The sequence below is a fragment of the Pantoea sp. Sc1 genome (assembly GCF_000255315.1).
Taxonomy (GTDB): domain Bacteria; phylum Pseudomonadota; class Gammaproteobacteria; order Enterobacterales; family Enterobacteriaceae; genus Pantoea; species Pantoea anthophila.
Genome location: NZ_AJFP01000001.1, coordinates 862,718 through 919,398 on the forward strand (window position 1 = coordinate 862,718; position 56,681 = coordinate 919,398).

Genomic DNA, 56,681 nt, shown 5'->3' on the forward strand with positions numbered 1-56,681 from the left:
GTCTGGACAACTACAGTGGCGGTCGCGCAGGTGATCCCCCGTCCATTCCGCTGGCAAAACGACTTCGCGCGCTGCCGCTGCGGGTAAACCGCCTCAAAACCGGCACGCCGCCGCGAATTGACGCTCGCACCATCGATTTTTCAGTGCTGAGCCCGCAGCATGGCGATAACCCGATGCCGGTCTTCTCGTTTATGGGCAGTGCCGCTCAGCATCCGCAGCAGGTGCCGTGCTGGATCACCCATACCAACGAGAAAACCCACAACGTGATCCGCGAAAACCTGGATCGCAGCCCGATGTACGCCGGGATCATCGAAGGGATCGGCCCGCGCTACTGCCCGTCGATCGAAGACAAAGTCATGCGCTTTGCCGATCGTAACTCGCATCAGATCTTCCTGGAGCCGGAAGGGCTGACCAGTAATGAGATCTACCCGAACGGTATCTCTACCAGCCTGCCGTTTGACGTGCAGATGCAGATCGTCCGCTCAATGAAGGGGATGGAGAATGCGAAGATCGTGCGTCCGGGTTATGCCATCGAGTATGACTTCTTCGATCCGCGCGATCTCAAACCGACGCTGGAGAGTAAGTTTATCGACGGCCTCTTCTTTGCCGGACAGATCAACGGCACAACCGGTTATGAAGAAGCCGCTGCGCAGGGGATGCTGGCCGGTCTGAACGCCGCCCGTCAGTCTGCTGACAAAGAGGGCTGGGCACCGCGTCGCGATCAGGCTTATCTGGGCGTGCTGGTTGATGACCTCTGTACGCTCGGCACCAAAGAGCCGTACCGCATGTTTACTTCCCGTGCCGAATACCGTCTGATGCTGCGCGAAGACAATGCCGATCTGCGTCTGACCGAAACCGGTCGTGAACTGGGTCTGGTCGATGATGCACGCTGGGCGCGCTTCAACCAGAAGCTGGAAGCGATTGAGCAGGAGCGTCAGCGTCTGCGCGATATCTGGGTTCATCCAAAATCCGAACACGTTTCCGACGTCAATACGGTGCTCAGCGCGCCGCTGACCAAAGAAGCGAGTGGTGAAGATCTGCTGCGTCGTCCAGAGATGACCTATCTGAAGCTGATGGCGCTGGAGGCCTTCGGCCCGGCACTGGCCGATGAGCAGGCCGCTGAGCAGGTTGAGATTCAGGTGAAGTATGAAGGCTACATCGCGCGTCAGCAGGAAGAGATTGATCGTCAGTTGCGTAATGAGAACACGCTGCTGCCGGTTGAGCTTGACTATCGCCAGGTGAATGGACTCTCCAATGAGGTGATCGCCAAGCTGAACGATCACAAGCCGACGTCGATCGGGCAGGCGACGCGCATTTCCGGTATTACCCCGGCGGCCATCTCGATTCTGCTTATTTACCTGAAAAAACAGGGTCTGCTGCGCAAAAGCGCCTGATCTTAAACGGGGCGAGGAGACTCGCCCCCGCTGAATGGACTTATGCTGTGATTAACACACTCACGTCGCTGCTCAATGCAGCCGGTATTTCCCTCTCCGATCAACAAAAACAGCAGCTGGTTGCCTATGTCGGCCTGCTGGATAAGTGGAACAAAGCCTACAACCTGACCTCCGTCCGCGATCCGCAGCAGATGCTGGTGCGTCATATCCTCGACAGTATCGTGGTGGCGCCGCATCTTCAGGGCGCACGCTTTATTGATGTTGGCACCGGACCGGGTCTGCCAGGCATTCCGCTGGCTATCGTCATGCCGGATGCGCACTTTACGCTGCTCGACAGTCTGGGCAAGCGGGTCCGGTTCCTGCGTCAGGTTCAGCATGAGTTAGGACTTACTAACATCACGCCGGTCCAGAGCCGGGTAGAGACCTTCCCGGCGGAACCCCCGTTCGACGGGGTGATCAGCCGTGCTTTTGCCTCCCTGACCGATATGGTGACCTGGTGTCATCATCTGCCGGGAAGGGAAGGGCGCTTCTTTGCGCTGAAAGGGGTACGACCAGATGATGAAATTGCCGCTTTACCGGCGGGTTTTGGGGTAGATTCCGTCATCAGACTGCAGGTGCCTCAGCTGGACGGTGACCGCCACCTGGTCATTCTGCGTCACCAGTAGCCTTATCGTCAGCAGGGTCTTAGCGCGTTTCAACCTCAGGCCCTCTCAGGCGGCTGATTAAAAAAAACGCAGACGAGATCGGTGTGATAAAAGTTTTTGATTAAACGCGCGCGGTAAGAAGGTTAAAAAGGCCGATGGAAATTATCCGAAAAGCTCTGTTACATTTAACCTTTAATTCACATTTGGTTATCAGAAATATCACTTGTATAGCCGGGTAGCGGAATAAAAATAGTCACGTCAGAAAATATATCGCGGTAATAACCTGCCGTGCGTAATATCAGTTTCACGATTCTCAGGCACAGTTCGATGTCAATAGCCTGTTTTCCGGGAAATTACGCTTTCCGCTACAGCGATCTAATTTTAAGTGGCTGATTCAACTAGCCTTAACCGATGCAGGCCGGGCGCTGAAATAGCACCCCGATAAAACTCATTCTGGCGCAGGTGCTTATTATGTGATCTAAAGCACGCTTTAAAAGCAAGACGCCAGTGAATTTTCAGTCCGATTCAGATGAATTCCGGCAGGGTAATCTTTGGAAAAATAGCCCTCCGGAAAGAAATTTAAATAATTGTTCACCTTTTCGCTACTTACCGATTGAAATCGCAGGTGCGGCCCGTATAATTTGCACGGCTTTTGCTGCTTGACTCAACTGCGCAAAGGCAGTCTTATACGACACGCGACATACCCCTGATGGGGCAGGAGAGTATCAGCGTCATGTCAGTGTCTCTTTACAGTGTGAAATTCGCCCGAACGGTGCTGATGATTCAGCTGGTGACGATAGTCATCATCGGCGCACTCTTTGCTGTTAAAGATGTCACGTGGGGTGTCTCTGCTCTTGCTGGCGGAGCGGCAGCCTGGCTGCCAAACGTATTGTTTTTGTTTTTAGCCTGGCGCCTGCAGGGGCAATCCCCCGCTTCGGGGCGAGTCGCGTGGAGCTTCGCTTTAGGTGAAATAGCCAAAGTGTTTGCGACCATCATTTTGCTCATTGTGGCGTTGGGTCTATTCGGCGCGGTCTTCTGGCCGGTCGGAATAACCTGGTTATCGGTGCTGGTGGTACACATGCTGGCACCGGCGGTAATTAACAACAAAGGGTAAGAGGCATCATGGCTGCAGGAGAAATCTCTACTCCGCAAGAGTACATTGGTCACCACCTGACTCATCTTCAGTTGGACCTGCGTACCTTCGAGTTAGTGAATCCGCACGACGCTCCCGCGACGTTCTGGGTATTAAATATCGATTCCATGTTTTTCTCTCTGGTGCTGGGAGTTATCTTCCTGGTGTTGTTCCGTAGCGTGGCGAAGTCTGTCACCAGCGGTGTGCCAGGGAAAATGCAGGCGGCTATCGAACTGGTTGTCGGCTTCGTTGATAGTAACGTGCGCGACATGTATCACGGTAAGAGTAAACTTATCGCCCCGCTGGCTCTGACAATCTTTGTCTGGGTCTTCCTGATGAACTTCATGGATCTGCTGCCAATCGACCTGCTGCCTTATATCGGCGAGCACGTATTGGGGTTACCGGCGCTGCGCGTCGTACCGTCTGCAGACGTGAACATCACGCTCTCTATGGCGTTGGGCGTATTTATTTTGATTCTGTTCTACAGCGTCAAAATGAAAGGCATTGGCGGCTTCACGAAAGAGCTGACGCTGCAGCCTTTTAACCACCCGATCTTCATCCCGATCAACCTGATTCTGGAAGGTGTAAGCCTGCTGTCTAAGCCTGTTTCACTGGGTTTACGACTGTTCGGTAACATGTATGCGGGTGAACTGATCTTTATCCTTATTGCCGGTCTGTTGCCGTGGTGGTCACAGTGGGTGCTGAATGTGCCGTGGGCCATTTTCCACATCCTGATCATTTCGCTACAGGCTTTCATTTTCATGGTCCTCACGATCGTCTATCTGTCGATGGCATCTGAAGAGCATTGATTTTTTTCTCAACACTACTTTCCCTCCTGATTCCGGGTGGCAGCGCACGCCGCTGAAGCCCGGAAGATGAAGGGAGCATTTAACTGAAACAAACTGGAGACTGTCATGGAAAACCTGAATATGGATCTGCTGTACATGGCTGCCGCTGTGATGATGGGCCTGGCGGCAATCGGTGCTGCGATCGGTATCGGCATCCTCGGAGGAAAATTCCTGGAAGGCGCTGCTCGTCAGCCTGACCTGATTCCTCTGCTGCGTACGCAGTTCTTTGTTGTAATGGGTCTGGTGGATGCAATCCCGATGATCGCTGTTGGTCTGGGTCTGTACGTGATGTTTGCTGTCGCCTAAAGCCCTGTGTTCACTCAGCGCACAATGTGCAGGGGTGAACGGATTCTGCCGCTTATCGCTGATAACGGCAGAAAAGTTAAATACTCAATCTAGAGGCATTGTGCTGTGAACATTAATGCAACAATCCTCGGCCAGGCTATCGCGTTCATCCTGTTTGTCGCGTTCTGCATGAAGTACGTATGGCCGCCGATTATGGCTGCCATCGAAAAGCGCCAGAAAGAAATTGCTGAAGGCCTTGCTTCTGCTGAACGTGCGAAGAAAGATTTGGATCTCGCGCAGGCTAATGCGACCGACCAGCTGAAAAAAGCCAAAGAAGACGCTCAGGTCATTATCGAGCAGGCGAACAAGCGTCGCACGCAGATTCTGGACGAAGCCAAAACCGAAGCTGAAAACGAACGTAATCGTATCGTGGCACAAGCGCAGGCGGAAATTGACGCCGAACGTAAACGTGCACGTGAAGAACTGCGTAAGCAAGTCGCGTTGCTGGCTATGGCTGGCGCCGAGAAGATCATCGAACGCTCCGTGGATGAAGCTGCTAACAGCGACATCGTTGATAAACTGGTCGCTGAACTGTAAGGAGGGAGGGGCTGATGTCTGATCTGATTACTGTAGCTCGCCCCTACGCCAAAGCAGCTTTTGACTTTGCTGTTGAGCATCAAAGTATTGAACGCTGGCAACAGATGCTGGCGTTCGCCGCAGAAGTGGCTCGCAATGAACAGATGGCTGATCTTCTCTCTGGTGCGTTAGCACCGGAAGCGCTGGCAGCGTCGTTTAACGCAGTCTGTGGTGATCAACTGGATGAACCCGCGCAGAACCTGATTAAGGTGATGGCGGAAAACGGACGTTTGACAGCGCTTCCGGCTGTACTGGCCCAATACATCGAACTGCGTGACGCTCATGAAGCCACCGCTGAAGTTGATGTTATCTCCGCCAGTACGCTGAGTGACGACCAGCTGAATAAAATCAGCGCCGCGATGGAAAAACGTCTGTCACGCAAAGTTAAGCTGAATTGCAAAATTGATAAGTCTGTGATGGCAGGCGTGATCATCCGTGCGGGTGATCTGGTTATTGATGGCAGCGTACGCGGCCGTCTTGACCGTCTGGCTGACGTCTTGCAGTCTTAAGGGGACTGGAGCATATGCAACTGAATTCCACCGAAATCAGCGAACTGATCAAGCAGCGCATTGCTCAGTTCAATGTCGTGAGCGAAGCTCACAACGAAGGTACGATTGTTTCTGTAAGTGACGGTATCATCCGCGTACACGGCCTGGCCGATGTCATGCAGGGTGAGATGATTGCCCTGCCGGGTAACCGTTACGCTATCGCCCTGAACCTCGAGCGTGACTCGGTTGGTGCTGTGGTGATGGGTCCTTACGCTGACCTCGCCGAAGGCATGAAGGTTAAGTGTACTGGCCGTATTCTTGAAGTACCGGTAGGCCGTGGCCTGCTGGGCCGCGTCGTGAACACCCTGGGTGCTCCTATCGACGGTAAAGGCGCAATTGACAACGACGGTTTCTCACCGGTTGAAGTGATTGCTCCTGGTGTTATCGATCGTCAGTCAGTCGACCAGCCGGTTCAGACCGGTTATAAGTCGGTCGATGCGATGATTCCAATCGGCCGTGGCCAGCGTGAGCTGATCATCGGTGACCGTCAGACCGGTAAAACCGCGATGGCGATCGATGCGATCATCAACCAGCGCGACTCAGGCATCAAGTGTGTCTACGTTGCGATTGGTCAGAAAGCCTCAACCATCTCTAACGTGGTTCGTAAGCTGGAAGAGCATGGCGCACTGCAGAACACCATCGTTGTTGTGGCGTCTGCGTCTGAATCTGCTGCACTGCAGTATCTCTCTCCGTACGCAGGTTGTGCGATGGGCGAATACTTCCGTGACCGCGGTGAAGATGCGCTGATCGTTTATGATGACCTCTCCAAGCAGGCTATCGCATACCGTCAGATCTCTCTGCTGCTGCGTCGTCCACCGGGTCGTGAAGCATTCCCTGGCGACGTGTTCTATCTCCACTCTCGTCTGCTGGAACGTGCATCACGCGTAAGCGCTGAATATGTTGAGCGTTTCACCAATGGCGCGGTGACAGGTAAAACCGGTTCACTGACTGCACTGCCGATCATCGAAACTCAGGCGGGCGACGTTTCTGCGTTCGTTCCGACCAACGTAATCTCGATTACTGACGGTCAGATCTTCCTGGAATCCAACCTGTTCAACTCCGGTATTCGTCCGGCGGTTAACCCAGGTATTTCGGTATCCCGTGTTGGTGGTGCTGCACAGACCAAGATCATCAAGAAACTGTCCGGTGGTATCCGTACCGCGCTGGCACAGTATCGTGAACTGGCGGCGTTCTCGCAGTTCGCTTCTGATCTGGATGATGCAACCCGTAAACAGCTGAGCCACGGTCAGAAAGTGACCGAGCTGCTGAAGCAGAAACAGTATGCGCCGATGTCTGTCGCGCAGCAGGGTCTGGTTCTGTTCGCTGCCGAGCGTGGCTACCTGAACGACGTTGAACTGGCAAAAATTGGTAGCTTTGAAGCTGCACTGCTGGCCTTCGCCGATCGCGACCACGCTGAGCTGATGGCTGAAATCAACCAGTCGGGCAACTTTAACAACGATATCGAAGCGAAGCTGAAAGGCCTGATCGATACGTTTAAAGCAACCCAGTCCTGGTAATGTCTGGCGGCTTGTCTGAAAAGGCAGGCCGCAAGGCTTTGAGGAGAAGCTAATGGCCGGCGCAAAAGAGATACGAAGCAAGATTGGAAGCGTGAAAAACACGCAGAAAATCACCAAAGCGATGGAAATGGTCGCCGCCTCCAAGATGCGTAAAACGCAGGAACGCATGGCGGCCAGCCGTCCGTATGCAGACACCATGCGCAAAGTGATTGGTCACCTTGCGTTGGGTAATCTGGAATACAAGCACCCTTACCTGGAACAGCGCGACGTCAAGCGCGTCGGCTACCTGGTCGTTTCAACAGACCGCGGGCTTTGTGGTGGTTTGAACATTAACCTGTTCAAAAAATTACTGGCGGATATGAAGTCCTGGTCCGATAAAGGCGTGCAGAGCGATCTGTCGATTATCGGTTCAAAAGGGGCGTCATTCTTCAGTGCTGTGGGTGGCAACATCGTGGCGCAAGTCAGCGGCATGGGCGATAAACCTGCCCTGTCTGACCTGATTGGCCCGGTAAAAGTGATGTTGCAGGCTTATGATGAAGGCCGCATCGACAAGCTGATGATCGTCAGTAACAAGTTCAATAACACCATGTCTCAGACTCCGACCATCACCCAACTGCTGCCGTTAGCGCCAGCGGAAGGTGAAGAAGAGATGAAGGCGAAGACCTGGGATTACCTGTACGAACCCGATCCGAAAGCGCTGCTGGATACCCTGCTGCGTCGTTATGTCGAATCGCAGGTTTATCAGGGTGTGGTGGAAAATCTGGCCAGTGAGCAGGCCGCACGTATGGTGGCGATGAAAGCCGCAACCGATAACGGCGGAAATCTGATCAAAGAGCTGCAGTTGGTGTACAACAAAGCTCGTCAGGCCAGCATCACCCAGGAACTTACCGAGATCGTCTCGGGGGCCTCCGCGGTTTAACCAGGTTTGGAATTAGGTAGAGGATTCAAGATGGCAACTGGAAAGATTGTCCAGATTATCGGCGCCGTTGTTGACGTCGAATTCCCTCAGGACGCGGTACCGCAAGTGTACAGCGCCCTCGAGGTGATGAATGGTGATGCACGTCTGGTGCTGGAAGTTCAGCAGCAGCTGGGCGGCGGCGTTGTGCGTACCATCGCAATGGGTACGTCTGACGGCCTGAAGCGTGGTCTGAACGTCAACGACCTGCAGAAACCGATTCAGGTTCCAGTCGGTAAAGCGACCCTGGGCCGTATCATGAACGTTCTCGGCGAGCCAATCGATATGAAAGGCGAGCTGAAAGAAGAAGATGGCAGCGCAGTAGAGATCGCCTCTATTCACCGCGCGGCACCTTCTTATGAAGATCAGTCTAACTCGCAGGAACTGCTGGAAACCGGCATCAAGGTTATCGACCTGATGTGTCCGTTTGCGAAAGGCGGTAAAGTCGGTCTGTTCGGTGGTGCGGGTGTGGGTAAAACCGTCAACATGATGGAACTGATCCGTAACATCGCGGCTGAGCACTCAGGTTACTCTGTGTTTGCCGGTGTGGGTGAGCGTACTCGTGAGGGTAACGACTTCTACCACGAAATGACCGACTCTAACGTTATCGATAAAGTTGCGCTGGTCTATGGCCAGATGAACGAGCCGCCGGGTAACCGTCTGCGCGTCGCACTGACCGGTCTGACCATGGCGGAAAAATTCCGTGATGAAGGCCGCGACGTTCTGCTGTTCATCGATAACATCTACCGTTATACCCTGGCCGGTACAGAAGTTTCTGCACTGCTGGGTCGTATGCCATCTGCGGTAGGTTACCAGCCAACGCTGGCAGAAGAGATGGGTGTGTTGCAGGAGCGTATTACCTCCACCAAGACCGGTTCAATCACCTCCGTACAGGCCGTTTACGTTCCTGCGGATGACCTGACTGACCCGTCACCAGCGACCACCTTCGCGCACCTGGACTCAACCGTTACCCTGAGCCGTCAGATCGCCTCTCTGGGTATCTACCCGGCCGTTGACCCGCTGGATTCTACCAGCCGTCAGCTGGATCCGCTGGTTGTGGGTCAGGAGCACTATGATGTTGCACGTGGCGTTCAGTCACTGCTGCAGCGTTATCAGGAGCTGAAAGACATCATCGCCATCCTCGGTATGGATGAGCTGTCTGAAGAAGACAAACTGCTGGTGGCACGTGCGCGTAAGATTCAGCGCTTCCTGTCGCAGCCGTTCTTCGTTGCGGAAGTATTCACCGGTTCACCGGGTAAATACGTTTCCCTGAAAGACACTATCCGTGGCTTTAAAGGCATCATGGAAGGTGAGTTTGACCACCTGCCAGAGCAGGCCTTCTACATGGTTGGTGCCATCGAAGAAGCCGTGGAAAAAGCGAAGAAACTGTAATAACGGTTTCCCGGGAGGAAGATTATGGCTATGACTTATCACCTGGATGTGGTCAGCGCAGAGGAGCAGTTGTTCTCTGGTCTGGTACAGAAAATTCAGGTGTCAGGTAGCGAAGGTGAACTGGGGATTTTCCCTGGCCATGCGCCGCTGCTGACTGCCATTAAGCCTGGAATGATCCGTATCGTGAAACAGCACGGCGAAGAGGAGTATATCTACCTCTCTGGCGGCGTGCTGGAAGTGCAACCGGGCAGCAGCACCGTTCTGGCCGATACCGCGATTCGCGGTACCGATCTGGATGAAGCGCGTGCTCTGGAAGCAAAACGCAAAGCAGAAGAGCACATGAACAGCAGCCACGGCGACGTGGACTATGCTCAGGCCTCTGCCGAGCTGGCGAAAGCCATTGCTAAACTGCGCGTGATCGAACTGACCAAAAAAGCGATGTAATCCAGCTTTATGCGTCACGAAATGCCAGCCCTCGGGCTGGCATTTTTTTTGTCTGCTGTAGCAAATCGGCCTCTTCGCCTAATTTCGGCCTGAGAAAAATGTAGTAATCTCCCCCCTAAACCGTTTTACTTTCACCCGTAAAAATTCACCCAGGATAGTTATGTCTAACAGTGCGATGAGTGTGGTGATCCTTGCTGCTGGCAAGGGCACCCGTATGTATTCCGATCTGCCGAAAGTTCTGCATACGCTGGCAGGCAAACCGATGGTTCAGCATGTCATTGACGCCGCCAAAGGGCTGGGCGCACAGCACATCCATCTGGTTTATGGTCACGGCGGCGACCGCCTGAAAGCAACCCTCACTGATAGTGCACTCAACTGGGTGTTGCAGGCTGAACAGCTTGGCACCGGCCACGCGATGCAGCAGGCCGCGCCTGCGTTTGCCGATGATGAAGAGATCATGATGCTGTATGGTGACGTGCCGCTGATCTCCCTGGAGACCCTGAAGCGACTGCGCGAAGCCAGACCGCAGGGCGGTATCGGGTTACTCACCGTGGTGCTGGACGACCCCACCGGATACGGGCGCATTGTGCGTGAGAACGGCACCATCACCGGCATCATTGAACAGAAAGATGCCAGCCCTTCACAGCTTGCCATTACCGAAATCAACACCGGTATTCTTATCGCCAACGGTGGCGATTTAAAACGCTGGCTGGCGCAGCTCACCAACAATAATGCGCAGGGCGAATATTACATCACCGACATTATTGCGCTGGCGCATCAGGAAGGGCGGACGATCAATGCCGTTCATCCGGCGCGTATCAGTGAAACCGACGGGGTGAACAACCGGCTGCAGCTGGCAACCTTAGAACGCACTTACCAGGCGGAACAGGCGGAAAAACTGCTGCTGGCGGGCGTGATGCTGCGCGATCCGGCCCGTTTTGACCTGCGCGGAACGCTGACGCATGGACGGGATGTGGAGATCGACACCAACGTCATTATTGAAGGCCAGGTGACGCTGGGCGCACGCGTGAAAATCGGTGCGGGCTGCATCATCAGAAACAGCGTGATTGGCGACGATTGCGAAATCAGCCCCTATAGCGTGATCGAGGATGCCACCCTCGCGACCGCCGTCACCGTCGGGCCGTTTGCCCGTCTGCGTCCCGGCAGCGATCTGGCGCACGCCGCCCATGTGGGTAACTTCGTCGAAATGAAAAAAGCGCGTCTGGGCAGAGGATCGAAAGCGGGTCACCTCTCCTATCTCGGTGATGCGGAGATCGGCGACAACGTGAATATCGGTGCAGGCACCATCACCTGTAACTATGACGGCGCGAACAAATCGAAGACCGTGATTGGCGATGATGTCTTTGTGGGCTCAGATACCCAGCTGGTGGCCCCGGTCAGCGTGGCAGCAGGCACCACTATCGCGGCAGGCACCACCATCATGAAGGATGTGACCGAAGCCGGTCTGGTCTACAACCGCAAAGAGCAGAATCACAAAGCGGACTGGCAGCGTCCGGTGAAGAAAAAATAAATTTTTAACGGCCCGCTTTATGCGGGCCGGAACAGTGCAGTGCCAAAACTATAATCCCCACTCTCTACAAGGCTCGGGGAACCGGCAAAGCCGGATATCAGGTCGCATGACAACGAAAGTGGCGAAAAGCCATGTAGTCAGGAAAACATCATTATGTGTGGAATTGTTGGTGCAGTAGCACAGCGCGATATCGCAGAGATTCTGCTGGAAGGTCTGCGTCGTCTTGAATATCGCGGATATGATTCGGCCGGTCTGGCCGTGGTCGATCGTCAGGGGCACGTTACGCGCCTGCGGCGTTTAGGGAAGGTGCAGAAACTGGCGGAAGCTGCTGAACAGCAGCCGCTGATTGGGGGCACCGGCATCGCGCACACGCGCTGGGCAACCCATGGCGAGCCGTCGGAAGCGAATGCGCATCCGCACGTCTCAGAACATATCATCATCGTGCACAACGGCATTATCGAAAACCATGAGCCGCTGCGCGCGGAGCTGATCGAACGCGGCTACGTTTTTGTTTCTGAAACCGACACGGAAGTGGTGGCGCATCTGGTTCACTGGGAGCAGAAGCAGGGTGGATCGCTGCGTGACGTGGTGCTGCGCGTGATCCCGCAGCTGCGCGGTGCCTATGGCATGGTCATCATGGACAGCCGCGATCCTTCACGGCTGGTGGCGGCCCGTTCCGGCAGCCCGCTGGTCATCGGTCGCGGTGTGGGTGAAAACTTTATCGCCTCCGATCAGCTGGCGCTGCTGCCGGTTACCCGTCGCTTCATCTATCTGGAAGAGGGCGATATCGCCGAGATCAGCCGCCGCGACGTGACGGTAATCGATCGGGAAGGCAACAGCGTGACGCGCGCCGAGATTGAGTCGAACCTGCAATATGATGCCGGTGACAAAGGCATTTACCGTCACTACATGCAGAAAGAGATCTATGAACAGCCGATGGCGCTGAAAAGTACCCTGAGCGGTCGCTTCAGCCAGGGGCAGGTGGATCTCAGCGAGCTGGGTGCGGGTGCCGAGGCGCTGCTGAGCCAGGTCGAGCATATCCAGATTATCGCCTGCGGCACCTCCTATAACTCTGGCATGGTGTCACGCTACTGGTTTGAGTCGCTGGCCAACATCCCCTGTGATGTTGAGATCGCCTCGGAGTTCCGCTACCGCAAGTCAGCGGTGCGCAAAAACAGCCTGCTGATTACCCTGTCGCAGTCGGGTGAGACCGCCGACACCCTGGCGGCGCTGCGCCTCTCGAAAGAGCTGGGCTACCTGGGATCGCTGGCGGTCTGCAACGTGGCCGGTTCGTCACTGGTGCGCGAGTCGGACCTGGCGCTGATGACCAAAGCGGGCACTGAAATCGGCGTCGCGTCGACCAAGGCGTTCACCACGCAGCTCGCCGTCCTGTTGATGCTGGTGGCGAAACTGGGCCGTCTGAAAGGGATGTCCGCCGACACCGAGCATGAGATCGTGCACGCGCTGCAGGCGCTGCCCAGCCGGATTGAGCAGATGCTGGCGCAGGATAAGCTGATTGAGAATCTGGCCGAAGGCTTCTCTGACAAGCATCACGCGCTGTTCCTGGGACGTGGCGATCAGTATCCGATCGCTATGGAAGGGGCGCTGAAGCTCAAAGAGATCTCCTACATCCATGCGGAAGCTTACGCCGCTGGCGAACTGAAGCATGGCCCGCTGGCGCTGATTGATGCCGATATGCCGGTCATCGTGGTGGCACCCAACAACGAACTGCTGGAGAAGCTCAAATCCAACATCGAAGAAGTGCGCGCCCGTGGCGGCCTGCTCTATGTCTTTGCCGACCAGGATGCCGGCTTCAGCGACAGTGACGGGATGAAGATTATCCCGCTGCCGCATGTCGAAGAGGTGATTGCGCCGATCTTCTACACCGTGCCGTTGCAGTTACTCTCCTATCACGTCGCCCTGATCAAAGGCACCGACGTCGACCAGCCCCGTAACCTGGCCAAATCGGTTACCGTGGAATAATCAGGTGGGCCCCGGAGTGGGCCCACTTCATTTTTGCGCACTGTCATATAACTGTCATATTTCGTACATTTCACTGTCATCAAACTGTCCTATTTTCCCTCCTGCAGCAATCACTGACTCTTACTAAAACGGCCCCGAGCCTGACTTTTCTCCCCTGGAGGGAACATGACACTGATGCGTAGCACCGTAGCCCGAATTCTTGCCACCACCTTCGCCGTCAGCGCGGTATCTGCTTTTGCGGCCACCGATCTCACGGGCGCTGGCGGGACATTCCCGGCACCGGTTTATGCCAAGTGGGCAGCAGAATATCAGCAAGCCACCGGTAGCAAAATTAACTACCAGGGCATCGGTTCATCCGGTGGTGTCAAACAGATCATCGCCAAAACCGTGGATTTCGGTGCGTCCGATGCGCCTATGAAAGAGGAAGATCTGCAGAAAAATGGCCTGTTCCAGTTCCCGACCGTCATCGGTGGCGTGGTACTGGCGGTTAACCTGCCAGGCATCAAGTCAGGCCAGCTGACGCTGGATGGCAAAACCGTCGGTGATATCTACCTCGGCACCATCAAAAAGTGGAACGACCCGGCGATTGCCAGACTTAACCCGGGCGTAAAACTGCCAGAGACCAACATCAACGTGGTGCGCCGCGCTGATGGTTCAGGCACCTCGTTCGTCTTCACCAGCTATCTGGCGAAGGTGAACCCGGAGTGGAACAGCAAAATCGGTAAAGGGAACACCGTTAACTGGCCGGTCGGTCTGGGCGGGAAAGGCAACGACGGCGTCGCCGCCTTTGTTCAGCGTCTGCCGGGTTCAATCGGCTACGTGGAATATGCCTACGCCAAACAGAATAACCTGACCTACACCAAACTGATGGATGCCGATGGCAAAGCGGTCGCGCCAGACGAAACCAGCTTCAGCAATGCTGCGAAAGGCGCTGACTGGAGCAAATCGTTTGCCCAGGATCTGACCTTCCAGAAGGGTGCAGATGCCTGGCCTATCTCCTCCACCACCTTCATTCTGATCTACAAAGATCAGGCGAATGCGGCCAAAGGCGCTGAAGTGCTGAAGTTCTTCGACTGGGCTTACAAAAGCGGCGGCAAAACGGCTAACGCGCTGGATTATGCGGCGCTGCCTGCGAGCGTAACCGAACAGATCCGTGCCGCATGGAAAGCCAACATCAAAGACAGTTCTGGTAAAGCGCTTTATCAGTAATTGAACGACCCTGACCGGACGGTAGTCCGGTCAGACCCAGCGGGCGGCGTTATGCCGCCCCGATAACCTCTGAAGACTGAGACTTCTATGGCTGCAACGAAGCCGGCTTTCAAAGCCCCAGGCAAACAGGGTGACAAAATTTTCGGTGCACTGGTCCGGCTGGCTGCGCTGATTGTCCTGTTACTGATGGGCGGCATTATCGTCTCCCTGATCATCTCCTCGTGGCCCAGCATCCAGAAGTTTGGTTTCGCCTTTTTGTGGACCAAAACCTGGGATGCGCCTAATGAAGAATTTGGTGCTCTGGTGCCGATTTACGGCACGCTGGTGACCTCCCTTATCGCGCTGATTATCGCCGTGCCGGTCAGTTTTGGTATCGCGCTGTTCCTGACTGAACTCGCACCCGGCTGGCTGCGTCGTCCGCTGGGCACCGCTATTGAGCTGCTGGCGGCGATTCCGAGCATCGTTTATGGCATGTGGGGCCTGTTTGTTTTCGCCCCGCTGTTTGCCGAATATTTTCAGACGCCGGTCAACGACGTCATGTCAGGTATTCCGATTGTAGGCGCGCTCTTCTCCGGCCCCGCTTTCGGTATCGGTATTCTCGCGGCGGGGGTGATTCTGGCCATCATGATCATCCCTTACATCGCCTCCGTGATGCGCGACGTCTTTGAGCAGACGCCGGTCATGATGAAAGAGTCTGCCTACGGCATCGGCTGCACCACCTGGGAAGTGATCTGGCGCATCGTCCTGCCGTTTACTAAAAACGGCGTGATTGGCGGCATCATGCTGGGACTGGGGCGTGCACTGGGTGAGACCATGGCGGTCACCTTTATTATCGGCAACACCTACCAGCTCGACAGCCCGTCGCTGTTTATGCCGGGTAACAGCATTACCTCGGCGCTGGCCAACGAGTTTGCGGAGGCGGAGTCGGGCGTGCATGTTGCCGCGCTGATGGAGCTGGGGCTGATCCTGTTTGTGATTACCTTTATCGTTCTGGCGATTTCCAAACTGATGATTATGCGCCTGGCGAAAAGTGAAGGAGCGCGCTCATGACCACGATTGAAATTCAGGCGCGTGCCGAACTGGACGCTTCACGCCGTAAAATGCAGTCCTGGCGCAGCACCAAAAATAAGATCGCGCTGACGCTGTCGCTGCTGACCATGGCGTTTGGCCTGTTCTGGCTGGTGTGGATCCTCTTCACCACGGTTTCCCGCGGCGTGGATGGCCTCTCCTGGTCCCTGTTTACCGAATCGACCCCGCCACCGAACACCGCGGGCGGCGGGCTGGCGAATGCCCTGGCCGGGAGTGGATTACTGATTTTCTGGTCAACCTTCTTTGGCACGCCGCTGGGCATTCTGGCCGGTATCTATCTGGCGGAATATGGACGCAAGTCCGCCCTGTCAGAGGTGATCCGCTTCATTAACGACATTCTGCTGTCGGCACCGTCGATTGTGGTCGGCCTGTTCGTCTACACCCTTGTGGTGTCGCAGATGCAGCACTTCTCCGGCTGGGCCGGGGTGATAGCGCTGGCGCTGCTGCAGGTGCCGATTGTGATCCGTACCACCGAAAACATGCTGCGTCTGGTGCCAGACAGCATGCGTGAAGCGGCTTACGCCCTGGGCACGCCGAAGTGGAAGATGATCTCGGCCATTACCCTGAAGGCGTCCGTTTCCGGCATCATCACCGGCGTGCTGCTGGCCATCGCCCGCATCGCCGGGGAAACGGCACCGCTGCTGTTTACCGCGCTCTCGAATCAGTTCTGGAGCACCGACATGATGCAGCCACTGGCCAACCTGCCGGTCACCATCTTTAAGTTCGCCATGAGCCCGTTCGCCGAATGGCAGAGCCTGGCCTGGGCGGGCGTGCTGATTATTACCCTGTGCGTGCTGCTGCTGAACATTGTCGCGCGGGTGATTTTCGCCAAAGGCAAACACGGTTAACTTCCGGCGCGGCCCGCTGCGGCGCCGTATAAGAGAGATGAATGATGAGTATCGCGACGGCATCAGCCGATAAAATTCAGGTCCGTAATCTGAACTTCTATTACGGTAAGTTTCATGCGCTGAAGAACATCAACCTGGATATCGCTAAGAATCAGGTGACGGCATTTATCGGGCCATCGGGCTGCGGTAAATCGACCCTGCTGCGTACCTTTAACAAAATGTACTCCCTCTATCCTGAGCAGCGGGCCGAAGGGGACATTCTGCTGGATGGCGAAAATATTCTGACGGCCCAGCAGGATATTGCGCTGCTGCGCGCCCGCGTCGGCATGGTCTTTCAGAAGCCGACCCCCTTCCCGATGTCGATCTATGACAACATCGCCTTTGGCGTGCGCCTGTTTGAAAAGCTGTCACGTGCCGATATGGATGAGCGCGTGCAGTGGGCGCTGACCAAAGCGGCGCTGTGGAATGAAACCAAAGACAAGCTGCATCAGAGCGGTTACAGTCTCTCCGGCGGTCAGCAGCAGCGTCTCTGCATTGCGCGCGGCATCGCGATTCGCCCGGAAGTGTTACTGCTTGATGAGCCCTGCTCGGCGCTGGACCCGATCTCGACGGGGCGTATCGAGGAGCTGATCACCGAGCTGAAGCAGGACTACACCGTGGTGATCGTGACGCACAACATGCAGCAGGCGGCACGTTGCTCTGACCATACGGCCTTTATGTATCTGGGCGAGCTGATTGAGTTCAGCGACACCGACACGCTGTTTACCAAACCGGCGCAGAAGCAGACTGAAGACTACATTACCGGCCGCTACGGCTGATCTGACAGGAGATCGACATGGATAATCTGAATCTGAACAAACACATCTCCGGTCAGTTCAATGCCGAGCTGGAGCATATCCGCACTCAGGTGATGATCATGGGCGGGATGGTCGAGCAGCAGCTGACCGACGCGATTACCGCGATGCACAACCTGGACGGCGAGCTGGCGCAGCGGGTGATCGACGGTGACCAGAAGGTCAACATGATGGAGGTGGAGATTGATGAAGCCTGCGTGCGCATCATCGCCAAACGTCAGCCAACCGCAATCGATCTGCGGCTGGTGATGGCGATCATCAAAACCATCTCTGAGCTGGAGCGCATTGGCGACGTGGCAGAGAAGATCAGCCGCACGGCGCTGGAGAAGTTTGGTCAGCAGCATCTGCCGCTGCTGGTCAGCCTGGAGTCGCTGGGCCGCCATACCGTACAGATGCTGCATGATGTGCTGGACGCCTTTGCCCGCATGGATCTCAATGAGGCGATCACTATCTACCGTGAAGATAAAAAGGTGGATAAAGAGTATGAGGGCATTGTGCGTCAGCTGATGACCTACATGATGGAAGATCCCCGTACCATTCCCAGCGTGCTGACGGCGCTGTTCTGCGCCCGTGCGATTGAGCGCATCGGCGATCGCTGCCAGAACATCTGCGAAATTATCTTCTATTTCGTCAAAGGTCAGGATTTCCGCCACGTTGGCGGTGACCGTCTCGACGAGCTGCTGTCGGGTGATGACGGCAGCAACCGCCCTTCCTGATCCCGCTTACCCTGCGCCTGCCCGGCGCAGGGATAAGCCTTTTCAATTGGTCACACCCTGAACACTCTTTATAATTGCGGCACTTTTCTCTCTGAGGTGCGCAAAGATGTCCCCTTCTCCCCAATCTAAGCCAGGCGTCACGCCCGGCAAAGCGATGCTGGCTGCGGTCAGTGGTTATGCCATGGATGGATTCGACCTGCTGATACTCGGCTTTATGCTGCCGGCTATCTCCGTTTCGCTGGCGCTCAACCCCTCACAGGCGGGATCGCTGGTGACCTGGACGCTGATTGGCGCGGTAATCGGTGGGATTGTGTTTGGTCATCTCAGCGACCGTTTTGGCCGCATCCGTATGCTCACCGTCACGATTCTGGTCTTTTCTGTCTTCACCGGTCTGTGCGCGGTGGCGCAGGGCTACTGGGATCTGCTCGCCTGGCGCACGCTGGCGGGCGTCGGACTGGGCGGCGAGTTTGGTATCGGCATGGCGCTGATTGCCGAAGCCTGGCCGGTGGAGAAGCGCAATCGCGCGTCAGCGTGGGTCGGCATTGGCTGGCAGCTCGGCGTGCTGATGGCGGCCTTTATCACGCCGCCGCTGCTGACGCTTATCGGCTGGCGCGGCATGTTCCTGGTCGGGCTGCTGCCGGCGCTGGTCTCGTTTGCTATCCGCCGCGGCATGGGCGAGCCGGAAGCGTATCAGCGTCAGGTTAAGCAGGTGCCGTCGCTCTCTTTCCCGGCGCGCCTGAAGCTGCTGGTGCGCGATCGCACCACCGCTAAAGCCAGCCTCGGCATTTTTATTCTCTGTTCCGTGCAGAACTTTGGCTACTACGGGCTGATGATCTGGATGCCGAGCTATCTCTCCTCCAGCTTTGGCTTCAGCCTGACCAAATCGGGCCTCTGGACGGCGGTCACCGTCGTCGGGATGACCTTTGGCATCTGGCTGTTTGGCGTGCTGGCCGACCGCTTTGCGCGCTGGAAAATCTTCCTGCTCTACCAGTTTGGTGCCGTGGTGATGGTGGTGGTCTACGCCCAGCTGCGCGATCCCACCATCATGCTGGTGACCGGCGCGATCATGGGGATGTTCGTTAATGGCATGATCGGCGGCTACGGTGCGCTGATTTCCGATACCTTCCCGCCGCAGGTGCGGGCCACCGCGCAGAATGTCCTGTTCAACCTGGGTCGTGGCGTGGGCGGCTTTGGGCCGGTGGTGATAGGGCTGCTGGCCAGTCAGTTTTCGTTCACGGCGGCGATTACCCTGCTGGCGCTGATTTATCTGCTGGATATTGTGGCGACGCTGTTCCTGCTGCCGAAGAAGCAGGGTCAGGAAGATACGCTGGGCGCGATTGGCTGACAGACGGTGGCCGGGGGATCGCTCTCCCGGCCATCAGGGCTTTCTGATGCTGCTCAGCGTGCGCCGGGCAGGCACGATCAGTTCATCAGCGGCAGGAGCTGCCGATAGAGGGTTGCAAAGGTTTCCCGGCGTGAGCGGTACTCCGCCATTCTGCCGGGATCCGGCTGATGCCGCTGCACCCGCACCGGTGTCGGGACGGTGACGCCGGCATCCAGCGCCTGCTGTGCCAGCCTGGCCGCGCCCAGTGCCGGGCCAACCTCGCCGCCATGACAGTAATCCAGCGTCTGGCCGCTGATATCCGCCAGCATCTGACGCCACAGCGCACTGCGCGCCCCGCCGCCGATCAGCATAATGCTCTCTGGCTGAACGCCACACTCATGCAGCACATCCATGCCCTGCGCCAGCGCAAAGCCGACCCCCTCCAGCACCGAGCGCGCCAGCTCGGGACGACCATGCTGGTGGGTAAAACCAAAGAAGGCGCCGAGGGCGTTGGGATTGTTGTGCGGCGTGCGTTCACCGGAAAGATAGGGCAGAAACCAGAGTGGCGGCACGTCATCACGCGCCCGCGCGGCTTCATCCAGCAGCTCAGGCACATCCCGGCAGCCGGTCAGCGTCGCGGCCCAGTCCAGACAGGAGGCCGCACTCAGCATCACCGACATCAGATGCCAGCGCTGCGGCAGCGCGTGACAGAAGCTGTGAACGGCCTGCTGCGGATTGCTGAGATAGCCATCGCTCACCACAAAATAGACGCCGGAGGTGCCCAGCGACAGCATCCCCTGGCCGGGTTCGGTCATGCCGACGCCCACGGCACCGGCGGCATTGTCGCCCCCGCCTGCGGCCAGCGGCACCGCGTTCATCTTCCAGCGTATCGCCAGGTCAGCATGTAAGGTGCCGGTCAGGGCATTGCCCTCATAGAGTTGCGGCATCTGGTCGCGACTGAGATCGCAGGCGTGCAGCATCACATCGCTCCAGTCACGCTGCGCCACATCCAGCCACATCGTGCCTGCGGCATCTGACATATCCGTGGCGAAGTCGCCACTCATCCGCCAGCGCAGGTAATCCTTGGGCAGCAGCACGTGCGCGATCTGACGGAAGATGGCCGGTTCATGCTGCTGCACCCACAGCAGTTTGGGGGCCGTGAAGCCGGGCATCATCAGGTTACCGGTGATCGCCCGTGAATCCGGCACCTTCTGCTCCAGCTCACGGCACTGCGCCTCACTGCGTCCATCATTCCAGAGCATGGCCGGGCGTAAGACCTGGTTTGCGCTGTCGAGCAGCGTCGCTCCATGCATCTGTCCGCTCAGCCCGATGGCCTGCACGGCATCCAGATCCTGCTGTGCGCTCAGCGCCTGCATCGCCTGATCCAGCGCCTGCCACCAGCTTTCGGGATCCTGCTCGCTCCACAGGGGGTGTGGACGCGAAACCTGCAGCGGCGAGGTTTCTGTCGCCACCACGTTGCCCTGTGCATCCATCAGCACCACTTTGACGCCAGAGGTGCCTAAATCGATCCCGATATACATGCTCCGCTCCTGAAGATTCAGAAATCAAACAGATAGTGATTCACCAGATTTTCCAGCTGCTCCTGACGCCCGCTCTGATGCTGCGGATTGAGCTGCTGCTGCTGAGCGTGCGCCGCCAGCGCGTCGAGGGAAAACTCGCCTTTCAGAATTTGCTGGCCGAACTCACCATTCCAGCCGCTGTAGCGCTGCGCCACACGCTTATCCAGCTCGCCGTCGCTGATCATGCGCGCTGCCACCTTCAGCGCCAGCGCCATCGTATCCATTGCGCCGATATGACCGTAGAAAAGGTCATATTTGTCGGTGCTCTGACGACGCACTTTGGCATCAAAGTTTAAACCGCCGGTGGTAAAGCCGCCCGCTTTAAGGATTTCGTACATCACCAGCGCGTTCTCTTCCACGCTGACCGGGAACTGATCGGTGTCCCAGCCACACTGCGGATCGCCACGGTTCGCATCCACCGAACCGAAAATGCCCAGCGCAATGGCGGTGGCTATTTCGTGATGGAAGGAGTGACCGGCCAGCGTGGCGTGGTTCGCCTCCACGTTCACCTTGATCTCTTTCTCCAGCCCGAACTGTTTCAGGAAGCCATAAACCGTGGCGACATCGTAGTCATACTGATGTTTGGTCGGCTCCTGCGGTTTCGGTTCGATCAGCAGCGTGCCCTGGAAGCCGATTTTATGTTTATGCTCGACGACCATCTGCATAAAGCGGCCAATCTGCTCGCGCTCCTGCCGCAGATCGGTATTGAGCAGCGTTTCATACCCTTCACGTCCCCCCCACAGCACATAGTTTTCGCCGCCCAGCGTTTTCGTCGCCTGCATGGCGCTGCAGACCTGTGTCGCTGCCCAGGCAAAGACCGCCGGATCGGGGTTGGTCGCCGCGCCTGCGCCATAGCGCGGATGAGTAAAGCAGTTAGCGGTACCCCACAACAGTTTCACGCCGGTCTCCTGCTGTTTCTCCAGCAGTTTATCAGTCATGGCGGCAAAGTTTTCTTTGTAGCTTTGCAGCGAATCCCCTTCCGGTGAGACGTCCACGTCGTGGAAGCAGTACCAGGGCACATTCAGCTTGTGGAAAAACTCAAAGGCCACATCCGCCTTCTGCTTTGCCAGCTGCAATGCATCGCCGCTTTTCTGCCAGGGACGATCAAAGGCGCCGACACCAAACATATCCGCGCCGTTCCAGCAGAAGGTGTGCCAGTAGCAGGCGGCAAAGCGCAGATGTTCCGCCATGGTCTTGCCGAGGATCACCTCATCAGGATTGTAATGGCGGAAAGCGAGAGGATGCGTCGACTGTGGACCTTCATAACGAACCCGATCGATCTGATCGAAATAAGCGTGCATGGTTTGCTCCTTAGCATCAGTACCCGAATGGTCTGCGTTGAAGCCATATTTGATATGGGTGACTGACTCAGCTCAATTACGATATTTCACTCCGGGTTTCAGATAATTATTATTTGTGCGCTGGCTCGCAAAATAAGGCTATTCCACGCGGAGCGTCGCGCGCGGCATGGTTTCTCCGAAAAGGATGAAAATCCGATCGCGCTCATAAAAAACAAATAAACCAAAAAACGTAATAGCCGGATAAAAATCAGTAATTGCTGTCGTTCAGAAATAAGGGCAACAATTCATCCGCCTGGTTTATCGGCCTGACACGAAAATAGCCTCAACCTACAGGATGATCACAATGAAGATGAAACATGCACTGTTTGCTGCCTGTGCGGCGCTGGCGCTGTTCAGCCAGACCAGCCTGGCGAAAGAAGTGAAGATCGGCATGGCAATTGATGATTTGCGCCTGGAGCGCTGGCAGAAAGATCGCGATATCTTTGTAAAACAGGCCGAGTCGCAGGGCGCTCAGGTGTTTGTTCAGTCTGCGAACGGCAATGAAGAAACCCAGATGTCGCAGATTGAAAATATGATCAACCGCGGTGTCGATGTGCTGGTCATTATTCCTTACAACGGTCAGGTGCTGAGTAACGTCGTCGCAGAAGCGAAGCGGGAAGGCATTAAAGTGCTGGCCTATGATCGCATGATAAATAATGCCGATATCGATTTTTATATCTCTTTCGATAATGAAAAAGTCGGTGAACTGCAGGCCGAAAGCATTGTGAAACAGGTGCCTAAGGGTAACTATTTTTTAATGGGCGGATCGCCGGTGGATAATAACGCCCGCCTGTTCCGCGCCGGACAGATGAAAGTGTTAAAACCCTATATCGATAACGGCAGCATCAAAATTGTTGGCGATCAGTGGGTCGATGCCTGGCTGCCGGAAAATGCGCTGAAGATTATGGAAAATGCCCTGACCGCCAATGGTAACCATATCGATGCGGTGGTCGCCTCCAACGATGCTACCGCCGGGGGAGCGATTCAGGCGCTGAGCGCGCAGGGACTGGCAGGGAAAGTGGCCATCTCCGGCCAGGATGCCGATCTGGCGGCGATTAAGCGCATCAAAGCGGGCACCCAGACCATGACCGTTTACAAGCCGATCACCGAGCTGGCGACCGAAGCGGCGAAAATCGCGGTCGAGCTGGGCGATGGCAAAACACCTGCCAGCAACAGCACGCTGAACAATGGCCTGAAAGATGTGCCGTCGCGGCTGCTGAAGCCGATTCCGGTTAACAAAGACAATATCGAAAGCACCGTGGTGAAAGACGGTTTCCACAAACAGAGCGAACTCTGACCGCGCAAAGCGTGAGGGAGAACAGTCGATGCTGCTGGAAATGAAAAACATCACCAAGCGTTTCGGTGCCGTGAAAGCGCTGAATGATGTCAGCCTGCACCTGGAGGCGGGCGAAGTGATGTCGCTGTGCGGTGAGAATGGTTCAGGCAAATCGACCCTGATGAAAATCCTGTGCGGACTCTATCCGCACGGCGATTTCGAGGGGCAGATCCACTTCTCTGGCGACGAAATTCAGGCTCAGACGATTCGCGATACCGAGCGTAAAGGCATCGTGATCATTCATCAGGAGCTGGCGCTGGTGCGGCAACTGACGGTGATGGAGAACATCTTCCTCGGTGCCGAACTGAGCCGGTTCGGCATGGTGGATGATGAAACCATGACCCTGCGCTGCCAGCAGCTGCTGGCGCGGGTCGGGCTTAACGTCTCTCCTGCCACCCGCGTGGGGGAGTTAGGTCTGGGCCAGCAGCAGCTGGTGGAGATTGCCCGCGCCCTTAACAAACAGGTCCGGCTGCTGATTCTGGATGAGCCGACCTCCTCCCTGACCGAGCAGGAGACGGAGGTGCTGCTCGGTATCATCCGCAATCTGCGTGAACACGGCATCGCCTGCATCTACATTTCGCACAAGCTGAATGAGGTGAAGGCGATCTCCGACACCATCTGCGTTATCCGCGACGGTCAGCACATTGCCACCCGTCCGGCGGCGGGCATGAGCGAAGATGACATCATCACCATGATGGTCGGCCGCGAGCTGACCGCGCTCTATCCGCATGCACTGCATGAGATCGGCGACCCGGTGCTGAAGGTGGAAAACCTCACCGCCTGGCATCCCGTCAACCGCCATATCCGCCGCGTCAACAACGTCTCTTTTACGCTGCGACGCGGTGAAATCCTCGGCATCGCCGGGCTGGTGGGCGCGGGCCGAACCGAAACGGTGCAGTGTCTGTTTGGTGTCTGGCCGGGCCGCTGGCAGGGCGACATCTGGATCAATGGTCAACAGGTCAGCATCACCGACTGCCGCGCCGCGATTGCGCACGGCATCGCAATGGTGCCGGAAGATCGCAAAAAGGATGGCATCGTGCCGCTGATGGCGGTGGGCAAAAATATTACCCTGGCGGCGCTGGATCAGTTCAGTCACCGGCTCTCGACCCTGGATGAAGCGCAGGAGCAGCAGGCCATCAACGACGCGATCGGCCGGCTGCGGGTCAAAACCTCCTCGTCAGAACTGCCGATTGGCCGGCTAAGCGGCGGCAATCAGCAGAAAGCCATTCTGGCGAAATGCCTGCTGCTGAACCCGAAAATCCTGATTCTGGATGAGCCGACGCGCGGCATCGATGTGGGCGCGCGTCAGGAGATCTATCTGCTGATCAATGCGCTGGTTCAGCAGGGGATCGCCGTCATTGTGATTTCGTCTGAGCTGCCGGAAGTGCTGGGCCTGAGCGATCGGGTGCTGGTGATGCATGAAGGGCAGATCAAAGCCGATTTAGTTAACGATAACCTGACTCAGGAGCAGGTGATGGAAGCTGCCCTGCGGAGTGAACATTATGCTTAAAAGTGAAAGTACCCAAAGCCGCCTCTCCGGCACGCCGGGCAAACCGTCACCGGGCAGGTTCACGCTGCCTGACCTGCAGGTGCTGGTAATGCTGGGCGCGATTGTCGTGATTGCGCTGTTCTTTACCTGGACCACCGATGGCGCATGGCTCAGTGCGCGTAACGTCTCTAACCTGCTGCGTCAGACCGCCATCACCGGCATCCTGGCCGTCGGCATGGTGTTCGTGATTATCTCGGCGGAGATCGACCTGTCGGTGGGTTCGATGATGGGCCTGCTCGGCGGAGCCGCGGCGATATTCGACGTCTGGCTTGGCTGGCCGCTGCCGCTGACTATCGTGGTGACGCTGGTGATGGGGCTGCTGCTCGGCACCTGGAATGGCTGGTGGGTGGCCTACCGCAAAGTGCCGTCGTTTATCGTCACGCTGGCGGGGATGCTGGCGTTTCGCGGCATCCTAGTCGGGATTACCGACGGCACCACGGTGGCGCCGATTACGCCGGGAATGTCGCAGATTGGTCAGAGCTATCTGCCGGACGGCGTCGGTTTCGGCTTTGGTTTTGTCGGTCTGGCGCTGTTTATGCTGTGGCAGTGGCGTCTGCGGCTGCGCCGTCAGCAGCTCGGGCTGCCGCAGGGCGCGGCCAGCGGCACGGTGGGCCGTCAGGCGATCACCGCGATTCTGGTGCTGGGGGCCATCTGGTTACTCAATGACTATCGCGGCGTGCCGACGCCGGTATTGCTGCTGGTCATGCTGTTGCTGGCGGGCATGTTTATGGCTACCCGCACCGCCTTTGGCCGTCGTATCTACGCCATCGGCGGCAATATCGATGCTGCGCGCCTTTCGGGCATTAACGTGGCGCGCACCAAGCTGGCGGTGTTTGCCATCAACGGCGTGATGGTGGCGATTGCCGGGCTGATCCTCAGTTCGCGGCTGGGCGCTGGCTCGCCGTCGGCGGGTAACATCGCGGAACTCGACGCGATCGCCGCCTGTGTCATCGGCGGCACCAGTCTGGCCGGGGGCGTCGGTTCCGTGGCGGGGGCGGTGATGGGCGCCTTTATCATGGCATCGCTGGATAACGGCATGAGCATGATGGATGTGCCGACCTTCTGGCAGTACATCGTCAAAGGGGCGATTCTGCTGCTGGCGGTGTGGATGGATACGGCCACGCGGCGTCGGGTGTAATCGCGCGGACGATCACATTGTGGCGCAAACAATTTTTTTGCCCCTGTCAGCCGTGCTATGCAATGCGCTGAGCATTTAAGGGAACGCGCCACCATGCATGACAAACGCTATCGCATTACCCTGCTATTTAACGCCAACAAAGTGTATGACCGCCAGGTTGTGGAGGGGGTCGGGGAGTATCTGCAGGCATCGCAGACTGACTGGGATATCTTCATCGAAGAAGATTTCCGCTGCCGCATCGACAACATCCGCGAATGGCTGGGAGATGGGGTGATCGCCGATTACGACGATCGCTCCATCGAAACCCTGCTGTCGAATGTCTCCGTGCCGATAGTGGGCGTCGGAGGCTCCTACCACCGGCCGCAAGATTATCCGCCGGTGCACTACATCGCCACTGACAACGCCGCGCTGGTAGAGAAAGCCTTTCTGCACCTGAAAGAGAAGGGGATCAATCGCTTTGCCTTTTATGGATTACCGGCCTCCAGCGGCAAGCGCTGGGCGCAGGAGCGGGAACAGGCGTTTCGCCAGCTGGTGGGGCGCGAACGCTATCAGGGCGTGGTCTATCAGGGAATGGAAACCGCGCCTGCCAACTGGCAGCACGCCCAGAACCGGCTCGCCGACTGGCTGCAGACGCTGCCGCCGCAAACCGGGATTATCGCCGTCACCGACTCACGGGCGCGGCACCTGCTGCAGGCGTGCGAACACCTGAAAATTCCGGTGCCGGAGAAGCTTACGGTGATCGGGATTGATAATGAGGAGCTGACCCGCTATCTGTCGCGCGTGGCGCTCTCGTCCGTGGCGCAGGGCTCGCGGCAGATGGGTTATCAGGCGGCCAAGCTGCTGCACCGGCTGCTGGATAAGCAGCCTCTGCCGCTTCAGCGCATTCTGGTGCCGCCGGTAAAAGTGATCGCCCGCCGCTCGACCGACTTCCGCTCGCTGCGCGACCCGGCGGTGATTCAGGCGATGCACTACATCCGCTTTAATGCCTGCAAGGGGATCAAGGTGGAGCAGGTGCTGGATGCGGTCGGGCTGTCACGCTCCAATCTGGAAAAACGCTTCCGTGATGAAACCGGCGACACCATTCATGCGATGATCCACCGCGAAAAGCTGGAAAAAGCGCGCGAACTGCTCGCGTCTTCCTCACTTAACATCAATGAGATCTCACAGATGTGCGGCTACCCCTCGTTGCAGTATTTCTACTCGGTCTTCCGCAAAAGCTACGACACCACCCCGAAAGAATACCGGCAGCATCACGGGGAGAATGTGTTGTAGGGAAGAGTCTCTGCGGCCTCACACCCGCTGCTCACTCTGCTCCAGTACCGCCAGCGCCAGCCCGTTCGCCGGATCAATCCGGGTCGCGGGGAAGTGCAGCTGGGTGTGCGTGGCGGTAAAGGCGAAGGCGTTGCCCTGCGCCGTGTCACGCACCGCTTTGCAGAAAAGCTCGCTGGCGCTCCACGGGCAATCAATGATGATGGTGGCGGGGTTCAGCAGCAGCATGATCTGACTCAGCGCCGCACCGAGATAGCCCCCCGCCTGGGTCATCACCGTATCCACCACGCGTGGCGCGCTGTCGCGGTTCTGCCAGCTCAGGCCAGGCTGATGCTGCGCCAGCAGCTGATTCACGGCAGGTTTGCTGACCAGCGCCTCCAGACAGCCGCGCCGGCCACAGCTGCAGCGTGGCCCGCCAGGCTGAACGATCAGATGTCCCGCCTCACCCGCGGTCCAGCTGTGCCCGGTAAACACGTCGCCATGCTGGATCAGTGCGCCGCCGATGCCCTCGGCAATCCGCAGATAAAAATGCCCGCTCTCCACGGAGAGTCCGTGCTGCTCGACGGCCAGCAGCGCCGCCGCTTTGACATTGTTCATGATGCGGATGGGCAGGCGAACGTGTCTGCGCAGCGTGCTCAGCAGGTCAACATCCTGCCATTCAAGCGGCAGGGAGAGATGCATCCAGCCACGGCGGGGATCGACGATGCCGGGAAAGCCAAGGCCGAAGCCAAGCAGATCGGGATAGCGCTCTGTCAGTTCCCGGCAGAGCATCGCCAGCTCCGCCAGCAGGCGGGTCGGGTTACTGGTATCGGTGCGCAGCGTCTGTTCCGCCAGCACCTGCGAAAAGTAGTCGCAGACCCGCCAGTGGATGACGTTGCGTTCCACCATAATGCCCGCGCTCTTGAGCTTTTCCGGCCGCAGGGCGATGCCGATTTTAGGCCGTCCGGCGGCCGCCACGCTGACCGGTCCCAGCTCCTCAATCAGCCCCTGATCCAGCAGGTCATCGATGATAAGTGAGACGGTGTTCTTACTGAGTTCCAGTGCCTCCGCCAGATCCTGACGCGACGTGACGCGCAGTTTACGTAACCGGGCCATTACCCGTTTCTGATTGTTCAGTCGCAGGAGTGCAGGGCCTTTGCCGTTTGTTTTCATCACGGATCCACCCAACAGAGGAGACAGATTTCAGTGTATCAGCCCGTGAGAAACGTTGATCTGACACTTTTGTGTGCTGTTTCACACAACCTCGCTATCAGGGATAACCCTCGGCAGCAGGCGGGCGGGTAAGCGAAACGGTGCGCGTTTCAGATAAGAGGGAGAGAACGAGAGGACAGCGGTGCGGCCCCGGAAGGAGAGCCGCACCTGCGGAAAGAGACATCAGCGCGGTGGAATTAATATTCGTCGCCGCGCACCCGGCTGCGGTAACTTTCCCAGTCAAACCGCACCCACAGGCTGTTGCCAAGCCGCATACGATCCATCACGCGCTCGCCCAGCAGGGCATTCATACCGGCATGGTCGAGGTTCGATAACATGCCGGTCGGGCGTTTGGAGGAGGAGCGGCGATCGACGATCTGGTTGATGATCACTTTTTCATAGCGCGATTCGCTCTGCATACCGATCTCATCGATCACCAGCAGGTCGACACTGCTCAGATCCTGAATCAGCCGCTCTTCGGTAATGCCGCTGCTGCCGCTGAAGGTGCCCTTCATGCTCGACATCAGGTCGGCGACCGTCACGATCAGCACGCTTTTGCCGCGCAGGATCAGGTCATTGCCGATCGCCGCGGCCAGATGGTTCTTACCGGTGCCGGGACGTCCTGAAAAGACAAAGCTGGCGATGCTGCCGTCAAATTCTGCGGCATACTGCCGTGCCAGCTCCAGCGCCTTACGCTGGCCCTCATTCTCAACCCGGTAATTATCAAACGAGCAGTTGATATGCAGTTCGCGAATGCCGGAACGGCCCATCACGCGCTGCATTTTCATGGCGCGGTTCTCGCGTACTATCGCCTCTGAGCGCAGGCGACCCTGCTCCTGATTCCACGCCAGCAGCTCCTGGCCATTGGCAAATTTGGGGCGGGTGCCTTCAGGCATCATTTTTTTCAGACGGCTAAAGAGATCGTTTGGCGTTTTCATCATTCACCTCGGAAACCATCGGGAATGGTACGGTCAGGATCGGGCAACTGGGTGATATCACGCTTCGGTTGCCCGCCATTTGCGGCGCGGTTCATCTGGATGCTGCGCGCCAGTTTCTGCTGCCACTGGACATGATGGAACATCCGGCCTTCCGCCTGCCAATAGGCGACAAAGGCCGCCAGCTCGCCCGGCGTGACGGCTTCAGCCAGCGCCACGCCCCAGATCGCGGCCTGGCGCGTAAAGTCGGCATCCGGCTGCCAGCCCGGATACATGGCGAACTTCCCGGCCGGTGTGTGGATCGCGGCGGGCGCATCGTCATACAGGCTGTCATCCAGCGCCACATCATTCGGTTGCCGGGCGGCTGCTTCCAGCGCCAGCAGCTCGGCCAGACGCGCCGGGGTGATGGCATACATCACCGGCGCATAGTTATCTAACACCGCCAGCGTGCCCTTTTCCGCCTGCTGCAGGGCAGTCAGCGGATCCTGTCGGAAGGCATCCAGGCCAATGAGCGTTGAAGTTAAGATTTTAGCTGACATGAAAAGACCTGAGGTTAACGAACACCTTGCGCCGGGAACCTGTCGCCGGCGCAGAAGGGGTTATTGTACCTTTTTTAACGGAGGGGATCGCTTAAAAAGCAGGAGTGCGGGTCAGTGTGAGGTCACCGGCGACGTGGCATGGCGGACCGGTACAGATTCCGGTGCGCGCACGGTAAGGGCGGCAGCGGCGGGGCGGGTCTGCCATACATAGCGAACCGAGGCGAGCCAGCACAGGCTGTATCCCAGCAGCTCAGTCCCCTCTTCGGCCATGTTTTTCACCACCCGGTTGTAATCCCCCAGCATCAGGTGTTGCCACAGCACATGCACACCAAACAGTCGGGAGAAGACCAGCACCACTAAAAAGCCGGAGGCCATGACCGGCCAGCTGCGGTGCTGCACCAGGGCAGCCAGCGCATGCACGCTTTTTTTCGGCGTGCGCAGCGCGACGGCCAGTGAGCCCGCGGTGACGGCCAGCGCAAACCAGACCCAGCTGCCATGCTGAATGGCATCAAACACGAAGTCGAGTTCACGGATCAGCATACAGGCGTAAAAACCGGCGACCAGAGTCAGCGCGCCGCGCTGATCGGGACGGCGTCGGGCCGCGATAAAAAAGAGTGCGGCGATGGTCGCCAGCATCACTTCCTGAGTGGTTTCGGTGAATGAGGTCTCATGCAGTGCGTCGTTCATCCAGGCGACGTCGATGTAGACAGGAACGATGGTGAGGGCAAGAAACAGCGCTGCCAGCAGAAAAACCGCGATTTCGCGGCCAATAAGAGTGAGATCGTTGCGCATAGTGTTACCAGTATAATGATTAGCAGGCTCATTATATTTTAAACGCCCGACCGCCTTTCTCTTTTTATGCCCCGCTCAGAAGCTGGCGCTGAAGCCGAAGCTGTAAAGTTGCTGTTCCTGATTATTCAGCGCTTCGTTTTGTGAAAATGAGGCGAAAGCCGCCAGATTGTCGTTCAGCGGCAGCTGCGCCCCGATACTCAGGTCGATGCCCTCGCTCTGATCCGGGCCGTTCGTCGCCTCGCGGCGGGGAGTCTGGGGCGTCTCCGCCAGCAGATAGCGATAGCTGAGCTGCGCCCAGGGCGATATCCATCCCTGCTGCGAATCGATGCGCCAGCCGACGCTGGCACTCTGCTCGCGACTCTGCTGATCGCTGTAGTCACATTGCAGACAGTTTATAGGTTGCGGATCGACGGCATACTGCGCCACCGGCCCGGTGGTGAGCGACGGCGCAACAGGCATATCCACGCCAGCCCGGTAGCGTTTTCCCAGCGGGGTGGTGCCTGCGCTGCCGGTTTCACTGTGCAGCGCGATGGGTGAGGCGGTGGGAGAGTTAATGGCGGCTTCAAACAGGGCGCGGTTTTCGTCACTGAAGGTGAGGGGCGTCAGCGCGATCTTCTCTGCCAGTATCGTGTCGTAGTCCGGCAGAAAGTCGGCGTGCGGCGGCGCAGAGAGGCCGCTCCGGGCAAAAGCCGGTGCCATTAAGATTAACAGCCATGCAGCACAGCAGGTTCTCAGACCTTTCCAACCGCTTTTCGGCGACATCTCTTCTCCAGGCAGGGCTGAAGTTATTATCCGGCGTCGTAATTAAAATTCGCGCTGTCTCTGTTATTTAACCGCTGATCGTTTAACTATCAACCGATTAATTTTAAGATCAAGCGGACCGCTAAAATATTCTCGTTAAAAGGAACAAAGCGATGCAACGATGTGGTTGGGTAACACAGGATCCCCTCTATCTGGCTTATCACGACAGGGAATGGGGGGTGGCGCAGAGAGACAAGCGTGCGCTGTTTGAGATGCTCTGTCTGGAAGGACAGCAGGCGGGACTCTCCTGGATCACCGTGCTGAAAAAGCGGGAAAATTATCGCGCGGCGTTTCACCAGTTCGATCCGCAGGCGATTGCGCAGATGGACGCGCCAGCGATCGACCAGTTGCTGCTGAACAGCGGCATTATCCGCCATCCCGGCAAAATCGCCGCCATTATCGCGAATGCCCGCGCTTACCTGGAAATGGAGGCGAAAGGTGAGGATTTCAGCCAGTTCGTCTGGCAATTTGTCGATAACGTGCAAATCGTTCACCATTATCCCGACTACAGCCTGGCCCCCACCACGTCAGAGCAGGCCATTGCGCTCTCAAAGGCGTTAAAGCAGCGTGGTTTTAAATTCATCGGCCCGACAATCTGCTATTCCTTTATGCAGGCCTGCGGGCTGATAAACGATCATCAGAGCAACTGTTTCTGCCATCCTGATGCCATTACCCGCTGATTCTCCATAAATCAGGATTTTTCCTCATACATCCCTGTTCCACAGGCGGCATAATCGTGCCACTTATGGGGAAGGTTTTCCCCTGTGTCTCGACTGTAAGGGAACAAAAATGCAGAAGAAATTAATCGCGATCACCCTGTTACTGAGCGGCAGCCTGGCCCTGCCTGGCTGCACCACCAATCCTTACACCGGTGAATCACAGGCGGGTAAGTCAGGCGTAGGCGCGGGCCTCGGCGCATTAGTGGGTGCCGGTGTCGGCGTGCTTTCATCGTCGAAGAAAGATCGCCGTAAAGGTGCTCTGATTGGTGCCGCAAGCGGCGCGGCACTGGGCGGTGGCGTGGGCTACTACATGGACGTGCAGGAAGCGAAACTGCGTGACAAGATGCGCGGCACCGGCGTCAGCGTGACCCGTAATGGCGATAACATCGTCCTGAACATGCCTAACAATGTCACCTTCGACTCCAGCAGCAGCAATCTGAAACCCGCAGGCGCAAACACCCTGACCGGTGTTGCAATGGTGCTGAAAGAGTATCCAAAAACGGCGGTAAACGTCGTGGGTTACACCGACAGCACCGGCACCCGTGCGCTGAATATGCGTCTCTCTCAGCAGCGTGCTGAAAGTGTCGCCAGCGCGCTGATCGTGCAGGGCGTGGCCAGCGATCGCCTGCGTACGCAGGGTGCAGGCCCGGATAACCCGGTTGCCACCAACAGCACCGAAGCCGGCAAAGCGCAAAACCGTCGTGTTGAGATCACACTCACCCCGCTGGGCTAACCGTGGTCGCCCCCTCTCGGGGGCGCCCTTTTTTCTGGAAAGCCTCACGTTAAAAGCACCAGAAAGCGTTCTGTGGATAGAGCCAGCAGAGGCTTTATGGTAGCCTGATCAAAAATTGATCAGTGGAAATTCCCCTATGTCTCTTAAAGCCATCGCGGCGGTTTTAGGTCTCTCTGTCACCACCGTCAGCCGCGCCCTCAATGGTTACCAGGATGTCGCTCAGGAGACGCGTAAACGCATCGAAGCGGAGGCGCAACGGCGCGGCTACCGGCCTAATGCGGCGGCCAGACGGCTGAAAACCGGTCGCGCTAATGCGGTGGGCCTGGTCTGTCCGCCGGGGGCTTCGCCTCTGAGTGGCAGCGATTTCAGTGACATGTTACTGGCACTGGAGCATCACCTGGCCGGTTATGATATTAACCTGCTGCTGCTGACAGATAAGCAGCAGAATCCTCCGGCGCTCACCCGCCTGTTGCGCAGCGGGGCTGTCGATGCTTTGATTATCGGCCACACCCGGCCAGATGACTGTCGGCTTCATGCGCTGCTGCAGACCGATTTTCGCTTTCTGACGCTGGGCCGCAGCGATCTGCCCGCCACCTATGCCTGGTTTGATGTTGACCACCTTGCCGGTTCGCAGCTGGCGGTGGAGTGGTCGCTGGCACAGGGACGGCGGCGGATCGCCTGGCTTGGCAGTGAGGAGAACAGCAGCCGCGCGCGCGACCGGCGTCAGGGCTATCTGACGGCGCTGGGTGATCTCGCGCCTTATGCGATGGCGGCAGTGGCACCGACGCGCCGTGCCGGCTATCAGCAGACCCGGCAGTGGCTGGCAGAGGGGCCGATGCCGGAGGTGATCATCACCGACTGTGGTGCGCTGGCGGAAGGCGCGGCTGTGGCGCTGCATCAGGCCGGACGCGCAGCGGGTGAGGATGCCATCCTGCTGGCAGGCTGGGAGGGATTACCGGGGGATGCGATTCTCGATCATCCCATTGTCGCGATTCGTCAGGCAACGCCACATCAGGCCGGAGAGCAGGTGGCGGAGATGATTGTCCGGCTGATCGAGGGTGCGCCGCCGGAGACGTTACAGACCCTGTGGCAGCCCTGGCTGCAATTACCGGCGTAGCGCTTTTTGCTCCGGGCTGCGCTTGTGCTAGTCTCTGCCGAATTTATAATTTTGCAGGATATCTCATGAAAACCAGGCCGCCTCGCGCCACCATCAGCGATGTTGCTCACGCGGCTCGGACCGGTAAAACCAGCGTTTCACGTTATCTGAACGGTGAACTGCATCTGCTCTCCGCCGATCTGAAAGCGCGGATTGAACAGGCGATAGCGGACCTCAGCTATCGTCCGAGCCAGATGGCACGCGGTCTGAAACGCGGGCGTACGCGCCTGATTGGGCTGATTATCGCCGATATCACCAACCCCTATTCCGTCGATGTCATGAGTGGCATTGAAGCCGCCTGTCGAGAGCAGGGCTTTACGCTGCTGATGTGTAATACCAACAACGAAGTGGATCTGGAGCAGCACTACCTCCAGCTGCTGAGCAGTTATCAGGTTGAAGGCATCGTAGTCAATGCGGTCGGGATGCGCGAAGAGGTGCTGAATCATCTGCAGCAGTCCCTGCTGCCGATGGTGCTGATTGACCGCAAAATCCCCGATTTTCCCTGCGATGTGGTGGGCCTGAATAACGCCGAAGCCGCGGAAACCGCTACGCGCCATCTGGTCGACAATGGCTATGAGGCACTGATGTTTCTCAGTGAGCCGCTGGGCAGTGTCAATACGCGCCGCGAGCGTCTGCAGGCGTTCCGCCATCTGCTGGCGGCGCATCCGCAGGTTGAGCATCAGAATGTGGAAGTGGTGCTGCATCAGCCCGATGCGCTCGACGCGGCGCTGCTGGCATTCCATCAGCAGCATGCGGGCAAACGCTGTGCGGTAATGGTCGCCAACGGGGCGCTGACGCTGCAGGTGGCGCGATCGCTGCAGCGACTCAACCTGCAGTGGGGCCGCGATATCGGCCTGCTCGGTTTCGATGAACTGGAGTGGGCGGCGCTGGCCGGTGTCGGGATTACCACGCTGAAACAGCCGACCTGGCAGATTGGCTTCAGTGCGCTGGAGCGACTGATTGCCCGTATTGATGGCAGTGACCTGCCGGTTGCCGAACAGGTGTTCTCCGGCGAACTGATTGTTCGCGGCTCCAGCCAGCCGCTTCCCTGAGGTGCAGGTTTGTTCTTACTTCGGGCTGAGCGGGCAAATCAGAGAGTGTGCCGTTAAGGTATTGTCGAAAGGGACGAAAGAAGCCTGCTCAGGACAGGCTTCTTACTGGCTTACAAAGGCAGGCCGGAGTGAGTTAAATTAACAGCACACACGCTGAGAGGGCCTGGGCCTGGCGTCGAGAAAACTTTTATATTATCAAACCATTCATCCGGGCTTCCCCCGAAGATAATAAATTTTTTTCTGGCTCGCCTGAATCACTCATATTCACGGCGCCAGCAACGCGTTCGGCTTCTGACTTATCTATGTTTCTCATTTCGATCTCCTTAATTTGCATCCGTGTAGTCGTATATTTTCGATAACCTTTTCTAAGGATTCCTGCCTGAGGATGTCGCCCGTTAATAGCGTTACAGGCAGATCGTTATATTCTTTTCTTACTTTTATTTTGTCTATCTCTTTTTTCTGCCAAAGACCGCATGCCGCCCAGGCTTTACCTTCAGGCGTGGCGGTTGCAGATTCCATCACACTTTCAAATATCTTTACGGAGTTGTTATCTTTTAAAGTTTTTTCGTATATCAGTTGTTGCGGCATTTACTTCGTAATAAATCCATTGAAGCCCATCGAAAATAGAGTGGCAGTGGAGAGTTCCTTTTCTATGTCCTGATCGGATTGGGCTGAAACCGTTGTTAATCCTGAAGCAAGTAATAGTGTTATTAAAATCCATTTCATCTGCAAAACCTCCGTTTGCTGTCTTATTACCGACTATAAATGACGCTGAGCAATAATAGGATGGAAACAAAGGAATTAAATTTACCAGCATCATAAAATGACGGTTTTTGTTTTTTCCGATCCGTTTTTGCATTAATCCCGCTAACGCTTTTCAGTAACGATGACTTCATAGCTATCCGCATCCCTCTTAAAATGATAAAAATCCTCACTTTTTTCATTCAGCGGAACTGACTGAAATGCACTTAGCGTACAATCCTGCGTTTGTAAGCCTCAGACCGCTCTTCGTGCTCGCTTCGTGAGCACGATCATAGTTTCACAGTTTGCTGCTTTGCTTTGGAACCGGTTCCATTTAGGGTTTTTGTATCCGCTACGCGCAAAAACCTGCCATGGAGCAGAACATGAAACCTGACATCATTGTGGTGACCGCCGCTTATGGCCATGCGCAGATCGCCGCACTCGGCGGCCAGACTGCGCTGCTGCCGATCATTCAGCAGGCTGGTGCTGATGGCGTCGAAATCCGCCGCGAACTGCTTGATGACGCGGCGCTGGCCGATCTGCCCGCCCTGGCGCAGGCGGTGGCACAGCATCAGCTTCAGGCAAGCTATTCGGTGCCCGATACGCTGTTTTGTGACGGCGGCGAAATCAATCCGCGCATAACCCACTACGTTGAAGAAGCACGCCAGTTAAATGCGCAGCGGCTGAAAGTCGCGCTGGGACATTTCACCGGCGCACTTCACCGTGAAACGCTGCAGGCGCATCTGGCAGCACTGCCGTGTGAACTGACGGTGGAAAACGATCAGACCGAACAGGGCAAACTCGCCCCCTCCGTCGCGTTTTTCACGGCGATCAGAGAAGCCGGGCTACCGATCACGATGACCTTCGACATGGGGAACTGGTGCTGGACCGGCGAAAACGCCTTCCAGGCCGCGCAGCAGCTGGCCGCGCAGGTCGGCTATGTGCACGTCAAAGCCGCCGTTCCGCATCAGGAGAGTTTCCGGGCAATTGCGCTGGATGAGGCGGACGCTGGCTGGCGTGACCTGCTGCAACAGCTGCCCGGCTCGGTGCCGCGCGGTATTGAATTTCCGCTGGAAGGCGACGATCTGATTGCGGTGACGCGCCACTATGTGTCGCTGCTGCGCAATGTGTAAGGAGTAAAAATGAGTCATCACACCCAATATCACACCGGTCCGCTTGATGTGGTCACCATCGGGGAAGCGATGGCGATGTTTGTCGCCCGTGAAACCGGCGATCTCGCCGCCGCAGAGACCTTTGTTAAACGCGCAGCAGGCGCAGAACTTAATGTCGCGACCGGCCTGGCGCGTCTTGGCCTGAAAGTGGGCTGGGTCAGCCGGGTTGGCGATGACGCTTTTGGTCGCTTTATCTGCCAGCAGCTGAAAAAAGAGGGTATTGACCACGCCCGGGTCACGGTCGATAACCGTTATCCCACCGGTTTCCAGCTGAAATCCAAAGTCGATGATGGCTCTGACCCGCTGGTCGAGTATTTCCGTAAAGGCTCGGCGGCCAGCCATCTGTCGGTTGACGATTTTGACGCGGACTACTTTGGCTCGGCACGCCATCTGCACCTCAGCGGGGTGGCGGCAGCGCTCTCGGAGAGTTCACTGGAACTGCTGAAGCACACGGCCAAAGAGATGCGCGCGCGCGGGAAAACCATTTCGTTTGATCCGAATCTGCGGCCGGTGCTGTGGCGCAGTGAAGAGGAGATGCGTAAGCAGCTCAATCTGCTGGCGGAGTATGCCGACTGGGTACTGCCAGGCGAAAAAGAGGGGCTGATCCTGACCGGTTACCGTCAGCCGGAAGCGATTGCAGATTTCTATCTCGATAAGGGTGTGAAAGCGGTCGTGATTAAAACCGGTTGTGACGGCGCCTGGTACAAAACCGCACAGGGTGAACAGGGACAGGTTGCGGCGATAAAAGTCGACAACGTGGTCGACACCGTAGGGGCCGGTGACGGTTTTGCCGTCGGCGTGATCAGCGCCCTGCTGGAAGGTCAGACGCTGCCGCAGGCGATTCGCCGCGGCAATAAAATTGGTTCGATGGCGATTCAGGTCATTGGTGACAGCGAAGGTCTGCCGACGCGTCAGCAACTGGGCGACGAGTAGTTCACGCGCCCCTCTACAGACACAGGAGTTCCCGATGAAAAAGCAGACAATCGCGCCAAAACGCTGGTGGTTCATCATGCCCATCGTGTTTATCACCTACAGCCTGGCGTATCTCGATCGTGCAAACTTTAGCTTCGCCTCTGCCGCCGGGATTAATGACGATCTTGGCATCACCAAAGGCATGTCCTCGCTGCTGGGCGCGCTGTTCTTCCTGGGATACTTCTTTTTCCAGATCCCGGGCGCAATCTATGCCGAACGCCGCAGCGTGAAGAAACTGATTTTCGGCTGCCTGATCCTGTGGGGTGGCTGTGCATCGCTGACCGGTGTGGTCAGCAACATTCCGATGCTGGCAGCGATTCGCTTTGTGCTGGGCGTGGTGGAAGCGGCGGTGATGCCGGCCATGCTGATTTACATCAGTAACTGGTTTACCAAATCGGAACGTTCGCGCGCCAATACCTTCCTGATCCTGGGGAACCCGGTCACGGTGCTCTGGATGTCGGTGGTGTCGGGCTATCTGATCGAATCCTTCGGCTGGCGTGAGATGTTTATCATTGAAGGGATTCCGGCGGTCATCTGGGCGATTGCCTGGTGGTTCCTGGTGCAGGATAAGCCGTCTCAGGCGCGCTGGATGAGCGATGCAGAGAAAGCGGCCCTGCAGGCTGAACTGCAAAAAGAGCAGGAAAACATCAAGGCGGTGCGTAACTACGGTGAAGCGTTCCGCAACCGCAATGTGATCATCCTCTGCCTGCAATATTTTGCCTGGAGCATCGGTGTGTATGGCTTTGTGCTGTGGCTGCCGTCGATTCTGCGTAACGGCACACAGATGGGCATGGTTGAAGCGGGCTGGCTGTCAGCGGTGCCTTATCTGGCGGCGACCATTGCGATGGTCGTGGTCTCCTGGGCGTCGGACAAAACCCAGAATCGTAAACTGTTTGTCTGGCCGCTGCTGCTGGTGGGGGCGCTGGCGTTCCTTGGCTCTTACCTGGTCGGCTCAAGCAACTTCTGGGCCTCCTACACCCTGCTGGTGATTGCCGGTGCCGCGATGTATGCCCCTTACGGACCGTTCTTCGCCATTATTCCTGAGATGCTGCCACGCAACGTCGCGGGCGGGGCAATGGCACTGATCAACAGTATGGGTGCACTGGGGTCATTTATCGGTTCATGGATCGTCGGCTATCTTAATGGGGCGACCGGCAGCCCGGCAGCCTCCTACATCTTTATGGGTTCGGCTCTGCTGGTGTCGGTGTGGCTGACGCTGATAGTGAAACCGGCGCAGAACAAAGCGCCGCCGCTGCGGGGCGCAAAACCGGCCTGAAAGCGTAAACGCTGAAGCGGGCTGGCCCGGTGCAGGTCCACAACGCCTGCTCCGTTCGCACAGGCCTTGCCGGGCCTGTACGGAGGCCGCCCGGGCGTAAACGTCAGTCTCTGTTTTCTCCGGGCGGCCCGCAAGCCGCCCGCTACTTATTTGTTTGATCGGGAGCCACTGAATGAAACCCGCTGTAATTCTCTATAAAAAACTGCCTGACGACCTCTATGCGCGCCTGGCTGAACAGTGTGACGTGACGGAAGTGAGCAATCTTTCGCCAGAGAGCCAGCAGCAGCACGCTGCGGCGTTCCGCCAGGCCGAGGGCCTGCTGGGATCGGGCGGAAAAGTGAATGGCGAGCTGCTGGCGAACATGCCTAATCTGCGCGTCTGCTCCAGCGTCTCGGTGGGCTATGATAATTTCGACGTGGCGGCGCTGAATGCGCGTCATGTGGTGCTGATGCACACCCCGACCGTGCTGACGGAAACCGTGGCTGACACCATGATGGCGCTGGTGCTGAGCACCGCGCGTCGGGTGCCGGAGCTGGATGCCTGGGTCAAAGCGGGCCACTGGCAGAAGAGCATCGGACCGGCGCAGTTCGGCATCGACGTACACCATAAAACGCTGGGCATTCTCGGCATGGGACGGATCGGGATGGCGCTGGCGCAGCGCGCCCACTTTGGCTTCGGCATGAAAATCCTCTACAACGCCCGCCGTGAGCATGAGGAGGCGCAGTCGCGCTTTGGCGCGCAGCGCTGCGAACTGAAAGAGCTGCTGCAGCAGAGTGATTTTGTCTGCATCAGCCTGCCGCTGACTGACGAAACCCACCATCTGATTGGGGCCGCCGAGCTGGAACTGATGAAGCCGGATGCGGTACTGATCAACGCCGGTCGCGGGCCGGTGGTGGATGAGAAGGCGCTGATCGCCGCGCTGCAGGCGGGTAAACTGCACGCCGCCGGGCTGGATGTGTTTGAGCAGGAGCCGGTTCCTGCCGACTCTCCGCTGCTGTCGCTGCCGAACGTGGTGACGCTGCCGCACATCGGTTCTGCCACCCACGAAACCCGCTACGGCATGATGCAGGATGCGGTAGAGAATCTTATCGCCGCGCTCGGCGGAAACGTCGATAAAAACTGCGTTAACCCTCAGGCGCTGAAATAATCACCACGCCTTTCCATTGCGCCCGCCGGTGGCGGGCGTTATGGTGAACCCCCGATTCGCAATCACAAATTTTTAACCGCTATGTCCTTTTCTCAGTTCGGCGACAAATTTACCCAACATTCCGGCATTTCACGTCTGATGGAAGATATGGGCGCAGGCCTGCGTACGCCCGGCACCATCATGCTTGGCGGCGGTAATCCGGCGCAGATCCCGGCCATGAACGACTACTTTCAGCAGCTGCTGCAGCAGATGCATGAGGAGGGCAAACTCAGCGAAGCACTGTGCAATTACGACGGCCCGCGCGGCAAAGCGACGCTGCTGGAGTCGCTGGCCGGGCTGCTGCGCGACCAGCTTGGCTGGCCGATTACCGCGCAGAATATCGCGCTGACCAACGGCAGCCAGAGCGCCTTCTTCTATCTGTTTAACCTGTTTGCCGGTCGCCGCGCCGACGGCAGTAAAAAGCGGGTGCTGTTTCCGCTGGCGCCGGAGTACCTCGGCTATGCGGATGCCGGTCTGGAAGAGGAGCTGTTTGTGTCGGCGAAGCCGAACATTGAGCTGCTGCCGGAGGGACAGTTTAAATATCATGTCGATTTCGAGCATTTGCCGATGAATGATGAGGTCGGGCTGATCTGCGTCTCGCGTCCGACCAACCCCACCGGCAACGTGATCACCGATGAGGAGCTGATCCAGCTGGATGCGCTGGCGCAGCAGCATGATGTGCCGCTGCTGATCGACAATGCCTACGGCGTGCCGTTCCCCGGCATCATCTTCAGCGAAGTGCGTCCGCTGTGGAATCCCAACATTATTCTCTGCATGAGCCTGTCGAAACTCGGCCTGCCGGGCGCACGCTGCGGCATCATTATCGCAGACGAGAAGACCATCTCTGCGCTGAGCAACATGAACGGCATCATCAGCCTGGCCCCCGGCAGTATTGGCCCGGCCATCGCCAATGAGATGATTCGTCGCGGCGATCTGCTGCGGCTCTCTGAAGAGGTGATTAAGCCGTTTTATCAGCAGAAGGTTGCGCAGACGATTGCGATCCTGCGCCGCCATCTGTCAGAAGAGCGCTGCCTGATCCACAAGCCGGAAGGGGCGATTTTCCTCTGGCTCTGGTTCCGCGATCTGCCGATCACCACGGAAACGCTCTATCAGCGGCTGAAAGCGCGCGGGGTGCTGATGGTGCCGGGCCACTTCTTCTTTCCGGGGCTGGAGCAGGCGTGGCCGCACACCCACCAGTGTATGCGGATGAACTACGTGCCGGATGCGGAGAACATCGAGCGGGCGGTGCAGATTCTGGCGGAAGAGGTGGAGAACGCCTGGCGCGACAGCTAAGCCTGCGCGTCGGTTAACGACAGCTGGCACCACTGCGCCAGCTGTCGGATCGCCTGTTCCACTTCCGCATTCCAGCCAAAACCGGCATTCAGCCGGAAACAGTGATCGTAGCGCTGATCGGTGGCAAAAATATGGCCCGGCGCAATCCCGATACCCGCGTTGCGCGCCTTCAGAAACAGCTCGCGCACGTTCAGCGCCTGCGGCGGCATGGCGACCCACAGCACATATCCCCCTTCCGGGTCAGAGACCGTTGTCCCGGCCGGAAATTCCCGCAGCACCGACTGACGCATTTCGCTGATTTGCCGCGCCAGTTCGCGCCGCAGCTTGCGCAGGTGAGCATCATAGCCGCCGCTGCGCAGCAGTTCCGCCACCGCGGCCTGCGACAGCACCGAGGTGCCCATGGTGGAGGTATATTTCAGCGAGGCGATCTTACGCATGTAGTTGACGCTGTGGACCCAGCCGATGCGGATGCCGGGTGCCACGGTTTTCGAGAAGCCGCTGCAGAGAATAGCGTTGGGGCTGAAGGCGCGCATCGGGAAAGGGCGACGCTCACCAAAGGCGGTATCGCCAAAAATATCATCCTCAATGATCACCACATCGTTTTCATCGGCCTGGCGCGCAATATAGGCTTTCTGCTCGTTGGGAATGCTTTTTCCCAGCGGATTGTTGACGTTGCACAGCGTCAGAAAGACCCGAACCGCTTTGCGCTGAAACAGACGGGTGAGGGTTGCCACATTCACATAGCCTTCCGGCCCGGCTTCCACTTCAATCACCCGTAAATTGAGGTTATGCAGCATCTGCAGCAGGACGAAATAGCAGGGGGACTCCACCGCCACCACATCGCCTGGCTGGGTCGTGGCGCGCAGTGACAGCGAGATCGCCTCAATACAGCCGTTGGTGATCAGAATATCGTCGGCGCTGATATTGCAGCCGTAATCGACCGCGCGCCGGGCAATCTCCGCTTTCAGCGGCGCATAGCCGGTGCCCTTCACCGTATTGCCGAGCAGGGCAGGTTTGCTGTAACCCATCTGGCGCATCAGCAGGCCGATCCGCCTGATCGGATAGAGGGCACTGTCGCCGTTCGCCAGATCGAGGCGCACCCGGCAGTCTGATCCGAGCATCGCCAGATGCAGCTCGGTCTGCTCATCCAGCGGGGCGATGGCGCGCGGCTGTTCGCTGACGGCGGGTAACGCACGCGAAGCGGGCCGCTGTGGGGCAACAAAAAAGCCCGACTTCGGGCGGGCGACGGCGTAGCGCTCATCTTCCAGCGTACGCAGGGTTTTCAGGGCAGTGGTGAGGCTGACATTGTACTGTGTCGCCAGGGTGCGCACCGAGGGCAGACGGCTGTCGGGTGCCAGTGAACCGGCATGGATCGCCTGTTTAATCTGTTCTGCTATCTGGCGATAACGGCTGCTCTGACTCTCCTGTTCCCCGATAACCCCGGTCATCTGTTCCACCCCATATCGCGCTGATCTGTGCATATTCAACAGAGTACATTCAAAGTACTTTAGGCTGCATCTCTTAATTATTCATGACGCTAAACGGCGCACAGCGCCCGGCTGCCGTCGGGCCTGTGGCCATAACGGCAGGCCGTTCACCTAAGGAAAATGTGAAAGATGAATAATCTGCCCGCCATGATGAAAGCAATGGAAGCGTATCTCTCACCGGCCATCATCGCGTCGGCTCAGCGCTGTTCGGCCCGTCTGCTGGCGGCGTTACCCGATAAGCAGCCTGAGAACAACCGCGTCCTGCTCGCCTATGGCGGCGGCAAAGACAGCAGCTACATGGTGGCTTACGTGCGCTACATTCAGGGGCTGATCTGGCAGCAGCAGGGCGCCACCTTTCATCTGCGGGTCAGCACTAACCGTCACGCGGCGATGAACCAGAGCGTCATGGATAATATTCATCGCGTTTATCAGTCGCTGGCGATGCATGACGATGAACGGGTGACCTGTCTGGTGGTGGATGGTCTGCTGATCCGCCCTTTCGCCCGCGATCTGCCGATGCCGGACAGCGTGCGTGAGCAGAACCGCAACGATGTGCTGATGAATGGCCACCGCTTTCGCGCCGATGCGCGCTCCACCTTCTGCAATGCCTGCAACCTCAGCATGGTCAACTCCTTTGGCCTGGCGGCGGACTACAACGGCGGGGTGGATATGATTATCACCGGCGATTCGCCGCAGGAGCAGGCCGCCTATGTGGCCTGGGCGCGGCACCTCTCACGACTGTTTGATGCGCCGGTCGCGGAAAAAAGCCGTGGCTTCAGCGGGTTCCTGCAGACGCTGGATGGCGTCGCAGAGCGCTACTTCAGCGACATTTACGGGGCCGGCCAGCTCACCCCCGCACACCGCATCACCCACCAGCTGGCGCGCGATCCGCTCTTCTTCAATATCTATCAGGACACGGCCTATGAAGCGGGTGCGCACTGGGCGCTGCTCAGCGACTTTATGGGCTTCCGCTTTGATGAACTGATGTTCAGCTTTTCTGAGTCCGACTGCGGTAACCCGACGCTGATGGCGCATCTGCGCGGACTGCGGGCCGAAACGCTTCTGCAGCGCAGCTACGCCGAGGGGATCCGTGAATATGTGCGTTTTGCGCTGGGGCTGATGGTGAAGAAGGATTTTCCCCCGCAGCTGATCGACGAGATGGCGGCGCGCTATCAGGATGACGCCGCGATCCGGCAGCAGCGGCAGCGCGCAGCCGCGTTCGCCGTGCAGGCGTTTGACCTCAGCGAAGCGCAGCTGATCTGCATGATCTACTCGCCCTTTCTGGGACAGGGCCAGCAGCTCGGTCACTGGCTGACCGGGCAGCAGATCGCGCTGGAGGAGGCTGCTATCCGCGACCTGCTTGAGCAACGCAGTCAGGATGGCGCGCTGGCCAGGGCGTTAACGCACCTCTCCGGCATGACGCTGACACAGATGCGCCACTGCTGGCAGAGCAAGCCGGTCAGTTCGCTGCTGGAGGGCAAAAGCTCCGATCCCCTGTCGCGCGTGCTGCGCTTCGATCCCCATAAAGCGGTGATTCAGGTCAGTAACGGTGTGCTCAACGACACGGTGACAGAAGTCATCTCCGGGCGATAACCCGGTAAGGCGAGGCGATGAAAAAGATTTTTCTGCAAATTGGCGCCACCCGCGATGGACAGAACCCTTACTGCGCGGTGGCAAAGCGCGAAGGCTATTTCACCGTGCTGGCGGAAATGGGCGACTTTGTCGATTACCAGTCACTAAGCCTGGCGCTGCCTTTTGATCTGATTATTCGCCTCGACCGCCCTGAGAATCCGTGGGAGGTGATGCAGGCTTATCTGCACGCCGGTTTACTGGCGCATCCGCTGGTGGTGCTGGCGGGCTTTGAAGCCTACAACGCCAGCGCCGGGCGACTGCGCGACATGCTGGCCGGGCCGGACGCGCCCGCCGCCTTTATCCCGCTGGATAAATATGCGCAGCGCATGGCGCTGAAAAAAGCCTGGCCGCGCTTCCCGCAGCCGGAGTTCCGCTTTTTTGCCTCGCCGCTCAGCATTCTGGATGCGGAGCAGGCGCTGATCTACCCCTGCGTCGTCAAACCGGTAGATGGCGGCGGCGGGCTGGGCATCTGGCTGATTGAGCAGGCCGATCAGCTGCGCAGCGTGGTGAAGCAGCTGGTGCAGACCATGAACTATGGCGGGCGCGGCTTCAGCGGCTTTATCGTGGAAAGCGCCCTGATCGGCGAGGAGTTTTCGCTACAGGGTGTGGTCGCGCAGGGGCATCCCCGGGCGCTGACCTGCTGCCAGAAGGTGATTGAGCAGCACCGGGACAGCGAAGGCTGCGTCAGCTTTTATGAGTCGGGGCATGTGGCGATGGCAGCAGCGGCGCTACCCGCCGCGTTCAGCAGTCTCATGACCTTCTGCTGCGAAACCTTTGGCTACCGTCAGGGCGCGTTTCATATCGATTTCATTGTGGTCAATGGCGTGCCGCATTTTCTGGAGATGGGGTTCCGGCTCTCTGGCATGGGGGTGGCGACGCTGGTTGAGGAGGCGACCGGTATCAACTGGGCTGAGGTGACTTTCCGGCTGGAGGCGGGAGGCACCCTGCCTGCCTTTGCCCTGAGCACGTCACGCGCTGTCGGCCAGCTGCGCCTGCGCCAGCCCGCACAGCTGCAGGCGGCGGAACGCTGGATTGAACAGCATCAGCAGGGGGCGCTGTTACCCCCCTCCGGTTGCCTGCGTTGCAGGTGTCATCCCGCTCATCGCTCTACGCCGATCTGACCCGTCACGCCGGCATTCTGGCGACCTTCAGCCTCAGCGCTCCGACGCGGGAGCCCGTTATGACCCTTTTTCAGCAGGTGATTGCCGCGCAGCCGGTGACCGCCGGGAGAGACAAAGTATGTGCAGAATGATTCTGGCGCATGGCAGGTTCGACAGCGCTCAGATTCTGGAGGCGGCGCGCGCCATGAGCTGCGGCGAAGGAGCCGAACACGATGGCCCAATTAAATCCCATCCCAACGGCTGGGGCTGCCTGTGGCTGGAAGCGGGGGAGATCCGCACCCTGCACGGCACGGGCGCGTTTGCGGAAGCGCTGCCGGACATCGATGTGGATCGGCTGCGCAGTCCGTTTCTGGCCGTGCATGTACGCCACGCCACGCTGAGTAAAAATCAGGGGCTGGCCTTTTCTCATCCGCTGACGCGCCACAGCGCGGGTCATCAGTGGTACATGATGCACAACGGCTTTCTGCCGACCATCCACCGCCAGCTTGGCCTGGCGGAATCCCGTTTCGATTCAGAAGAGTACCTGCGTTACCTGGTCGATCAGACCACGCCCGCCGACTTCACCCGCGACTATCTGCGCGCAAAGATGGCGCAGGTGGAACCCGGCGGCAGCGCAGGCAATGCCATTTTCGTCACCCGTGACAAAGCCTGGGCGTGGCAGTGGTATCCCCACGACACCCCCTGGCCTGACTATTTTACGATGCATTTTCGGCAACAGGAGGATTGCACGCTGATCGCTTCTGAACCCGTGACAATACCAGGCAGCGCCGGCAGCTGGCGGCGAATGAACAATCATGAACTCTATGAAATTCCGTTTAGGGAGTGATAAACATGGCTATTTTCAATCAGTTCCGCGTGATTAATCCCAGCATGTTTGTGGAGTCGACCTGGCTGGATGACATCGTCACGGCGCGTGTGCCGCTGCTGGTGCTGCGTAATTTCCTGACGCCGGAGGTGCGGGAAGCGGTGGTGGCGGATCTGCAGCGCTGCCGGGAAAAGATCCGTGTTTCTCACTATCCGAATGGCGCGCTGACCACGCTCGGTCCCTATCTGGCGCGTCACACCGCAGAGCCCGATAACTATTTTACCGAGCTGCGCGATATCCAGCCGGCGCTGCCCCCTTCACTCACCACCCTGCGTGAGCAGATCTACCTCTGGGTTCAGCATGCGCTGCGGCTGGAGAGCCTGCGCATCGCCCAGGAGCCGGGCCACGGCGACTATGCCGGTTCTATCGTGCGGTTTCATGCCGATGGCGTCGCGAACCCGTTACACAACGACAATATCGTGCGTGATGCCGCCGGAACCGGGCTGGCGGTGACGCAGATTCTCCATCAGCTCAGCTGTGTGGTCTGCCTGCAGGAGTGCAACGCGGGCGGGGCGCTGCGGATCTACAACAAAAAATGGGCACCGGAGGATGAGCGGTTCAAAACGGCCGGTGAGCTGGGCTATCCCGCTGAGGTGATTGAACACAGCGAAGTCTGCGAATTTTCACCACGCAGTGGCGATATCTATCTGTTTAATCCCGCTTTTTATCATGAGATTGATCGGGTTGAAGGTGATACCCGCATCACCATGGGATTCTTTTTCGGGCTGACCGATAAAAAAATGAAACACGCTATCGCCTGGAGTTAATCCGGTCCGGGCCAGACAAGGAGAGGGATATGACGACGTTTGAAAAAATCACCGCGCTGCTGGATCAGCATCAGGCCAGCTACCGCGTCGTGGAGCATGAGGCGATAGGGCAGACCGACCAGATCAGCCAGATACGCGGTAATGCACTGGGTCAGGCGGCTAAGGCGATGGTGCTGGAGGTCGTCATGCCGGACGGCGCGCCGCCGCGTCCGCTGCTGGCGATTGTGCCGGGCGACTGCCGGATCAATTTTAAAAGTGCGGCGCGCGCCATCGGCGGAAAGAAATCTTCTTTCGCCGCGCCGGAGCTGGCGCAGGCGCTGACCGGCTGTGTGATGGGCGCGGTGCCGCCATTCAGTTTTGATGACCGGCTGACGCTGCGGGTCGATACCCGGCTGCAGCAGGTCGGAACGTTATGGTTTAACGCGGGCGAGCTGGATAAATCGATCGCGCTGGCTGTAGATGACTATTTTCGCATCGTGGGGGAAGCGTGCTGTGCTGATATCGCGACCCCGATTGCGATCACCGCCTGACGGCGGCTCAAGGAGTTTCTGATGTCGGTAAAAGATATGCTGTTAGCGTTGTGCGTGGTGGTGGCGTGGGGCGTCAATTTTGTAGTGATCAAGCTGGGGCTGCAGGGGATGCCGCCTTTTCTGCTCGCCGGACTGCGATTCACGCTGGTCGCCTTCCCTGCCATTTTCTTTGTGCGCCGTCCGCCGATCCCGCTGCGCTGGCTGGTGGTTTACGGTATGACCATCAGTTTTGGTCAGTTTGCGTTTCTCTTCCTGGCGATTCAGCTCGGTATGCCAGCAGGCCTGGCCTCCCTGGTGCTGCAGGCGCAGGCGTTCTTTACCCTGCTGCTGGGGGCGCTGCTGCTGGCGGAGAAGCTGCGCTGGAACCACATCACCGGGATTATCATCGCCACGCTGGGGATGTTTCTGCTGGCGACGGCAGGCATGGAAGGACAGACCAGCGCCGGCATTACGCTGACGACCATGATGCTGACGCTGTCGGCGGCCCTGTCATGGGGGCTGGGTAACATTACCAACAAGATCATTATGCGGAATCGCAGCGTGCCGATTATGTCGCTGGTGGTCTGGAGTGCGCTGGTGCCGGTCATTCCTTTCTTTGCCTGCTCGCTGCTGTTTGAGGGGCAGGAGGCTATCGTCAGCAGCCTGCTGCACATCGGGCTGCAGACGGTACTGGCGCTCTTCTATCTGGCCTTTGTCGCCACCATCGTCGGCTACGCCATCTGGGGAAATCTGCTCAGCCGCTACGAAACCTGGCGCGTTGCCCCGTTGTCGCTGCTGGTGCCGGTGGTCGGGATCATTACTGCTGCGCTGGTGCTGGATGAGCATCTTTCCGGACAGCAGATGCTGGGCGCCTCGGTGATTATTGCCGGCCTGCTGATCAACGTGTTTGGCGGCGTGCTGGGACAGCGTTTCGCGATGCGAACGCAGCCGTAGGGTGACAGGGCAAAAAAAACGCCGCTGACGCGGCGTTTTTCATGATTACTTCAGAATCTCAATACGGCGTGGTTTGGCTTCTTCCGGCACCAGACGTTCAAGATCGATACTCAGCAGACCATTTTCGAGACGGGCGTCGCGCACCACGATGTGGTCGGCAAGCTGGAATTTACGCTCGAAGTTACGCTCGGCGATACCCTGATACAGGTATTTACGCTCGGCCTGCTCTTCCGGATGGGCACCCCGTACAGTCAGCACATTGTCGTGCGCTGTGATATCAAGCTCGCTCTGAGAGAAACCGGCCACCGCGATGGTAATGCGGTAGTGATTTTCATCGACCAGTTCAACGTTATAGGGAGGATAACCCCCGTTGCTCTGATTCTGGTTTGATTCGAGCAGGTTAAACAGGCGATCGAAACCGATAGCTGAGCGATAAAGTGGGGTGAGATCAAAGTTACGCATATTAAGACTCCTGAATTTCAGCAAGTTTTGGCAACCTTCCACTACTGGACAGGCTGGATCCGGCACCTCACTGTCCCTTTCGGCGACGGTGAGCGCGTCCGTAAACTAAAAATGGGTGCCAAAGGAGAATTTTCAAGCGTGCAGAATGCAATTTTTTTCGCCAATCTCAGGAAATGACATACACTCAGAACACCTTTTGTCAGACCCGAACGGACTTCGCCCCAGAGTGTTGACGTTGTCTGGCAAGCCAACTCAGCCCGGCGCATGTCAGGGCTGAAGGGATGATGATAATGAAATTGATGAAGACCTTACCTCTGGCTGGAATGGTTTGCTGCGCAATGGCGACAACCGGTTGTTCCAGCGTGATGTCACACACAGGTGCGAGTCAGGGCTATTATCCAGGCACCCGGGCCAGCGCGGATATGCTGACCGACGGGGACACCAGCTGGGCGCTGAAGCCGCTGGCGCTGATCGATCTTCCTTTCTCCGCCGTGATGGATACGCTGCTGCTGCCGTGGGACTACTACCGCAGCGACAAAGATAAATCACTCGACTCCCCGCGGGAACGCATTCTGCAGAGCGAAAAGCTGGCGCACACGCAGGAGAGCCTGGCGCAGGCGCAGCCTATGCCTCCGCTGCGCCCTCAGCCGCAACCGTAAACAGCTGCCGCCAGCCCTCCACCTCACGCATATACGCAATCTGCGTGCCGTCAGGTGACCAGACGACCGCGTCGCCTGAGGGGGCGTCATCCGTTCTGCGCGTCAGACGCTGGCACTCGCCGCTCTCAGCGTCACATCGCATCACGCTGTTATCACAGATAAAGGCGACGGCCTGGCCATCAGGATGCCAGCTGAAGGCGGACTGAATGCTGCTGCCGAGACGGGTCACCTGACGCGGTTCGCCGCCGTTGGGAGAGACCGTCCAGAGCTGGATCACCCCTCCGTCATCTGCCATCAGAAACGCAATCTGGCTGCCATCGGGCGCACTGCGCAGCCAGTGGCGCGGTTGCAGCGCCAGACCACGACCGTACGTCAGACGGCGCTGCCTGACGCCAGCCGGGGGCGCAGGCAACTGCTGACTGCTGCCCTCCAGCGGGCTGGCACCGGGCCGGGCGTAATCGTCCAGGTCTTCGGGCAGATCAACAACAAACACTTCAGGACGCTTCTCTCCCTCCGCCGTCAGCGTGTCGCCGATGAACGCGATAGCCCAGCGCTGCCAGCGGCCGTCCGGTTTCTGATAGCCGCGGTTACCGATCCAGCACTCTTCATAGGCACGGTTGATCTGGTCGCTGCCCGGCTGCGGTGCCGGATGCGTCTCGCTCACCAGCAGGCAAAAGTAGCTGCCGTCATACTCCCGCGGATGCTGCTTAACCGGCGTGACTGCGCGCAGCGGCACCGCGATGCCGACGTTGCGCAGATCCAGCCGGGTATCCCGTTCATGCATGACATGGTCATTGTAGGTAAAGCTCAGGCGTGAACCGTCGGGACTGAAGACATGCACATGCGACCCGCCCCGCAGCGCGCCAGGCGTAAAGGGGGGCGTGATATCGCAGGCATCCAGATTGATGGCGGTGGCGTTCTGAACGATTACCCCGCGGCGGTGATGGAAATCATACTGCCACCGGGCATCGGGATGTTCCGGGCCATGAATGCAGACGTAGCGCGGCGGCATATCGGGGCTGACCGTCACCACGCCGACATGAGCCCCGTGCTGCGCCTGATAGAGCACCTCCACCTCACCGGTCATCACATTGACCCGCTCAATGGTCTGGCTGGTAAAGGAGGCGCCCGAAGGACGCACGTCAAATGCCAGCCACTGGCTGTCGGCAGTCCAGACATTGATATTGGTGAGCTGATGCTGACGGGCAGCAAAGGTGATCTGTTTTTCTGACATGGTGAAACCCGTGCAGGAAGAATTGCCCGACAAATTACGCGATTCTGTTTTGCGCTGCAGCTTTTTTACCGGGTTCCGGGCCAGCGCGGCCCGGAAAGCGCAGGGCGGTTACAGCACTAACTCTTCAATGGCATGTGCGACGCCATCTTCCATATTGGTTTTCGTGATGAACTGAGCGATAGCCTTGACCGAATCAATGGCATTGCCCATGGCGACACCCGTGCCGGCATACTCAATCATCGCCAGGTCATTCTCCTGGTCACCTATCGCCATCACCTCTTCCTGCTTCAGGCCGAGCTTCTCCGCCAGCATTCTGACGCCCTGACCTTTGTTAACCCGGCGATCGAGGATTTCGAGGTAATAAGGCGCACTCTTCAGGATGGTGTAGGTCTGCTTAGCGTGCGCTGGCAGGCGGGCAATCGCCGCGTCGAGCAGGGCCGGACGGTCGATCATCATCAGTTTTGGGAAGCGCGTCGCGCGGTCCATCTCTTCCACCGCACGATAGCGCACCGGAATCCCGGTCAGGCTCGCCTCATGGATGGTGTATTCGCTGATATCTTTGTTGGGTGTATAGAGATGGGATTTGTCGAACGCCTGGAAATGGACGCCAAGTTCACGTGCCAGCTGCTCAATATAGAGGTAGTCGTCAAAGGTCAGCGTCACTTCCGCCACGCACTCACCATCTTCAGCCTGATGAACCAGCGCGCCGTTGTTACTGATCGCGTACTGGCCGGGGGTCTGCATATCCAGCTCCATCAGATAGCGCTGGATACCCACAAACGGCCGGCCGGTGGTCAGCACAATCGATACCCCCTGCTGGCGGGCGCGATCAAGGGCAGATTTCACCCCCGGCGTGATCTCATGCTGCGGATTGAGCAGGGTGCCATCCATGTCGATAGCGATCAATTTAATAGCCATAGAGTCCTCGTTGCGTCTGGGTTTGGTTCAATGCTAGCGCGATTCAGCGCGTATTGACCAGTTTCATAGCAGGCGGGCACCCCCGGCCGACCGTCAGTGTCAGGCGGTAAACAGATCGCGGTGAATTTTAATCACGGCTTTTCGGATAATGGCGGGTTCACCCGGCGCGCAGCAGGGGCGATGAATATCGTGCGGAAAAAAGATCGCGAACATGCCGGGCAGCAGTGTAATCACCGACTCATTCAGCGTCTTCTGATAAAAGACCACGTCGCGTTGCTGAGCAAAATCCTCGGTCACTCGCTGATCGGGGTGGGCGCGGGCCACGCCGATATTCTCGCTGCCGGCCAGCAGAAACTGAATGTCGATGTAGCTGAAGTGGGATTCTGCCCGACGCGCGCTCGCCGGTTCGGTCATCATCTCCTGCACCAGGCAGAACATCTTATCCTCAGGCAGGATGGCATATTTACCGGTGTCGAGCTGGCTGAAGTCGGTGTCAGTAATCCAGCGTATCGCCTGATCGATAACCGGATGAAAGGCGTGACGTTCTCTGTTCCAGTCGTGACAGTCGCAGACAATCATAAGGTAACTCCCTGTATTAACGTTGTGCGCGCTGAAGGCGCAAAGAGAGGCAAGCGTAAAGGAGCAGGGCGGGGGAAAACGTGATCGGTCTCGCAGCACCGGGCGCGGCATTCGCCGCGGCGGCATAAAAAAAGGCCATCACCGGGGTGATGGCCTGTCTGGTCTGCGACCGATCAGATATCGATATTGGCTGCTTTCAGCGCATTCTCTTCGATGAAGGCGCGGCGCGGTTCAACCGCATCGCCCATCAGCGTGGTGAACAGCTGGTCAGCACCAATGGCATCTTTGATGGTGACGCGCAGCATACGACGGCTGTCCGGATCCATGGTGGTTTCCCACAGCTGATCCGGGTTCATCTCGCCCAGACCTTTGTAGCGCTGAACAGAGAGGCCGCGACGCGACTCTTTAACCAGCCACTCAATCGCCTGTTCGAAGCTGGCCACCGGCTGACGACGCTCACCACGTTCAATGTAGGCATCCTCTTCCAGCAGGCCACGCAGTTTGCCGCCAAGATCGCAGATTTTGCGGTACTCCGGTCCCTGAATGAACTCTGCTTCCAGCGGGTAGTCGGTATCCACACCGTGGGTGCGAACGCGCAGAACCGGCTCGAAGAGGTTCAGCTCGCGGTTTTCGCGAACCTGGGCCAGATAGGTGCTGCCGTGCGCTTCGCGTTCAGTCAGATAGCTCACCAGACCGTTCAGCCAGGTCGTGACCTCCGCTTCATTGGTCAGATCGCTCAGCGTGTCGTGATAAATCAGCGCGCGCAGCATGGCCATCGGATAACGGCGCTCCATACGCTTGATCATCTTCTGCGTGCTGTTGAAGTCAGAGACCAGCGTCTCCAGCGGCTCACCGCCCAGTGCCGGAGCGCTGGCGTTGGTGTGCAGCGTGGCACCATCCAGCGCGATGGCGATCTGATACTGATCCATCGCCTCATCATCTTTGATGTACTGCTCCTGCTTGCCTTTCTTCACTTTGTAGAGCGGCGGCTGGGCAATATAAACGTGGCCGCGCTCAATGATTTCCGGCATCTGACGATAGAAGAAGGTCAGCAGCAGGGTACGGATGTGTGAACCATCAACGTCGGCATCGGTCATGATGATGATGCTGTGATAGCGCAGCTTGTCCGGGTTGTATTCGTCGCGGCCAATGCCACAGCCCAGTGCGGTGATCAGCGTGGCCACTTCCTGAGAGGCGAGCATCTTATCGAAACGCGCTTTCTCAACGTTCAGGATCTTACCTTTCAGCGGCAGGATCGCCTGGTTTTTACGGTTACGGCCCTGTTTGGCCGAGCCGCCTGCGGAGTCACCCTCCACCAGGTAGATTTCAGAGAGCGCCGGGTCGCGCTCCTGGCAATCCGCCAGTTTGCCTGGCAGGCCAGCCAGATCCAGCGCGCCTTTACGGCGGGTCATCTCGCGGGCGCGACGGGCCGCTTCACGGGCGCGCGCGGCGTCGATGATTTTACCGACCACGATTTTGGCGTCTGCCGGGTTTTCCAGCAGGTATTCCGCCAGCAGTTCGTTCATCTGCTGCTCAACCGCCGATTTCACCTCTGACGAAACCAGTTTGTCTTTGGTCTGTGAGGAGAATTTAGGGTCCGGTACTTTCACCGACACGACGGCAATCAGGCCTTCACGGGCATCGTCACCGGTGGCGCTGACTTTGGCTTTCTTGCTGTAACCCTCTTTATCCATGTAGGCGTTCAGGGTACGGGTCATCGCCGCACGGAAACCGGCAAGGTGCGTACCGCCGTCACGCTGCGGGATGTTGTTGGTAAAGCAGTAGATATTTTCCTGGAAACCGTCGTTCCACTGCAGCGCCACTTCCACGCCGATGCCATCTTTCTCGTTTGAGAAGTAGAAAACGGTCGGATGAATCGGGGTTTTGTTTTTGTTCAGGTACTCAACAAACGCCTTGATGCCACCTTCGTAGTGGAAGTGGTCCGTTTTGCCGTCACGCTTATCTTCCAGACGGATCGAAACGCCTGAGTTCAGGAAAGAGAGTTCACGCAGGCGTTTCGCCAGAATGTCATACTCAAAATCGCGGACGTTGGTGAAGGTTTCGTAGCTCGGCCAGAAACGGACGCGGGTACCGGTTAAATCGGTATCGCCGGTCACCGTCAGCGGCGACTCGGGAACGCCGTGGACGTAAATCTGCTGATGCACTTTGCCTTCGCGACGAATGGTCAGCTCCAGCTTCTGCGACAGGGCGTTAACGACCGAGACACCCACGCCGTGCAGGCCGCCGGAGACCTTGTAGGAGTTATCATCGAACTTACCGCCCGCATGCAGAACGGTCATGATCACTTCAGCAGCGGACACGCCCTCTTCTTCGTGAATACCGGTCGGAATGCCGCGTCCATCATCCTGCACCGAGACGGAGTTATCCGCATGGATGGTGACCACAATGTCACTACAGTGACCAGCGAGCGCTTCGTCGATTGCGTTATCCACGACCTCGAATACCATGTGATGCAGACCGGTACCGTCATCGGTATCGCCGATATACATGCCCGGGCGTTTACGTACCGCATCAAGCCCCTTCAGGACTTTAATACTGGAGGAGTCATAAGAATTCGACATCAACGTTTCTCGCTCATTTTAATCTTCAGGTTGAACCGCTATTTTACCCTGTTCCACGCGGAACATCTTGCCCTTTTCGTCGCTCATGTCGATTACATGTCCGGCCGAAATGGCGCTGACAAAGACCTGAGCCTGGGTGGCTTTTAACCGTTCCGCCAGCAGGCGTCGGCGGCTCTCATCCAGCTCAGAAGCAAAGTCATCAATGAGGTAAATACAGCGGCGTCCGCTCTGGCTTGTCAGGAACTCGCCCTGTGCCAGACGCAATGCACACATCAGCAGCTTGAGCTGCCCGCGTGAGAGTAAATCTTCCACCGGCGTCCCTTCAGCCCGGATTCGAAAATCCGCTTTATGGGGGCCGCTGGCGGTGTAGGTCAGTGCACGATCGCGCTCAAAGTTACGTTCCAGCAGCTCGCCATAGTCGCTCTCTTTGTCCCAGCCGCGCTGGAAGGAGAAGCGCAGGTCAAATTCCGGCAGGAACTGGCTGCAGGTGCCGGTGATTTCGGCGGAAATGGCGGCACTGTATTCCGCCCGCCACAGGCTGATCTGTTCAGCCAGCGGCACCAGCTCCTGATCCCAGGGACGGATCTGGCTGTAGCGGGTGACCTGACGCAGCGCGGCGTTGCGCTGCTTAAGCAGGCGACGCAGGTTATTCCAGGCGTTGAAAAAGCCAGGCGTATTATGGAAGCAGCCCCAGTCAACATAGGCTCTGCGGTATTTGGGGCCGCCATTGAGCAAACTAAAGCCTTCGGGCGTAATTAATTGCATCGGCAACAGCTGTGCCAGCTCGGCGACT

55 protein-coding genes (2 of these 55 running past the window's edge) are annotated in these 56,681 nt (G+C 57.9%); 39 read left to right on the forward strand and 16 right to left on the reverse strand.

Going from position 1 to position 56,681, the window contains the following annotated elements:
- The 19 genes from mnmG to S7A_RS04210 form a co-directional block, all read left to right on the forward strand.
- On the forward strand, positions 1 to 1,394 hold the 3' portion of the coding sequence (mnmG, locus tag S7A_RS04120) for a tRNA uridine-5-carboxymethylaminomethyl(34) synthesis enzyme MnmG (protein ID WP_009088193.1). The gene continues 496 nt to the left of window position 1, outside the view; only the last 1,394 of its 1,890 coding nucleotides appear in the window; its start codon lies off the left edge, out of view; the stop codon is at positions 1,392 to 1,394.
- Positions 1,395 to 1,441: 47 nt separating this feature from the next.
- The gene (rsmG, locus tag S7A_RS04125; protein ID WP_009088195.1) at positions 1,442 to 2,059 is read left to right on the forward strand and encodes a 16S rRNA (guanine(527)-N(7))-methyltransferase RsmG; all 618 of its coding nucleotides are present in this window, start codon (positions 1,442 to 1,444) and stop codon (positions 2,057 to 2,059) included.
- Between the two features lie 712 nt (positions 2,060 to 2,771).
- Positions 2,772 to 3,152 (forward strand): F0F1 ATP synthase subunit I, encoded by a 381-nt coding sequence (atpI, locus tag S7A_RS04130; RefSeq protein WP_009088196.1) that lies wholly within the window; start codon positions 2,772 to 2,774, stop codon positions 3,150 to 3,152.
- Between the two features lie 8 nt (positions 3,153 to 3,160).
- On the forward strand, positions 3,161 to 3,979 hold the full coding sequence (gene atpB, locus S7A_RS04135; RefSeq protein WP_009088198.1) for a F0F1 ATP synthase subunit A: 819 nt from the start codon (positions 3,161 to 3,163) through the stop codon (positions 3,977 to 3,979).
- 105 nt (positions 3,980 to 4,084) lie between these two features.
- Positions 4,085 to 4,324 (forward strand): F0F1 ATP synthase subunit C, encoded by a 240-nt coding sequence (atpE, locus tag S7A_RS04140; protein ID WP_003849523.1) that lies wholly within the window; start codon positions 4,085 to 4,087, stop codon positions 4,322 to 4,324.
- A 105-nt stretch (positions 4,325 to 4,429) separates the two neighbouring features.
- Entirely contained in the window at positions 4,430 to 4,900 is a 471-nt protein-coding gene (atpF, locus tag S7A_RS04145; protein WP_009088200.1) for a F0F1 ATP synthase subunit B, read from the forward strand.
- A gap of 14 nt (positions 4,901 to 4,914) precedes the next feature.
- The gene (gene atpH / locus S7A_RS04150) at positions 4,915 to 5,448 is read left to right on the forward strand and encodes a F0F1 ATP synthase subunit delta (protein ID WP_009088203.1); all 534 of its coding nucleotides are present in this window, start codon (positions 4,915 to 4,917) and stop codon (positions 5,446 to 5,448) included.
- 14 nt (positions 5,449 to 5,462) lie between these two features.
- Positions 5,463 to 7,004, forward strand: coding sequence for a F0F1 ATP synthase subunit alpha (atpA, locus tag S7A_RS04155; RefSeq protein WP_009088205.1), 1,542 nt, complete (start codon positions 5,463 to 5,465; stop codon positions 7,002 to 7,004).
- 52 nt (positions 7,005 to 7,056) lie between these two features.
- Positions 7,057 to 7,923, forward strand: coding sequence for a F0F1 ATP synthase subunit gamma (gene atpG, locus S7A_RS04160; RefSeq protein ID WP_003849534.1), 867 nt, complete (start codon positions 7,057 to 7,059; stop codon positions 7,921 to 7,923).
- A 30-nt stretch (positions 7,924 to 7,953) separates the two neighbouring features.
- Positions 7,954 to 9,351, forward strand: a complete 1,398-nt coding sequence (atpD, locus tag S7A_RS04165; RefSeq protein WP_009088209.1) for a F0F1 ATP synthase subunit beta — start codon at positions 7,954 to 7,956, stop codon at positions 9,349 to 9,351.
- Between the two features lie 24 nt (positions 9,352 to 9,375).
- Entirely contained in the window at positions 9,376 to 9,795 is a 420-nt protein-coding gene (locus S7A_RS04170) for a F0F1 ATP synthase subunit epsilon (protein ID WP_008926374.1), read from the forward strand.
- A 160-nt stretch (positions 9,796 to 9,955) separates the two neighbouring features.
- A complete protein-coding gene (gene glmU, locus S7A_RS04175; protein ID WP_009088211.1) occupies positions 9,956 to 11,326 on the forward strand; it encodes a bifunctional UDP-N-acetylglucosamine diphosphorylase/glucosamine-1-phosphate N-acetyltransferase GlmU in 1,371 nt (456 codons plus the stop codon).
- Positions 11,327 to 11,479: 153 nt separating this feature from the next.
- Positions 11,480 to 13,309, forward strand: a complete 1,830-nt coding sequence (glmS, locus tag S7A_RS04180) for a glutamine--fructose-6-phosphate transaminase (isomerizing) (protein ID WP_009088215.1) — start codon at positions 11,480 to 11,482, stop codon at positions 13,307 to 13,309.
- A gap of 165 nt (positions 13,310 to 13,474) precedes the next feature.
- Complete coding sequence (gene pstS, locus S7A_RS04185; RefSeq protein WP_009088217.1) at positions 13,475 to 14,518, forward strand: phosphate ABC transporter substrate-binding protein PstS; 1,044 nt, start codon at positions 13,475 to 13,477, stop codon at positions 14,516 to 14,518.
- 87 nt (positions 14,519 to 14,605) lie between these two features.
- Positions 14,606 to 15,568: a phosphate ABC transporter permease PstC gene (pstC, locus tag S7A_RS04190; RefSeq protein ID WP_009088219.1), complete on the forward strand. Its 963-nt coding sequence runs from the start codon at positions 14,606 to 14,608 to the stop codon at positions 15,566 to 15,568.
- Positions 15,565 to 16,455 (forward strand): phosphate ABC transporter permease PstA, encoded by an 891-nt coding sequence (pstA, locus tag S7A_RS04195; RefSeq protein ID WP_009088221.1) that lies wholly within the window; start codon positions 15,565 to 15,567, stop codon positions 16,453 to 16,455. Before pstC ends, pstA begins: the two co-directional genes overlap by 4 nt.
- Positions 16,456 to 16,499: 44 nt before the next feature.
- Positions 16,500 to 17,273 carry a phosphate ABC transporter ATP-binding protein PstB gene (pstB, locus tag S7A_RS04200; RefSeq protein WP_009088223.1) on the forward strand — a complete coding sequence of 258 codons (774 nt, stop codon included), beginning with the start codon at positions 16,500 to 16,502 and terminating at the stop codon, positions 17,271 to 17,273.
- A gap of 17 nt (positions 17,274 to 17,290) precedes the next feature.
- On the forward strand, positions 17,291 to 18,025 hold the full coding sequence (phoU, locus tag S7A_RS04205; RefSeq protein ID WP_009088225.1) for a phosphate signaling complex protein PhoU: 735 nt from the start codon (positions 17,291 to 17,293) through the stop codon (positions 18,023 to 18,025).
- 106 nt (positions 18,026 to 18,131) lie between these two features.
- Entirely contained in the window at positions 18,132 to 19,370 is a 1,239-nt protein-coding gene (locus tag S7A_RS04210) for an MFS transporter (RefSeq protein ID WP_009088226.1), read from the forward strand.
- Between the two features lie 77 nt (positions 19,371 to 19,447).
- Here S7A_RS04210 and xylB read toward each other — a convergent pair whose 3' ends face one another.
- Both xylB and xylA read right to left on the reverse strand, forming a co-directional pair.
- Positions 19,448 to 20,890: a xylulokinase gene (gene xylB, locus S7A_RS04215; protein WP_009088228.1), complete on the reverse strand. Its 1,443-nt coding sequence runs from the start codon at positions 20,888 to 20,890 to the stop codon at positions 19,448 to 19,450.
- Positions 20,891 to 20,907: 17 nt separating this feature from the next.
- Positions 20,908 to 22,230 (reverse strand): xylose isomerase, encoded by a 1,323-nt coding sequence (gene xylA / locus S7A_RS04220; protein WP_009088230.1) that lies wholly within the window; start codon positions 22,228 to 22,230, stop codon positions 20,908 to 20,910.
- Positions 22,231 to 22,573: 343 nt separating this feature from the next.
- On the opposite strand from xylA, the gene xylF reads away from it, so the two are divergent.
- The 4 genes from xylF to xylR all read left to right on the forward strand — a co-directional run bounded on the left by xylF (position 22,574) and on the right by xylR (position 27,564).
- Entirely contained in the window at positions 22,574 to 23,566 is a 993-nt protein-coding gene (gene xylF / locus S7A_RS04225) for a D-xylose ABC transporter substrate-binding protein (protein ID WP_009088231.1), read from the forward strand.
- A 28-nt stretch (positions 23,567 to 23,594) separates the two neighbouring features.
- Positions 23,595 to 25,115, forward strand: coding sequence for a xylose ABC transporter ATP-binding protein (locus S7A_RS04230; protein ID WP_009088233.1), 1,521 nt, complete (start codon positions 23,595 to 23,597; stop codon positions 25,113 to 25,115).
- On the forward strand, positions 25,108 to 26,292 hold the full coding sequence (xylH, locus tag S7A_RS04235; protein WP_009088234.1) for a xylose ABC transporter permease XylH: 1,185 nt from the start codon (positions 25,108 to 25,110) through the stop codon (positions 26,290 to 26,292). Before S7A_RS04230 ends, xylH begins: the two co-directional genes overlap by 8 nt.
- 93 nt (positions 26,293 to 26,385) lie before the next feature.
- On the forward strand, positions 26,386 to 27,564 hold the full coding sequence (xylR, locus tag S7A_RS04240) for a D-xylose utilization transcriptional activator XylR (protein ID WP_009088236.1): 1,179 nt from the start codon (positions 26,386 to 26,388) through the stop codon (positions 27,562 to 27,564).
- Positions 27,565 to 27,582: 18 nt separating this feature from the next.
- Here xylR and S7A_RS04245 read toward each other — a convergent pair whose 3' ends face one another.
- From S7A_RS04245 to S7A_RS04265, 5 genes are all read right to left on the reverse strand, one after another.
- Positions 27,583 to 28,713 carry an ROK family transcriptional regulator gene (locus S7A_RS04245; RefSeq protein ID WP_009088238.1) on the reverse strand — a complete coding sequence of 377 codons (1,131 nt, stop codon included), beginning with the start codon at positions 28,711 to 28,713 and terminating at the stop codon, positions 27,583 to 27,585.
- A gap of 236 nt (positions 28,714 to 28,949) precedes the next feature.
- The gene (gene dnaC / locus S7A_RS04250; protein WP_009088239.1) at positions 28,950 to 29,690 is read right to left on the reverse strand and encodes a DNA replication protein DnaC; all 741 of its coding nucleotides are present in this window, start codon (positions 29,688 to 29,690) and stop codon (positions 28,950 to 28,952) included.
- Positions 29,690 to 30,226: a primosomal protein DnaT gene (gene dnaT / locus S7A_RS04255; RefSeq protein WP_009088241.1), complete on the reverse strand. Its 537-nt coding sequence runs from the start codon at positions 30,224 to 30,226 to the stop codon at positions 29,690 to 29,692. Before dnaT ends, dnaC begins: the two co-directional genes overlap by 1 nt.
- Before the next feature lie 111 nt (positions 30,227 to 30,337).
- A complete protein-coding gene (locus S7A_RS04260) occupies positions 30,338 to 31,018 on the reverse strand; it encodes a hypothetical protein (protein ID WP_009088243.1) in 681 nt (226 codons plus the stop codon).
- A gap of 75 nt (positions 31,019 to 31,093) precedes the next feature.
- Positions 31,094 to 31,780 (reverse strand): autotransporter, encoded by a 687-nt coding sequence (locus tag S7A_RS04265; RefSeq protein WP_009088245.1) that lies wholly within the window; start codon positions 31,778 to 31,780, stop codon positions 31,094 to 31,096.
- Positions 31,781 to 31,932: 152 nt separating this feature from the next.
- Here S7A_RS04265 and S7A_RS04270 point away from each other — a divergent pair, with 152 nt between their 5' ends.
- From S7A_RS04270 to S7A_RS04285, 4 genes are all read left to right on the forward strand, one after another.
- Complete coding sequence (locus tag S7A_RS04270; RefSeq protein ID WP_033736113.1) at positions 31,933 to 32,499, forward strand: DNA-3-methyladenine glycosylase I; 567 nt, start codon at positions 31,933 to 31,935, stop codon at positions 32,497 to 32,499.
- Positions 32,500 to 32,608: 109 nt separating this feature from the next.
- Positions 32,609 to 33,271: an OmpA family lipoprotein gene (locus tag S7A_RS04275; RefSeq protein WP_009088249.1), complete on the forward strand. Its 663-nt coding sequence runs from the start codon at positions 32,609 to 32,611 to the stop codon at positions 33,269 to 33,271.
- 136 nt (positions 33,272 to 33,407) lie between these two features.
- The gene (locus S7A_RS04280; RefSeq protein WP_009088250.1) at positions 33,408 to 34,388 is read left to right on the forward strand and encodes a LacI family DNA-binding transcriptional regulator; all 981 of its coding nucleotides are present in this window, start codon (positions 33,408 to 33,410) and stop codon (positions 34,386 to 34,388) included.
- A gap of 65 nt (positions 34,389 to 34,453) precedes the next feature.
- Positions 34,454 to 35,479 carry a LacI family DNA-binding transcriptional regulator gene (locus S7A_RS04285; protein WP_009088252.1) on the forward strand — a complete coding sequence of 342 codons (1,026 nt, stop codon included), beginning with the start codon at positions 34,454 to 34,456 and terminating at the stop codon, positions 35,477 to 35,479.
- 187 nt (positions 35,480 to 35,666) lie between these two features.
- Here the strand turns inward: S7A_RS04285 and S7A_RS21725 are convergent, their stop codons facing one another.
- Together S7A_RS21725 and S7A_RS04290 are read right to left on the reverse strand one after the other, a co-directional pair.
- Complete coding sequence (locus S7A_RS21725) at positions 35,667 to 35,792, reverse strand: hypothetical protein (protein ID WP_255348907.1); 126 nt, start codon at positions 35,790 to 35,792, stop codon at positions 35,667 to 35,669.
- Positions 35,789 to 36,067 carry a hypothetical protein gene (locus tag S7A_RS04290; protein WP_009088253.1) on the reverse strand — a complete coding sequence of 93 codons (279 nt, stop codon included), beginning with the start codon at positions 36,065 to 36,067 and terminating at the stop codon, positions 35,789 to 35,791. The genes S7A_RS21725 and S7A_RS04290 overlap by 4 nt, the downstream gene beginning before the upstream one ends.
- Before the next feature lie 536 nt (positions 36,068 to 36,603).
- On the opposite strand from S7A_RS04290, the gene S7A_RS04300 reads away from it, so the two are divergent.
- The 5 genes from S7A_RS04300 (at position 36,604) to S7A_RS04320 (ending at position 42,119) form a co-directional block, all read left to right on the forward strand.
- Positions 36,604 to 37,353, forward strand: coding sequence for a hypothetical protein (locus tag S7A_RS04300; protein WP_033736115.1), 750 nt, complete (start codon positions 36,604 to 36,606; stop codon positions 37,351 to 37,353).
- A 9-nt stretch (positions 37,354 to 37,362) separates the two neighbouring features.
- Positions 37,363 to 38,325, forward strand: coding sequence for a sugar kinase (locus S7A_RS04305; RefSeq protein WP_009088257.1), 963 nt, complete (start codon positions 37,363 to 37,365; stop codon positions 38,323 to 38,325).
- A gap of 34 nt (positions 38,326 to 38,359) precedes the next feature.
- Positions 38,360 to 39,640 (forward strand): MFS transporter, encoded by a 1,281-nt coding sequence (locus tag S7A_RS04310; RefSeq protein ID WP_009088258.1) that lies wholly within the window; start codon positions 38,360 to 38,362, stop codon positions 39,638 to 39,640.
- Between the two features lie 172 nt (positions 39,641 to 39,812).
- Positions 39,813 to 40,787, forward strand: a complete 975-nt coding sequence (gene ghrB / locus S7A_RS04315; protein WP_009088261.1) for a glyoxylate/hydroxypyruvate reductase GhrB — start codon at positions 39,813 to 39,815, stop codon at positions 40,785 to 40,787.
- Between the two features lie 81 nt (positions 40,788 to 40,868).
- A complete protein-coding gene (locus tag S7A_RS04320; RefSeq protein ID WP_009088263.1) occupies positions 40,869 to 42,119 on the forward strand; it encodes a valine--pyruvate transaminase in 1,251 nt (416 codons plus the stop codon).
- Here the strand turns inward: S7A_RS04320 and S7A_RS04325 are convergent.
- Positions 42,116 to 43,567, reverse strand: a complete 1,452-nt coding sequence (locus S7A_RS04325; RefSeq protein WP_009088264.1) for a PLP-dependent aminotransferase family protein — start codon at positions 43,565 to 43,567, stop codon at positions 42,116 to 42,118. The genes S7A_RS04320 and S7A_RS04325 overlap by 4 nt on opposite strands.
- Before the next feature lie 168 nt (positions 43,568 to 43,735).
- On the opposite strand from S7A_RS04325, the gene S7A_RS04330 reads away from it, so the two are divergent.
- The 6 genes from S7A_RS04330 (at position 43,736) to S7A_RS04355 (ending at position 49,454) form a co-directional block, all read left to right on the forward strand.
- On the forward strand, positions 43,736 to 45,199 hold the full coding sequence (locus S7A_RS04330) for a hypothetical protein (protein WP_009088265.1): 1,464 nt from the start codon (positions 43,736 to 43,738) through the stop codon (positions 45,197 to 45,199).
- Between the two features lie 17 nt (positions 45,200 to 45,216).
- Positions 45,217 to 46,359 (forward strand): acetyl-CoA carboxylase biotin carboxylase subunit family protein, encoded by a 1,143-nt coding sequence (locus S7A_RS04335; RefSeq protein WP_009088267.1) that lies wholly within the window; start codon positions 45,217 to 45,219, stop codon positions 46,357 to 46,359.
- 118 nt (positions 46,360 to 46,477) lie between these two features.
- Positions 46,478 to 47,185, forward strand: coding sequence for a class II glutamine amidotransferase (locus tag S7A_RS04340; RefSeq protein WP_033736116.1), 708 nt, complete (start codon positions 46,478 to 46,480; stop codon positions 47,183 to 47,185).
- A 5-nt stretch (positions 47,186 to 47,190) separates the two neighbouring features.
- Positions 47,191 to 47,991 carry a hypothetical protein gene (locus S7A_RS04345; protein ID WP_009088271.1) on the forward strand — a complete coding sequence of 267 codons (801 nt, stop codon included), beginning with the start codon at positions 47,191 to 47,193 and terminating at the stop codon, positions 47,989 to 47,991.
- 29 nt (positions 47,992 to 48,020) lie between these two features.
- Complete coding sequence (locus S7A_RS04350) at positions 48,021 to 48,521, forward strand: YbaK/EbsC family protein (RefSeq protein WP_009088273.1); 501 nt, start codon at positions 48,021 to 48,023, stop codon at positions 48,519 to 48,521.
- 21 nt (positions 48,522 to 48,542) lie between these two features.
- Positions 48,543 to 49,454, forward strand: a complete 912-nt coding sequence (locus S7A_RS04355) for an EamA family transporter (protein WP_009088275.1) — start codon at positions 48,543 to 48,545, stop codon at positions 49,452 to 49,454.
- Between the two features lie 45 nt (positions 49,455 to 49,499).
- On the opposite strand, the gene ibpA is transcribed toward S7A_RS04355, so the two are convergent.
- On the reverse strand, positions 49,500 to 49,916 hold the full coding sequence (ibpA, locus tag S7A_RS04360; protein ID WP_009088277.1) for a small heat shock chaperone IbpA: 417 nt from the start codon (positions 49,914 to 49,916) through the stop codon (positions 49,500 to 49,502).
- Positions 49,917 to 50,206: 290 nt separating this feature from the next.
- On the opposite strand from ibpA, the gene S7A_RS04365 reads away from it, so the two are divergent.
- Positions 50,207 to 50,575, forward strand: coding sequence for a YceK/YidQ family lipoprotein (locus S7A_RS04365; protein ID WP_033736117.1), 369 nt, complete (start codon positions 50,207 to 50,209; stop codon positions 50,573 to 50,575).
- On the opposite strand, the gene S7A_RS04370 is transcribed toward S7A_RS04365, so the two are convergent.
- The 5 genes from S7A_RS04370 to recF all read right to left on the reverse strand — a co-directional run.
- Entirely contained in the window at positions 50,541 to 51,809 is a 1,269-nt protein-coding gene (locus tag S7A_RS04370) for a DUF3748 domain-containing protein (RefSeq protein WP_009088280.1), read from the reverse strand. The genes S7A_RS04365 and S7A_RS04370 overlap by 35 nt on opposite strands.
- 108 nt (positions 51,810 to 51,917) lie before the next feature.
- Positions 51,918 to 52,727, reverse strand: a complete 810-nt coding sequence (gene yidA / locus S7A_RS04375; RefSeq protein WP_009088282.1) for a sugar-phosphatase — start codon at positions 52,725 to 52,727, stop codon at positions 51,918 to 51,920.
- Positions 52,728 to 52,826: 99 nt separating this feature from the next.
- Positions 52,827 to 53,306, reverse strand: a complete 480-nt coding sequence (locus S7A_RS04380) for a YhcH/YjgK/YiaL family protein (RefSeq protein ID WP_009088284.1) — start codon at positions 53,304 to 53,306, stop codon at positions 52,827 to 52,829.
- Between the two features lie 173 nt (positions 53,307 to 53,479).
- Positions 53,480 to 55,888, reverse strand: coding sequence for a DNA topoisomerase (ATP-hydrolyzing) subunit B (gyrB, locus tag S7A_RS04385; RefSeq protein WP_009088286.1), 2,409 nt, complete (start codon positions 55,886 to 55,888; stop codon positions 53,480 to 53,482).
- A gap of 18 nt (positions 55,889 to 55,906) precedes the next feature.
- On the reverse strand, positions 55,907 to 56,681 hold the 3' portion of the coding sequence (gene recF, locus S7A_RS04390; protein ID WP_009088288.1) for a DNA replication/repair protein RecF. 311 nt of this gene lie beyond the right edge of the window; the window shows 775 of its 1,086 coding nt (coding positions 312-1,086); its start codon lies beyond the right edge, outside the window — the gene reads right to left on this strand; it ends in the stop codon at positions 55,907 to 55,909.

Excerpts from the sequence above, each read along its gene's own strand:
- gyrB (WP_009088286.1), bottom strand. The coding sequence starts at position 55,888 with ATGTCGAATTCTTATGACTCCTCCAGTATTAAAGTCCTGAAGGGGCTT.
- atpB (WP_009088198.1), top strand. The coding sequence starts at position 3,161 with ATGGCTGCAGGAGAAATCTCTACTCCGCAAGAGTACATTGGTCACCAC.
- S7A_RS04210 (WP_009088226.1), top strand. The coding sequence starts at position 18,132 with ATGTCCCCTTCTCCCCAATCTAAGCCAGGCGTCACGCCCGGCAAAGCG.
- S7A_RS04335 (WP_009088267.1), top strand. The coding sequence starts at position 45,217 with ATGAAAAAGATTTTTCTGCAAATTGGCGCCACCCGCGATGGACAGAAC.
- S7A_RS04325 (WP_009088264.1), bottom strand. The coding sequence starts at position 43,567 with ATGACCGGGGTTATCGGGGAACAGGAGAGTCAGAGCAGCCGTTATCGC.
- dnaC (WP_009088239.1), bottom strand. The coding sequence starts at position 29,690 with ATGAAAACGCCAAACGATCTCTTTAGCCGTCTGAAAAAAATGATGCCT.
- xylH (WP_009088234.1), top strand. The coding sequence starts at position 25,108 with ATGCTTAAAAGTGAAAGTACCCAAAGCCGCCTCTCCGGCACGCCGGGC.
- S7A_RS04330 (WP_009088265.1), top strand. The coding sequence starts at position 43,736 with ATGAATAATCTGCCCGCCATGATGAAAGCAATGGAAGCGTATCTCTCA.
- S7A_RS04305 (WP_009088257.1), top strand. The coding sequence starts at position 37,363 with ATGAGTCATCACACCCAATATCACACCGGTCCGCTTGATGTGGTCACC.
- xylB (WP_009088228.1), bottom strand. The coding sequence starts at position 20,890 with ATGTATATCGGGATCGATTTAGGCACCTCTGGCGTCAAAGTGGTGCTG.
- dnaT (WP_009088241.1), bottom strand. The coding sequence starts at position 30,226 with ATGTCAGCTAAAATCTTAACTTCAACGCTCATTGGCCTGGATGCCTTC.
- pstC (WP_009088219.1), top strand. The coding sequence starts at position 14,606 with ATGGCTGCAACGAAGCCGGCTTTCAAAGCCCCAGGCAAACAGGGTGAC.
- S7A_RS04245 (WP_009088238.1), bottom strand. The coding sequence starts at position 28,713 with ATGAAAACAAACGGCAAAGGCCCTGCACTCCTGCGACTGAACAATCAG.
- xylA (WP_009088230.1), bottom strand. The coding sequence starts at position 22,230 with ATGCACGCTTATTTCGATCAGATCGATCGGGTTCGTTATGAAGGTCCA.
- atpA (WP_009088205.1), top strand. The coding sequence starts at position 5,463 with ATGCAACTGAATTCCACCGAAATCAGCGAACTGATCAAGCAGCGCATT.
- S7A_RS04345 (WP_009088271.1), top strand. The coding sequence starts at position 47,191 with ATGGCTATTTTCAATCAGTTCCGCGTGATTAATCCCAGCATGTTTGTG.
- S7A_RS04280 (WP_009088250.1), top strand. The coding sequence starts at position 33,408 with ATGTCTCTTAAAGCCATCGCGGCGGTTTTAGGTCTCTCTGTCACCACC.
- pstB (WP_009088223.1), top strand. The coding sequence starts at position 16,500 with ATGAGTATCGCGACGGCATCAGCCGATAAAATTCAGGTCCGTAATCTG.
- S7A_RS04340 (WP_033736116.1), top strand. The coding sequence starts at position 46,478 with ATGTGCAGAATGATTCTGGCGCATGGCAGGTTCGACAGCGCTCAGATT.
- S7A_RS04265 (WP_009088245.1), bottom strand. The coding sequence starts at position 31,780 with ATGTCGCCGAAAAGCGGTTGGAAAGGTCTGAGAACCTGCTGTGCTGCA.
- glmS (WP_009088215.1), top strand. The coding sequence starts at position 11,480 with ATGTGTGGAATTGTTGGTGCAGTAGCACAGCGCGATATCGCAGAGATT.
- S7A_RS04290 (WP_009088253.1), bottom strand. The coding sequence starts at position 36,067 with ATGCCGCAACAACTGATATACGAAAAAACTTTAAAAGATAACAACTCC.
- S7A_RS04270 (WP_033736113.1), top strand. The coding sequence starts at position 31,933 with ATGCAACGATGTGGTTGGGTAACACAGGATCCCCTCTATCTGGCTTAT.
- pstS (WP_009088217.1), top strand. The coding sequence starts at position 13,475 with ATGACACTGATGCGTAGCACCGTAGCCCGAATTCTTGCCACCACCTTC.
- S7A_RS04310 (WP_009088258.1), top strand. The coding sequence starts at position 38,360 with ATGAAAAAGCAGACAATCGCGCCAAAACGCTGGTGGTTCATCATGCCC.
- atpH (WP_009088203.1), top strand. The coding sequence starts at position 4,915 with ATGTCTGATCTGATTACTGTAGCTCGCCCCTACGCCAAAGCAGCTTTT.
- S7A_RS04370 (WP_009088280.1), bottom strand. The coding sequence starts at position 51,809 with ATGTCAGAAAAACAGATCACCTTTGCTGCCCGTCAGCATCAGCTCACC.
- ibpA (WP_009088277.1), bottom strand. The coding sequence starts at position 49,916 with ATGCGTAACTTTGATCTCACCCCACTTTATCGCTCAGCTATCGGTTTC.
- S7A_RS04380 (WP_009088284.1), bottom strand. The coding sequence starts at position 53,306 with ATGATTGTCTGCGACTGTCACGACTGGAACAGAGAACGTCACGCCTTT.
- phoU (WP_009088225.1), top strand. The coding sequence starts at position 17,291 with ATGGATAATCTGAATCTGAACAAACACATCTCCGGTCAGTTCAATGCC.
- atpG (WP_003849534.1), top strand. The coding sequence starts at position 7,057 with ATGGCCGGCGCAAAAGAGATACGAAGCAAGATTGGAAGCGTGAAAAAC.
- S7A_RS04285 (WP_009088252.1), top strand. The coding sequence starts at position 34,454 with ATGAAAACCAGGCCGCCTCGCGCCACCATCAGCGATGTTGCTCACGCG.
- S7A_RS04350 (WP_009088273.1), top strand. The coding sequence starts at position 48,021 with ATGACGACGTTTGAAAAAATCACCGCGCTGCTGGATCAGCATCAGGCC.
- pstA (WP_009088221.1), top strand. The coding sequence starts at position 15,565 with ATGACCACGATTGAAATTCAGGCGCGTGCCGAACTGGACGCTTCACGC.
- S7A_RS04355 (WP_009088275.1), top strand. The coding sequence starts at position 48,543 with ATGTCGGTAAAAGATATGCTGTTAGCGTTGTGCGTGGTGGTGGCGTGG.
- S7A_RS04320 (WP_009088263.1), top strand. The coding sequence starts at position 40,869 with ATGTCCTTTTCTCAGTTCGGCGACAAATTTACCCAACATTCCGGCATT.
- xylR (WP_009088236.1), top strand. The coding sequence starts at position 26,386 with ATGCATGACAAACGCTATCGCATTACCCTGCTATTTAACGCCAACAAA.
- S7A_RS04365 (WP_033736117.1), top strand. The coding sequence starts at position 50,207 with ATGAAATTGATGAAGACCTTACCTCTGGCTGGAATGGTTTGCTGCGCA.
- xylF (WP_009088231.1), top strand. The coding sequence starts at position 22,574 with ATGAAGATGAAACATGCACTGTTTGCTGCCTGTGCGGCGCTGGCGCTG.
- ghrB (WP_009088261.1), top strand. The coding sequence starts at position 39,813 with ATGAAACCCGCTGTAATTCTCTATAAAAAACTGCCTGACGACCTCTAT.
- S7A_RS04230 (WP_009088233.1), top strand. The coding sequence starts at position 23,595 with ATGCTGCTGGAAATGAAAAACATCACCAAGCGTTTCGGTGCCGTGAAA.
- S7A_RS04260 (WP_009088243.1), bottom strand. The coding sequence starts at position 31,018 with ATGCGCAACGATCTCACTCTTATTGGCCGCGAAATCGCGGTTTTTCTG.
- S7A_RS04170 (WP_008926374.1), top strand. The coding sequence starts at position 9,376 with ATGGCTATGACTTATCACCTGGATGTGGTCAGCGCAGAGGAGCAGTTG.
- atpD (WP_009088209.1), top strand. The coding sequence starts at position 7,954 with ATGGCAACTGGAAAGATTGTCCAGATTATCGGCGCCGTTGTTGACGTC.
- atpE (WP_003849523.1), top strand. The coding sequence starts at position 4,085 with ATGGAAAACCTGAATATGGATCTGCTGTACATGGCTGCCGCTGTGATG.
- atpI (WP_009088196.1), top strand. The coding sequence starts at position 2,772 with ATGTCAGTGTCTCTTTACAGTGTGAAATTCGCCCGAACGGTGCTGATG.
- yidA (WP_009088282.1), bottom strand. The coding sequence starts at position 52,727 with ATGGCTATTAAATTGATCGCTATCGACATGGATGGCACCCTGCTCAAT.
- S7A_RS21725 (WP_255348907.1), bottom strand. The coding sequence starts at position 35,792 with ATGAGAAACATAGATAAGTCAGAAGCCGAACGCGTTGCTGGCGCCGTG.
- glmU (WP_009088211.1), top strand. The coding sequence starts at position 9,956 with ATGTCTAACAGTGCGATGAGTGTGGTGATCCTTGCTGCTGGCAAGGGC.
- S7A_RS04275 (WP_009088249.1), top strand. The coding sequence starts at position 32,609 with ATGCAGAAGAAATTAATCGCGATCACCCTGTTACTGAGCGGCAGCCTG.
- S7A_RS04300 (WP_033736115.1), top strand. The coding sequence starts at position 36,604 with ATGAAACCTGACATCATTGTGGTGACCGCCGCTTATGGCCATGCGCAG.